The 56,875-nt window shown below is 70.0% G+C and carries 55 protein-coding genes (2 of these 55 running past the window's edge); 44 read left to right on the forward strand and 11 right to left on the reverse strand.

The genetic code is table 11. The features are described from left to right. The 13 genes from FG385_RS05495 to truA all read left to right on the forward strand — a co-directional run. A protein-coding gene (locus FG385_RS05495) for a hypothetical protein (RefSeq protein WP_139095478.1) crosses the window boundary here: on the forward strand, window positions 1–263 show its 3' end. Its footprint begins 319 nt before the window's first position; 263 of the gene's 582 nt are visible here — the last part of the coding sequence; the start codon falls outside the window, past its left edge; it ends in the stop codon at window positions 261–263. Window positions 264–443: 180 nt separating this feature from the next. Next, the gene (gene secY / locus FG385_RS05500; protein WP_139095479.1) at window positions 444–1,751 is read left to right on the forward strand and encodes a preprotein translocase subunit SecY; all 1,308 of its coding nucleotides are present in this window, start codon (window positions 444–446) and stop codon (window positions 1,749–1,751) included. After that, window positions 1,748–2,302 (forward strand): adenylate kinase, encoded by a 555-nt coding sequence (locus FG385_RS05505; protein ID WP_139095480.1) that lies wholly within the window; start codon window positions 1,748–1,750, stop codon window positions 2,300–2,302. The genes secY and FG385_RS05505 overlap by 4 nt, the downstream gene beginning before the upstream one ends. 26 nt (window positions 2,303–2,328) lie before the next feature. After that, window positions 2,329–3,123: a type I methionyl aminopeptidase gene (gene map / locus FG385_RS05510; RefSeq protein ID WP_139095581.1), complete on the forward strand. Its 795-nt coding sequence runs from the start codon at window positions 2,329–2,331 to the stop codon at window positions 3,121–3,123. 202 nt (window positions 3,124–3,325) lie between these two features. After that, window positions 3,326–3,547 carry a translation initiation factor IF-1 gene (gene infA, locus FG385_RS05515; protein WP_004558881.1) on the forward strand — a complete coding sequence of 74 codons (222 nt, stop codon included), beginning with the start codon at window positions 3,326–3,328 and terminating at the stop codon, window positions 3,545–3,547. Between the two features lie 33 nt (window positions 3,548–3,580). Further along, window positions 3,581–3,694, forward strand: a complete 114-nt coding sequence (gene rpmJ, locus FG385_RS05520) for a 50S ribosomal protein L36 (RefSeq protein WP_004558882.1) — start codon at window positions 3,581–3,583, stop codon at window positions 3,692–3,694. 202 nt (window positions 3,695–3,896) lie between these two features. Then, window positions 3,897–4,277, forward strand: a complete 381-nt coding sequence (rpsM, locus tag FG385_RS05525) for a 30S ribosomal protein S13 (RefSeq protein WP_139095481.1) — start codon at window positions 3,897–3,899, stop codon at window positions 4,275–4,277. Next, the gene (locus FG385_RS05530) at window positions 4,274–4,465 is read left to right on the forward strand and encodes a hypothetical protein (RefSeq protein ID WP_139095482.1); all 192 of its coding nucleotides are present in this window, start codon (window positions 4,274–4,276) and stop codon (window positions 4,463–4,465) included. The genes rpsM and FG385_RS05530 overlap by 4 nt, the downstream gene beginning before the upstream one ends. Before the next feature lie 19 nt (window positions 4,466–4,484). After that, window positions 4,485–4,889, forward strand: coding sequence for a 30S ribosomal protein S11 (gene rpsK / locus FG385_RS05535; protein WP_139095483.1), 405 nt, complete (start codon window positions 4,485–4,487; stop codon window positions 4,887–4,889). Between the two features lie 23 nt (window positions 4,890–4,912). Further along, the gene (rpsD, locus tag FG385_RS05540; protein ID WP_139095484.1) at window positions 4,913–5,518 is read left to right on the forward strand and encodes a 30S ribosomal protein S4; all 606 of its coding nucleotides are present in this window, start codon (window positions 4,913–4,915) and stop codon (window positions 5,516–5,518) included. A gap of 91 nt (window positions 5,519–5,609) precedes the next feature. After that, complete coding sequence (locus FG385_RS05545; protein WP_139095485.1) at window positions 5,610–6,671, forward strand: DNA-directed RNA polymerase subunit alpha; 1,062 nt, start codon at window positions 5,610–5,612, stop codon at window positions 6,669–6,671. A gap of 80 nt (window positions 6,672–6,751) precedes the next feature. Next, entirely contained in the window at window positions 6,752–7,354 is a 603-nt protein-coding gene (rplQ, locus tag FG385_RS05550; RefSeq protein ID WP_139095486.1) for a 50S ribosomal protein L17, read from the forward strand. A gap of 62 nt (window positions 7,355–7,416) precedes the next feature. After that, the gene (truA, locus tag FG385_RS05555) at window positions 7,417–8,247 is read left to right on the forward strand and encodes a tRNA pseudouridine(38-40) synthase TruA (protein ID WP_200834318.1); all 831 of its coding nucleotides are present in this window, start codon (window positions 7,417–7,419) and stop codon (window positions 8,245–8,247) included. Between the two features lie 15 nt (window positions 8,248–8,262). Here the strand turns inward: truA and FG385_RS05560 are convergent, their stop codons facing one another. Beyond that, the gene (locus tag FG385_RS05560) at window positions 8,263–8,985 is read right to left on the reverse strand and encodes a hypothetical protein (protein ID WP_139095488.1); all 723 of its coding nucleotides are present in this window, start codon (window positions 8,983–8,985) and stop codon (window positions 8,263–8,265) included. 88 nt (window positions 8,986–9,073) lie between these two features. Beyond that, window positions 9,074–10,300, reverse strand: coding sequence for a type VII secretion protein EccE (eccE, locus tag FG385_RS05565; RefSeq protein WP_139095582.1), 1,227 nt, complete (start codon window positions 10,298–10,300; stop codon window positions 9,074–9,076). A gap of 364 nt (window positions 10,301–10,664) precedes the next feature. On the opposite strand from eccE, the gene eccB reads away from it, so the two are divergent. Further along, a complete protein-coding gene (gene eccB, locus FG385_RS05575; protein ID WP_139095490.1) occupies window positions 10,665–12,263 on the forward strand; it encodes a type VII secretion protein EccB in 1,599 nt (532 codons plus the stop codon). A gap of 106 nt (window positions 12,264–12,369) precedes the next feature. Here eccB and mycP read toward each other — a convergent pair whose 3' ends face one another. After that, a complete protein-coding gene (mycP, locus tag FG385_RS05580; RefSeq protein WP_139095491.1) occupies window positions 12,370–13,824 on the reverse strand; it encodes a type VII secretion-associated serine protease mycosin in 1,455 nt (484 codons plus the stop codon). A gap of 14 nt (window positions 13,825–13,838) precedes the next feature. Beyond that, the gene (eccD, locus tag FG385_RS05585; RefSeq protein WP_139095492.1) at window positions 13,839–15,233 is read right to left on the reverse strand and encodes a type VII secretion integral membrane protein EccD; all 1,395 of its coding nucleotides are present in this window, start codon (window positions 15,231–15,233) and stop codon (window positions 13,839–13,841) included. 266 nt (window positions 15,234–15,499) lie between these two features. Here eccD and eccCa point away from each other — a divergent pair, with 266 nt between their 5' ends. The 4 genes from eccCa (at window position 15,500) to FG385_RS05605 (ending at window position 22,291) form a co-directional block, all read left to right on the forward strand. Then, window positions 15,500–19,513 (forward strand): type VII secretion protein EccCa, encoded by a 4,014-nt coding sequence (gene eccCa / locus FG385_RS05590; protein WP_139095493.1) that lies wholly within the window; start codon window positions 15,500–15,502, stop codon window positions 19,511–19,513. A gap of 28 nt (window positions 19,514–19,541) precedes the next feature. Then, a complete protein-coding gene (locus FG385_RS05595) occupies window positions 19,542–21,398 on the forward strand; it encodes a type VII secretion-associated protein (protein ID WP_235022395.1) in 1,857 nt (618 codons plus the stop codon). A gap of 226 nt (window positions 21,399–21,624) precedes the next feature. Further along, window positions 21,625–21,942, forward strand: a complete 318-nt coding sequence (locus FG385_RS05600) for a WXG100 family type VII secretion target (protein WP_139095494.1) — start codon at window positions 21,625–21,627, stop codon at window positions 21,940–21,942. A 52-nt stretch (window positions 21,943–21,994) separates the two neighbouring features. After that, window positions 21,995–22,291, forward strand: a complete 297-nt coding sequence (locus FG385_RS05605; protein ID WP_139095495.1) for a WXG100 family type VII secretion target — start codon at window positions 21,995–21,997, stop codon at window positions 22,289–22,291. A 77-nt stretch (window positions 22,292–22,368) separates the two neighbouring features. Here the strand turns inward: FG385_RS05605 and FG385_RS05610 are convergent, their stop codons facing one another. Both FG385_RS05610 and FG385_RS05615 read right to left on the reverse strand, forming a co-directional pair. Further along, window positions 22,369–23,022 carry a DUF4333 domain-containing protein gene (locus tag FG385_RS05610; protein WP_139095496.1) on the reverse strand — a complete coding sequence of 218 codons (654 nt, stop codon included), beginning with the start codon at window positions 23,020–23,022 and terminating at the stop codon, window positions 22,369–22,371. A gap of 4 nt (window positions 23,023–23,026) precedes the next feature. Continuing rightward, window positions 23,027–23,911, reverse strand: a complete 885-nt coding sequence (locus tag FG385_RS05615; RefSeq protein WP_235022396.1) for a hypothetical protein — start codon at window positions 23,909–23,911, stop codon at window positions 23,027–23,029. Window positions 23,912–24,060: 149 nt separating this feature from the next. Between FG385_RS05615 and rplM the strand changes: the two genes are divergently transcribed. From rplM to FG385_RS05655, 8 genes are all read left to right on the forward strand, one after another. Next, a complete protein-coding gene (gene rplM, locus FG385_RS05620; protein WP_139095497.1) occupies window positions 24,061–24,513 on the forward strand; it encodes a 50S ribosomal protein L13 in 453 nt (150 codons plus the stop codon). A gap of 11 nt (window positions 24,514–24,524) precedes the next feature. Next, window positions 24,525–25,055 carry a 30S ribosomal protein S9 gene (rpsI, locus tag FG385_RS05625; protein ID WP_139095585.1) on the forward strand — a complete coding sequence of 177 codons (531 nt, stop codon included), beginning with the start codon at window positions 24,525–24,527 and terminating at the stop codon, window positions 25,053–25,055. 135 nt (window positions 25,056–25,190) lie between these two features. After that, on the forward strand, window positions 25,191–26,525 hold the full coding sequence (glmM, locus tag FG385_RS05630; RefSeq protein ID WP_139095498.1) for a phosphoglucosamine mutase: 1,335 nt from the start codon (window positions 25,191–25,193) through the stop codon (window positions 26,523–26,525). A 5-nt stretch (window positions 26,526–26,530) separates the two neighbouring features. Beyond that, window positions 26,531–28,201 carry a fatty acyl-AMP ligase gene (locus FG385_RS05635; RefSeq protein WP_139095499.1) on the forward strand — a complete coding sequence of 557 codons (1,671 nt, stop codon included), beginning with the start codon at window positions 26,531–26,533 and terminating at the stop codon, window positions 28,199–28,201. A 9-nt stretch (window positions 28,202–28,210) separates the two neighbouring features. Continuing rightward, window positions 28,211–28,474: an acyl carrier protein gene (locus FG385_RS05640; RefSeq protein WP_139095500.1), complete on the forward strand. Its 264-nt coding sequence runs from the start codon at window positions 28,211–28,213 to the stop codon at window positions 28,472–28,474. A 97-nt stretch (window positions 28,475–28,571) separates the two neighbouring features. Then, window positions 28,572–28,883 (forward strand): hypothetical protein, encoded by a 312-nt coding sequence (locus FG385_RS05645; RefSeq protein ID WP_139095501.1) that lies wholly within the window; start codon window positions 28,572–28,574, stop codon window positions 28,881–28,883. Further along, the gene (locus FG385_RS05650) at window positions 28,883–31,306 is read left to right on the forward strand and encodes a hypothetical protein (protein WP_139095502.1); all 2,424 of its coding nucleotides are present in this window, start codon (window positions 28,883–28,885) and stop codon (window positions 31,304–31,306) included. The genes FG385_RS05645 and FG385_RS05650 overlap by 1 nt, the downstream gene beginning before the upstream one ends. A 9-nt stretch (window positions 31,307–31,315) precedes the next feature. Then, the gene (locus FG385_RS05655) at window positions 31,316–31,744 is read left to right on the forward strand and encodes a hypothetical protein (protein ID WP_235022397.1); all 429 of its coding nucleotides are present in this window, start codon (window positions 31,316–31,318) and stop codon (window positions 31,742–31,744) included. Between the two features lie 6 nt (window positions 31,745–31,750). Here FG385_RS05655 and FG385_RS05660 read toward each other — a convergent pair whose 3' ends face one another. Next, complete coding sequence (locus FG385_RS05660; protein ID WP_139095503.1) at window positions 31,751–32,563, reverse strand: dienelactone hydrolase family protein; 813 nt, start codon at window positions 32,561–32,563, stop codon at window positions 31,751–31,753. A gap of 73 nt (window positions 32,564–32,636) precedes the next feature. On the opposite strand from FG385_RS05660, the gene glmS reads away from it, so the two are divergent. From glmS to FG385_RS05710, 10 genes are all read left to right on the forward strand, one after another. Further along, window positions 32,637–34,499 (forward strand): glutamine--fructose-6-phosphate transaminase (isomerizing), encoded by a 1,863-nt coding sequence (glmS, locus tag FG385_RS05665; protein ID WP_139095504.1) that lies wholly within the window; start codon window positions 32,637–32,639, stop codon window positions 34,497–34,499. A gap of 10 nt (window positions 34,500–34,509) precedes the next feature. Further along, window positions 34,510–35,952 (forward strand): NAD(P)H-hydrate dehydratase, encoded by a 1,443-nt coding sequence (locus FG385_RS05670; protein WP_139095505.1) that lies wholly within the window; start codon window positions 34,510–34,512, stop codon window positions 35,950–35,952. Window positions 35,953–36,056: 104 nt separating this feature from the next. Further along, on the forward strand, window positions 36,057–37,064 hold the full coding sequence (locus FG385_RS05675; RefSeq protein WP_200834319.1) for an NAD(P)-dependent alcohol dehydrogenase: 1,008 nt from the start codon (window positions 36,057–36,059) through the stop codon (window positions 37,062–37,064). Between the two features lie 2 nt (window positions 37,065–37,066). Next, window positions 37,067–37,867: a DeoR/GlpR family DNA-binding transcription regulator gene (locus tag FG385_RS05680; protein WP_139095507.1), complete on the forward strand. Its 801-nt coding sequence runs from the start codon at window positions 37,067–37,069 to the stop codon at window positions 37,865–37,867. Continuing rightward, window positions 37,864–39,261, forward strand: a complete 1,398-nt coding sequence (xylB, locus tag FG385_RS05685; RefSeq protein WP_139095508.1) for a xylulokinase — start codon at window positions 37,864–37,866, stop codon at window positions 39,259–39,261. Before FG385_RS05680 ends, xylB begins: the two co-directional genes overlap by 4 nt. Before the next feature lie 18 nt (window positions 39,262–39,279). Beyond that, the gene (locus FG385_RS05690; protein ID WP_139095509.1) at window positions 39,280–40,359 is read left to right on the forward strand and encodes an ABC transporter ATP-binding protein; all 1,080 of its coding nucleotides are present in this window, start codon (window positions 39,280–39,282) and stop codon (window positions 40,357–40,359) included. 147 nt (window positions 40,360–40,506) lie between these two features. Further along, window positions 40,507–41,619: an alanine racemase gene (gene alr / locus FG385_RS05695; protein WP_139095510.1), complete on the forward strand. Its 1,113-nt coding sequence runs from the start codon at window positions 40,507–40,509 to the stop codon at window positions 41,617–41,619. A 2-nt stretch (window positions 41,620–41,621) separates the two neighbouring features. Continuing rightward, on the forward strand, window positions 41,622–42,719 hold the full coding sequence (locus tag FG385_RS05700; RefSeq protein ID WP_200834309.1) for an alpha/beta fold hydrolase: 1,098 nt from the start codon (window positions 41,622–41,624) through the stop codon (window positions 42,717–42,719). Continuing rightward, window positions 42,704–43,180, forward strand: coding sequence for a tRNA (adenosine(37)-N6)-threonylcarbamoyltransferase complex ATPase subunit type 1 TsaE (gene tsaE, locus FG385_RS05705; protein ID WP_139095511.1), 477 nt, complete (start codon window positions 42,704–42,706; stop codon window positions 43,178–43,180). Before FG385_RS05700 ends, tsaE begins: the two co-directional genes overlap by 16 nt. Further along, on the forward strand, window positions 43,177–44,157 hold the full coding sequence (locus tag FG385_RS05710) for a zinc-dependent alcohol dehydrogenase (RefSeq protein WP_139095512.1): 981 nt from the start codon (window positions 43,177–43,179) through the stop codon (window positions 44,155–44,157). Before tsaE ends, FG385_RS05710 begins: the two co-directional genes overlap by 4 nt. Here the strand turns inward: FG385_RS05710 and FG385_RS05715 are convergent. Continuing rightward, a complete protein-coding gene (locus FG385_RS05715; protein ID WP_139095513.1) occupies window positions 44,154–45,449 on the reverse strand; it encodes a carboxyl transferase domain-containing protein in 1,296 nt (431 codons plus the stop codon). The genes FG385_RS05710 and FG385_RS05715 overlap by 4 nt on opposite strands. 252 nt (window positions 45,450–45,701) lie before the next feature. After that, window positions 45,702–47,147, reverse strand: a complete 1,446-nt coding sequence (locus FG385_RS05720) for an acyl-CoA synthetase (RefSeq protein ID WP_139095514.1) — start codon at window positions 47,145–47,147, stop codon at window positions 45,702–45,704. A gap of 108 nt (window positions 47,148–47,255) precedes the next feature. On the opposite strand from FG385_RS05720, the gene tsaB reads away from it, so the two are divergent. From tsaB to tsaD, 3 genes are read left to right on the forward strand one after another with little or no spacing between them, the layout of a single operon-like run. Then, a complete protein-coding gene (gene tsaB, locus FG385_RS05725) occupies window positions 47,256–47,903 on the forward strand; it encodes a tRNA (adenosine(37)-N6)-threonylcarbamoyltransferase complex dimerization subunit type 1 TsaB (RefSeq protein ID WP_139095515.1) in 648 nt (215 codons plus the stop codon). After that, on the forward strand, window positions 47,900–48,370 hold the full coding sequence (gene rimI, locus FG385_RS05730; RefSeq protein ID WP_139095516.1) for a ribosomal protein S18-alanine N-acetyltransferase: 471 nt from the start codon (window positions 47,900–47,902) through the stop codon (window positions 48,368–48,370). Before tsaB ends, rimI begins: the two co-directional genes overlap by 4 nt. Then, a complete protein-coding gene (gene tsaD / locus FG385_RS05735) occupies window positions 48,370–49,416 on the forward strand; it encodes a tRNA (adenosine(37)-N6)-threonylcarbamoyltransferase complex transferase subunit TsaD (protein WP_139095517.1) in 1,047 nt (348 codons plus the stop codon). Before rimI ends, tsaD begins: the two co-directional genes overlap by 1 nt. A 90-nt stretch (window positions 49,417–49,506) precedes the next feature. Here tsaD and FG385_RS05740 read toward each other — a convergent pair whose 3' ends face one another. Further along, window positions 49,507–51,408 carry an N-acetylmuramoyl-L-alanine amidase gene (locus FG385_RS05740; protein ID WP_139095518.1) on the reverse strand — a complete coding sequence of 634 codons (1,902 nt, stop codon included), beginning with the start codon at window positions 51,406–51,408 and terminating at the stop codon, window positions 49,507–49,509. A 618-nt stretch (window positions 51,409–52,026) separates the two neighbouring features. Here FG385_RS05740 and groES point away from each other — a divergent pair. Together groES and groL are read left to right on the forward strand one after the other, a co-directional pair. After that, entirely contained in the window at window positions 52,027–52,320 is a 294-nt protein-coding gene (groES, locus tag FG385_RS05745) for a co-chaperone GroES (RefSeq protein WP_139095519.1), read from the forward strand. A gap of 77 nt (window positions 52,321–52,397) precedes the next feature. Then, complete coding sequence (gene groL / locus FG385_RS05750; protein ID WP_139095520.1) at window positions 52,398–54,020, forward strand: chaperonin GroEL; 1,623 nt, start codon at window positions 52,398–52,400, stop codon at window positions 54,018–54,020. A gap of 105 nt (window positions 54,021–54,125) precedes the next feature. Here the strand turns inward: groL and FG385_RS05755 are convergent, their stop codons facing one another. Then, window positions 54,126–54,428: a WhiB family transcriptional regulator gene (locus tag FG385_RS05755; RefSeq protein WP_139095521.1), complete on the reverse strand. Its 303-nt coding sequence runs from the start codon at window positions 54,426–54,428 to the stop codon at window positions 54,126–54,128. 227 nt (window positions 54,429–54,655) lie between these two features. Here FG385_RS05755 and FG385_RS05760 point away from each other — a divergent pair, with 227 nt between their 5' ends. The 3 genes from FG385_RS05760 to FG385_RS05770 form a co-directional block, all read left to right on the forward strand. Next, window positions 54,656–55,609, forward strand: coding sequence for a MerR family transcriptional regulator (locus FG385_RS05760; protein WP_139095522.1), 954 nt, complete (start codon window positions 54,656–54,658; stop codon window positions 55,607–55,609). Further along, window positions 55,587–56,501: a tetratricopeptide repeat protein gene (locus FG385_RS05765; RefSeq protein WP_139095523.1), complete on the forward strand. Its 915-nt coding sequence runs from the start codon at window positions 55,587–55,589 to the stop codon at window positions 56,499–56,501. The genes FG385_RS05760 and FG385_RS05765 overlap by 23 nt, the downstream gene beginning before the upstream one ends. A 141-nt stretch (window positions 56,502–56,642) precedes the next feature. Further along, window positions 56,643–56,875, forward strand: partial view of a response regulator transcription factor gene (locus FG385_RS05770; protein WP_027940930.1) — the 5' end (the start) only. It continues 364 nt past the right edge of the window; only the first 233 of its 597 coding nucleotides appear in the window; it begins with the start codon at window positions 56,643–56,645; its stop codon lies off the right edge, out of view.

The following is a 56,875-nucleotide window of genomic DNA, read 5'->3' on the forward strand; positions in this document are numbered from 1 at the left end:
CGGCGCCCGCGGGCGCGCGGTCGCTCGCCGTGCTGTCCGGGGCCGTCGCGGCTGCCTTCCTCGCGGGCACGGTGGCCACCGTCGCCGTCGAGGCGGCCAACGTGCTGGACACGCTCCGGCCGGCGGGCGCCGGCGCGGGCGGTTCGGGGTTCGGCGCGAGCCTCGGCGCCGGCTTCTGGCTCGAACTCGTCGCGGTGGTGCTGGCCATCGCCGCGGTGGTGCTCGTGGCGCTCCCGGTTCCCCGTGGCTACTCGCAGCAGTAAAGGCAACCTGCGGTGAGGCAGGTCGTGCCCCGCTGTTAGAGTCGGCAGCACGCTGCGGGACGAGTCTGTCCTGAAGCGCCCCTGGCTTGCCCGCCAGGCAGTTGTGTACCTGCCGGCCACCGTGGCCGGCCAAGCCGATCGCCGGCGACACCCGCTGGCGACGCCGAGGAGGTCCCCCGCGTGCTCAGCGCCTTCCGCTCGGCCTTCGCTACGCCGGACCTGCGCAAGAAGATCCTGTTCACGCTGATGATCGTGGCCGTCTACCGGATCGGTGCGGTCACGCCGGCGCCCGGGGTCTCCTATCCCAACGTGCAGGCCTGTGGGGCTCAGGCCGATTCATCGGGCATCTACTCGCTGCTGAACCTCTTCAGCGGTGGCGCGCTCCTGCAGCTGTCGATCTTCTCGACCGGCATCATGCCCTACATCACGGCGAGCATCATCGTCCAGCTGCTCACGGTGGTCATCCCACGGTTCGAGGAGCTGCAGAAAGAAGGCCAGGCCGGCCAGAACAAGCTGACCCAGTACACGCGGTACCTGACGATCGCGCTCGCGATCCTGCAGGCGACCGGTGTCGTCGCGCTCGCCGACCGTGGCCAGCTCTTCCCGAACTGCACCCAGTCGATCATCCCGGACAACAGCATCTGGTCGCTGGCGATCATCGTCATCACCATGACCGCCGGCACCGCGGTGATGATGTGGCTGGGCGAGCTCATCACCGAGCGCGGCGTCGGCAACGGCATGTCGATCCTGATCTTCCTGAACATCGCGGCCCGGATCCCGGCCGAGGGCATCAACATCCTCAACGGCCAGGGCGGCGTGGTCTTCGCCCTCGTGTGCGTGTTCGGCCTGGTCATCATCGCCAGCGTCATCTTCGTCGAGCAGGGTCAGCGCCGGATCCCGGTGCAGTACGCCAAGCGCATGATCGGCCGGCGGATGTACGGCGGGACCTCGACGTACCTGCCGATCAAGGTCAACCAGGCCGGTGTCATCCCGGTCATCTTCGCTTCGTCGCTGCTCTATCTGCCGCAGCTGATCGCCCAGCTCATCAACGGCTCGGGCAGCAACTCCGGCTGGTACGTGTTCCTGCAGAACTACATCATCAACCAGGGCAACTGGGTACACATCCTGCTGTACTTCGCCCTGATCATCTTCTTCACGTACTTCTACATCACGATCACGTTCAACGTGGACGAGCGTGCGGAGGAGATGAAGAAGTTCGGCGGCTTCATCCCCGGCATCCGGCCAGGGCGGCCGACCGCGGAGTACCTGAACTTCGTGCTCGGCCGGATCACCCTGCCGGGATCGCTGTACCTGGGCGTCATCGCCATCCTGCCGAACTTCTTCCTGTCGATCACCCAGCAGGGCAACAACCAGAGCTTCCCGTTCGGTGGGACGGCTGTGCTGATCATGGTCGGTGTCGGACTCGACACCGTCAAGCAGATCGAGAGCCAGCTGATGCAGCGCAACTACGAAGGGTTTCTGCGATGACACGCCTGGTTCTGGTCGGCCCGCCCGGAGCGGGGAAGGGTACTCAGGCGGACGCCCTTTCGGAGAAGCTGTCGATCCCGCACATCTCGACCGGCGACCTGTTCCGCACCCACGTCTCCGAGCGGACACCGCTCGGTGAGGAGGCCAAGCGCTACCTCGACTCGGGTGAGCTCGTGCCGGACACGGTGACCAACGAGATGGTGCGCGAGCGGCTGGCCGAGCCCGACGCGAACGACGGCTTCCTGCTCGACGGGTTCCCGCGCAACACCAAGCAGGCCGAGGTCCTCGGCCAGCTGCTGGGCGAGGTGAACCAGAAGCTCGACGCGGTGATCCAGCTCGAGGTGCCCGAGGACGTCGTGGTGAACAGGCTGCTCTCGCGTGGCCGCGCGGACGACAGCGAGGACGTGATCCGCCGCCGCCAGCAGGTGTACTGGTCGGAGACCGCACCGCTGCTCGACTACTACCGCGACATCCTGATCAAGGTCGACGGCGTCGGCGAGATCGACGAGATCGCTTCTCGCGTCCTCGACGCGCTGCGCGATCGCCGGTGAACCGGGGGCCGTTCGGAGTGCTGAAGCTGCTGAGACGGCGGAATTCGATCGAGGTCAAGACCCGGGGGCAGCTCGACGCCATGCGGGCGGCGGGCCTGGTGGTGCAGCGCACGCTCGCGCTGCTGGCCGAGTCGGCGAAACCGGGGGTGAGCACGGCGGAGCTCGACGAGCTCGCCGAGCAGAGCATCCGGGACGCCGGGGCGGTGCCTTCGTTCAAGGGATACCACGGCTTCCCGGCCTCGATCTGCGCCTCGGTGAACAACCAGATCGTGCACGGCATCCCGGCGAAGACCACGGTGCTGGCCGACGGTGACCTGATCTCGATCGACTGCGGTGCCATCCTCGACGGCTGGCACGGCGACTCCGCGGTCACGCTGGCCATCGGCACGGTCTCGGCCGCCGACCTGGCGCTTTCGGCCGCCACCAGGGCCGCGATGTGGGCCGGGATCAAGGCCGCGGTGCCCGGGGCGAAGCTCACCGACATCTCGCACGCCATCCAGTCCGCCGCGGACGCGGCCTCGGCCGCCGACGGGGTCGATTACGGCCAGATCGTCGAGTACGGCGGTCACGGCATCGGCCGCGAGATGCACATGGACCCGTTCCTGCCGAACATCGGCAAGCCGGGCAAGGGCCCGCGGCTCGAAGCCGGGATGGCGCTGGCGATCGAGCCGATGCTGACCGGTGGTTCGAACGAGACCGTCGAGCTGGAGGACGGCTGGACCGTGGTCACCGCGGACGGCTCCCGCGCCGCCCACTGGGAGCACACGGTCGCCATCACCGCCGATGGCCCCTGGGTACTGACGGCCCCGGAACAAGACTGAGCCAACGCTCGTTTAACACACGTCACCCCGCCTCGCATGCTGCGACACGGGGTGCGTAGACTGTCTAGTCGGCGTACTCAGCACGCCGAGTCCAGCGCGCTCGTGAACAGTTTTTCAGCTTTGGAGTCGGAGTGCCGTGTGCGTCGGCACCACCTAGGCAGGCAAGAACGGTGCGCAGCCATTATCACGAAACGCGGAGGACATGGCTAAGAAAGACGGGGCCATCGAGGTCGAGGGTCGCGTGGTCGAGCCACTCCCCAACGCGATGTTCCGAGTCGAGTTGGAGAACGGCCACAAGGTCCTGGCACATATCAGCGGCAAGATGCGGCAGCACTACATCCGCATCCTGCCGGAGGACCGGGTCGTCGTGGAGCTCTCGCCCTACGACTTGTCCCGTGGTCGCATCGTCTACCGCTACAAGTGATGACGGTGAGCAACGCATAAGGAAGCAGGAGACGTGAAGGTTCAGCCGAGCGTCAAGAAGATCTGCGACAAGTGCAAGGTGATCCGCCGCCACGGCCGGATCATGGTGATCTGCGAGAACCTGCGTCACAAGCAGCGTCAGGGCTGATCGCGCACTCCGCGCAGAGCGGATTGACGGCGAAAACCTCCCCGCACCTGCCGCGCCCGAACGGGCACGGCACACCCCCGGACTCCAGGCCGGGGCCGGGACACCAGCCGCGCGAGCGGATGGCAAGACAGCGAGTCGGTCCCGGGACCGGGTGGGGAGCACACCTGGAGCCAGCAGAAACCACGAAGGAGCTAGAGCCGCCATGGCACGACTCGCCGGCGTCGATCTCCCCCGCGAGAAGCGGTTGGAGATCGCGCTGACTTACATCTACGGCATCGGCCGTACCCGCTCCAAGGAGCTCATCGCGGCATCGGCCCTGAACCCGGACACCCGGGTGCGGGACCTTTCCGACGACGACCTCGTCAAGCTGCGGGACTACATCGAAGAGAACTTCAAGGTCGAGGGTGACCTTCGCCGCGAGGTGAACGCCGATATCCGGCGCAAGATCGAGATCGGCACCTACCAGGGGCTGCGGTGGCGGCGCGGACTTCCCGTCCGTGGCCAGCGCACCAAGACCAACGCCCGTACCCGCAAGGGGCCGAAGAAGACGGTCGCCGGCAAGAAGAAGGCTGGCAAGAAGTGAGCGTCCAGGGCAAGAAGGTCGTGCGGATGCGCGGTCAGCGCCTCACGCACGCGTCAGCTGTTTCGCCGAAGGCTCTCTACGCCCGCCCGATGGCCCTGCGCCAGCTCTACGCCGACGCCGGTTCCGTGATCCGGCGCGGGCAGCAGGAAGCGCGCATGGCCGCCGAGCAGACCGACAACTCGCGCTAACGAGGAGAATCACCCCCACATGCCACCCAAGTCTCGTACCGCCGGGACCAAGAAGGTCCGGCGGAAGGAAAAGAAGAACGTGGCCCACGGCCACGCGCACATCAAGAGCACGTTCAACAACACGATCGTGTCCATCACCGACCCGAACGGCGCGGTGATCTCGTGGGCGTCGTCGGGCCACGTCGGGTTCAAGGGCTCGCGCAAGTCCACCCCGTTCGCCGCCCAGATGGCCGCCGAGAACGCCGCCCGCAAGGCCGCGGAGCACGGCATGAAGAAGGTCGACGTCTTCGTGAAGGGCCCGGGTTCGGGCCGCGAGACGGCGATCCGCTCGCTGCAGGCCGCCGGTCTCGAGGTCGGCACCATCCAGGACGTGACCCCGCAGCCGCACAACGGTTGCCGCCCGCCCAAGCGGCGCCGGGTCTGAGGAACGGGGAGGAGTAACAGAACATGGCTCGCTACACCGGCCCCGCGACTCGAGTCTCGCGGCGCCTCAAGGTTGACCTGATCGGCGGCGACCAGGCTTTCGAGCGTCGCCCGTACCCGCCCGGCCAGCACGGCCGCGGCCGGGTAAAGGAGAGCGAATACCTGCTCCAGCTGCAGGAGAAGCAGAAGGCCCGGCACACCTACGGCGTGCTGGAGAAGCAGTTCAGCCGCTACTACAAGGAAGCGGCGCGCCGGCAGGGCAAGACCGGTGAGAACCTGCTGCAGATCCTGGAGTCCCGGCTGGACAACGTGATCTACCGCGCAGGTATCGCGCGCACCCGCCGCCAGGCTCGCCAGCTGGTGTCCCACGGGCACTTCCTGGTCAACGGCGTCAAGGTGAACATCCCCAGCTACCAGGTGACCAAGTGGGACATCATCGACGTGCGGTCCAAGTCGCTGTCGATGCTGCCGTTCGTGGCCGCGAAGGAATCGTTCGGAGACCGCCCCATCCCGGCCTGGCTGCAGGTCGTGCCGTCCAACCTCCGTGTCCTGGTGCACCAGCTCCCCGAGCGGGCCCAGATCGAGGTTCCGGTGCAGGAACAGCTGATCGTCGAGTTCTACTCGAAGTGATCACCGGTGGCGGCACGCACCCGCGTGCCGCCACTACGCCATCCCTTTCGGCGTCATATGGCGGGCGCCGGCAGGAAAGGAAAGAACGAAAGTGCTGATTTCACAGCGACCGGCCCTCGGCGAGGAGCCGATCAACGAGACACGGTCCCGGTTCACCATCGAGCCGCTGGAGCCGGGCTTCGGCTACACCCTCGGCAACTCGCTGCGGCGCACGCTGCTGTCGTCCATCCCGGGCGCGGCGGTCACGAGCATCCGCATCGACGGGGTGCTGCACGAGTTCACCACCGTCCCGGGGGTGAAGGAAGACGTCACCGACATCATCCTGAACCTCAAGGAGCTGGTCGTCTCGTCCGAAGAGGACGAGCCGGTCACCATGTACCTGCGCAAGCAGGGCCCGGGCGAGGTCACCGCGGCGGACATCGTGCCGCCCGCGGGTGTCACCGTGCACAACCCCGATCTGCACATCGCCTCGCTGAACGGCAAGGGCAAGCTGGAGATCGAGCTGGTCGTCGAGCGCGGCCGGGGGTACGTGCCGGCCCTGCAGAACAAGCAGGCCGGTGCCGAGATCGGCCGGATCCCGGTCGACTCGATCTACTCGCCCGTGCTGAAGGTCACCTACAAGGTCGAGGCGACCCGTGTCGAGCAGCGCACCGACTTCGACAAGCTGATCGTGGACGTGGAGACCAAGCCGTCGATCACGCCCCGGGACGCGGTCGCGTCGGCCGGCAAGACGCTGGTGGAGCTGTTCGGTCTCGCGCGCGAGCTGAACGTCGACGCCGAGGGCATCGAGATCGGCCCGTCGCCGCAGGAAGCGGACACCATCGCCGCCTACGCGATGCCGATCGAGGACCTGGACCTCACGGTCCGGTCGTACAACTGCCTCAAGCGCGAGGGTATCCACACGGTCGGCGAGCTCGTTTCGCGCAGCGAGGCGGACCTGCTCGACATCCGCAACTTCGGTGCCAAGTCGATCGACGAGGTGAAGCTGAAGCTGGTGGGCCTGGGCCTCGCGCTCAAGGACAGCCCGCCCGGGTTCGACCCGACGACCGCCGCCGCCACCTACGACGGCGAAGGCTGGTCCGACAGCGTCGACGGTATTTCCGATGCTGGCCACGACGACGGCCAGGACTACGCAGAGACGGAGCAGCTGTAGGCCGCTGATCGCCTGTCCACCGTGGACATCCACTGTGGACAGGCGCGGCCGCCAGCCGCGAAGCTGAACGAGGAGAAGCAATGCCCACCCCCACGAAGGGCCCCCGTCTCGGTGGATCGCCTGCGCACGAGCGGTTGATCTTGGCGAACCTGGCCACGTCGCTGTTCGAGCACGGCAAGATCACCACCACCGAGGCCAAGGCGCGCCGGATGCGTCCGCTCGCCGAGAAGCTGATCACCAAGGCCAAGCGCGGTGATCTGCACAACCGGCGCCAGATCCAGCGGGTCATCCGCGACAAGGATGTGGTGCACAAGCTGCTCGCCGAGATCGGGCCGCACTTCGCCGACCGCACCGGCGGTTACACCCGGATCACCAAGACGATGCCGCGCAAGGGCGACAACGCGCCGATGGCGGTTATCGAACTGGTGTCGGAGAAGACCGTGACGTCCGAGGCCGAGCGGGCCCGCAAGACCCGCTTCGCGAAGGACGAGGCCAAGGCGGAGGCTCCGGCCGAGGAGACCGTGGAGGCTCCCGAGGCCGCCGAGGAGGACGTCGAGGCTGCCGCTTCGGCCACCGAGGAGGCCGCCGCCGAGGGTGCCGAGGAGGAGGCCCCCGAGGCCGAGGCCAAGTCCGAGGAAGCCGCCGAGGAGGCTGCGGACGAGTCCAAGAAGGACGAGTCCTGACGGCTGGACCCGGTCCACGCAACGAGCCCGCTTTCCCCATCGGGGAGGGCGGGCTTGTTCGTCTGCGCCTTGACGTCAGCTACGACGGCACGGACTTCTCCGGCTGGGCCCGCCAGCCCGGGCGGCGCACCGTGCAGGGGCTGATCGAGGACGCGCTGGCCAAGCAGCCGCCGGGGGAGTCGGTTCCGGGCTCGGTCGTGGTGGCGGGGCGGACCGATGCCGGGGTGCATGCCACGGGTCAGGTCGTGCACGTCGACGTCGTGCCGTCGTGCGCGGCCGGCCGGCTCCCGGTGGACGAGCACGGGATCCCGGACCTGGTGCGGATGCGTCACCGGTGGAACCGGTACCTGCCGGGCGATGTGCGGGTGCTCTCGGCTCGCGTGGCGCCGCCGGGTTTCGACGCGCGGTTCTCGGCGGTGCGCCGGCACTACCGTTACCGGGTGTCAGACGCGCCGTGGGGCGTCGATCCGTTGCTGCGCCGGGACACGCTCGGTTGGGGGCGATCGCTGTCTCTGGAGGCGCTGAACGACGCGTCCCGGACCTTGCTGGGGCTGCGGGACTTCGCGGCGTTCTGCAAGCAGCGCGAAGGCAGTACGACCGTCCGCGAACTCCAGCGATTTACCTGGCGCCGGCTCGACACGCATCTCGTGGAGGCGGAGGTCTCGGCGGACGCCTTCTGCCACTCGATGGTGCGCAGCCTCGTCGGCGCACTGTTGATGGTCGGCGACGGCCGGCGCCCGCTCGACTGGCCGGCCTCCTTGCTGCGCGGCCGCGTCCGGGACAGCGCCGTCGCCCCACCGCACGCCCTGACCCTCGTGGCCGTCGACTACCCCCCGGACGAAGACCTGGCGATCCGGGCCACCCAAACCCGCGCCGTCCGCGACCCCCTCTGACCCCGGCGGGGTGGGTCAGTCGCCGCGGCGGACGGGGCCTAGGAGTTGCTGTTCCTTTCCCGTGGTGACCAGGCGCAGCGGGCGCCACAGGTTCGTGCCCAGCGCCACCACCTGGTCGTCCTTGAGGGTCGTCAGCTGGCGCATCATCTGCGGCGGCAGCCGCCAGATCCGTGCGGCGAGTTCGGCCTGGCCGACCGGCAACCGCTGCATGAGCACGATGTCCGCCGCGTTCGCGACGGTCGTCGCCTGCGGATGCAGGTACGGCAGCACATACACCGTCGTCTGCCACGCCGACCGCGGCGGGAACAGGTCCTGCGGTGTCGGACCGCCGTCGGTCACCACCAGCAACGGGGCGTCCTCCGACGGGCGAGGCAGATCGACCGGGGTCAGGCGGCGGATCTGCACCAGCGGCGAGGGCCGCCCGTTCGGCCCGCTGCCCGCCGCCTTCGGCAGCACCTGCCAGGCCGCCGGCCGCCCGGTCGCGATGACCACCCACGCCCCGACCGCCATCGCGCGCAGCGCCACCTGCCGCGCGAGGTACAGACCACCGACGAGCACGATGCGCGTCGGCACCGAGCGCAGCGCCGAGATCGTCAGCGGTTCGCCACCGAGCCCGGACCCCACGACGATGCCGCCGCGGTCACCGGACGGGCTGATCGCGTCCAGCAGTTTTGGGTCCACGGTGAACTCGGGCGCGACGCCGTTGTTCCGGCCGGGATCACGCAGACGCAGGCTCATGCGCCCTCCTTGGCGGACGCGGCAAGCCGCGGCAGTGTCATCGCGTCGGCCAGCATGGTGCTCGATGATTCGGACCTGCAAGCAGTCCTCATGCCGTCCCTCCCATCGGCAAGGTCGCGGCAAACCCCTCGACCTGCAACCCGCGCAGCGGGGTCAGTGACACCCCGACCCGATCGGCCAGAGTGGACAGCCTGTCTTCGGCCGCGTCGAGCTCACGCGGGTTCCGCGCGCTCATCCGCACGACACCGCGCAGCCCGATCTGGCCCTCGTCGTCCGCGGGCGAGATCGACAGCGCCACCGTCGCCGACAGTGCGCGAACACTCGTCAACGCGTTGAGGCTGCTGGTGATCTTGCCCTTCGGCCAGCTTGTGACCGCGTAGCTGGCATGCCCGATCCCCGCCGCCGTCGCGCTCGTCCAGTGCTCGCGCAGCCCGATCCGGCCTTCGCTGCCCGCGACCGCGGTCAGCTCGGCCGCGGAGATACCGGCCCGCAGCAGCTCGTCCGGGTCCAGCGGCCGGGTCGGCACCCCGCGGGACTCCAGCGCGTTGCGCACCCGCGACAGCGCGCCGATCAGCGCGCGGTGCGCACCGACGACCCCGCCGCCGCGCTCCCGCACCGCGGCCGGGCAGCGCCGCGGGTCGAGCCGGATCGCCACCCACGTCGTGCGCCGGGCGGCCGCCGGCAGCGGGCCGAGCACCTCCATGTACGAGCTGAGCGCGGGCGACTCCGACGGCAGCGCCGCGCTCCCCGGGTACGTGTGCCAGATGACCTGGATGGAGTCGAGGACGACGCCACGGTCCTCCAGGCACGGGGCGAGCGCCGACAGCGGCAGGCTCGGCGCGCCACCGGCCTGGGTGATCAGCGCCGGCGCCGGTTCGACCAGCAACACGGCCGTCCACGTGCCGTCGTGCCAGGCCAGGCCGACCTGCTGGCGCTCGTGGTCGGTGCCGTGCGCGACCACCAGGTCCGGCACGACGAGGCGCAGCAGGCTGATCCGCGCGTCCTCGGGCCCGGTCACCGACTCGTCCTGGTTCGGTTCCACGTTCGGCGGGGGCGGGGTCGCGACCCGGTCGTGCGAACGGAACAGGTAGCGCAGGGTCAGTCCGAACCATTGGGTGAACCACTTGCCGCGCCAGCGGATGATCGCGATCAGCAGCGCGACAGCGGCGATGCCGATGCCGATGTACAGCAGCGACTTGTTGATCGTGAGCAGGATCAGGCCGATCGCGAGGCCGACTTCGAGTACGACGAGGTTGACGACGGGGAACGGTCCGAGGCTCGCGCTCGAGCGTCGCCGATGTGCGGGCGGCGCGATCGGCGCCGGCGCGGGTCCCCCGGACGGCTGAGACGAGGGCGGCGGCCCACCAGGCCCCCCGGGCCCACCAGGTCCCCCCGGCCCGCCCGGACCCCCCGGACCACGAGGCGGCATCCCGCCGCCGGGGCCTCCCGGCCCACCTCGACGTGGTGGCGGACCCGCCGGTCGCCTGGGCGGCGGCGAGCCGGGAGGCCCGCCCGGTCGTGGCGGCGTGGTGACGGACATCCGCGCTTTCTCTTCCCCTCGTCGGACAGCTGAACCGCAAGGGAACCCTAGCCCGAGTTCCGTGAATCTCGCACCAGTACGGTTCTCATACGGTTATCCTGCGGAACCGTACCGCGACTCGGGGAGCTGTAGGTCGAGAATGCCGTCAACACCGACAACCAAATCTCAGGTCCAGGCGTACCGGTTCGTGCTGCGCCGCATGCAGTCCGCCCTGGTCCGGCGGGATGCCGTGATGCTGCACGATCCGATGCGGACCCACGGCCGGGCGACACTCGTCGGGTTCATTCTCGGCCTGCTGGGCGCCGTGGGGTTCATCGTCTTCGGCCTCATCAGCCCGTCGCCGTCGGTGCCCGACTCGGGGATCGTCATCGGCGAGCAGTCCGGCACGATCTACGTCGTCTCGGGCACTCCGAAGTCACTGACGCCGACGTTCAACCTCGCCTCCGCGCGGCTCCTGCTGTTGTCCCAGTCGCAGGGCGGCGGCGGCCAGATCTCGCCGCCGACGGTGGTGCCCGACAGCGCGCTCGAGGACATCCCGCACAACCGGCGGACCGGGATCGTGGACGGTCCGCAGCTGCTGCCGACGGCCGACCAGCGCATCAGCGACAACTGGGGCGTGTGCGACAACCTGACGATCAACAAGAACCTGCCCGACACGCTCCAGCTGCCGCAGGCGAAGAACGAGACCACGGTCTACGCCGGCGTGCCGAATCTCGGTACCGAGCTCTCGACCAACTCGGCCGTGCTGGCCAAGGCGGACAACGGCAAGTTCTATCTGATCTACCGGCTCGCCAGTAACCCGAACGATCCGAACGCGGACACGGTCCGCGCCGCGGTCGACCCGACGCAGACCGCGGTGATCTCGGTGTTCGGGCTGAGCCCGCAGCTCGTCCGGCCCATCTCGATCGGCCTGCTCAACGCGATCCCCGAGGTGACCCCGCTCGCGCCGCCGGTCGCGCCGAACCAGGGTGCGGCTTCACAGTTCCCGAAGCTGCAGGCCGAAGGGCTGAAGGTCGGCAACGTCTTCAAGGTCAACACCACGAGCGGGGCGCCCGACGTCTATGTCGTGCTGACGAACGGCATCCAGCGGGTGTCGCCTGCGGTCGGCGACCTGATCCGTGCCGCGCAGCCGGGTAGCAAGAACATCCCGCTGCTCGGGCCGAACGAGATCAACGGTATCGAGCAGGTGCAGCCCACCGCGCCCGGCGCGCTGCCGGTGAACACGATGCCGTCGCAGGTGCCGACGATTCTCGACCCGCTGAAGTCCCCGACGACGTGCCTCGGCTGGAGCGTCGTGAACAACGAGCCGCACACGGTGGTTTCGGTCGGCGAGCAGCTCCCGACGCCGCCGAACGCGAAGCTGATCGACATCGGCAAGCCGGGGCCGACCGGGCTCAAGATCGACCACTTCTACCTGCCGCCGGGCCGCGCGGCGGTCGTCCAGTCGGCGACCTCGGCCGCGTCGTTCAACAAGGGACCGATGAGCCTGGTCACCGACAACGGCCTGGTCTACGGGATTCCGGACGCGAACACGTTGAAGGGCCTCGGCCTGGACAACCCGCCGCCCCGCCCGGCCCCGGATGCGATCCTTCAGCTGCTGCCAACCGGCTCGTCGCTGAACGTGACCGACGCGCGCAGGAGCTACGACGACATCCCGGTCGACCCGAACGCCGGCACGTACCCGGCGCAGCAGAGCCAGGCGGCGACGGCGGGCACGGGTACGGGCAACGGCAACTGACCGGCTTGTGCTTCTAAGCGGCGGAGCCGCTTGCTGTGGGGCAAGCAACTGGTACCGCCTCAGGTTCCGCCACCCGCACCGCTCTGCAAGGCGCTTTCAACCATTGTTATGCCGTGCGGTTGCGGCGGATGGTGTGGACGACGAAGAGGGTTACGAGCAGGACCAGCAGCCCGCCGCCGGTGCCCACGAGCGCCACGATCATCGGCGTCCAGTTCTTGTAGGCCGCCGGCGGCAGTCCTGAGGGGAGCCGCTCGGCCGTGGCCGGCGGGATGCCTTCCTCGGACGGCACGACGGCCGTCAGCGCCGCGACCGGGTTGATCACGCCGTACCCGATGTAGTCGTCCCGCCCGCCGGGCGCGCCCGGGTGCTGGGCCGTCGCCTCGATCCGGTGCATGACCTGGTGGGCGTTGAGCTTCGGGAACTGCGCGCGGACGAGCGCCGCCAGGCCCGCGACGTACGGCGACGCGAAGCTCGTGCCCTGGATGTCCTGCAACTGGCCGTTCTCGACGACTTGGTTGGCCAGCGCGCTCGAGCCGGTCGACGGGTCTAGGGAAGTGATCTTGGTGCCCGGCGCGGCCACGCTGACCCACGGGCCGTGCACGCTGAACTGCGCGACGCCGCCCGACTCGTCGATCGCGGCGACCGACAGGACGTCATCGGCGAACCACGGCGGGCTGACGATCGACTGGGGCTTGTTGGGGTCGGGCTGGTCGTTCTGCTTGCACGTCTGCGAGGTGTTCCCCGCCGCTGCCACGACCACGACGTCCTTGACGTCCACCGCGTAGTGGATCGCCGCCTGCAGTTGCTGCTCCCCGGAGTTGATCGTGCCGTCGGCCGGCCGGCAGTTGTCCACCGACATGTTGATCACGTTCACGCCCAGGTTGGCCGCGCGGACGACCGCCTCGGCGAGCGTCTGCGTGTTACCCGCGCCCTGGCCCTGCTCCCGGCTGCCGCCGTTGTCCCCGCCGGACTGACCCCCGCCGCCGGCCTGCTGGTCGGGTGGCCCGTAGTCCTGGCTCGACTGCCGGATCGAAACGATCTTCGCGTCCGGCGCGACGCCCTTGAACCCGATGTCGGGCGGCGTGTTCGCGGCGATGATCCCGGCCACCTCGGTGCCGTGGCCGTCGCAGTCCTGTAGCCCGTTGTCCGGTGGGTTGACGTAGTCACCGCCCGATTCGACACCGAACCGGAAGTACGGATGCTGGGTGACGCCGGTGTCGATCACGGCGATCCGCATGCCGCCGCCCGCACTGCCGCGTGACGCGACGGCGAGCTTCTGCGCCTCCTCGATCCGCAGGTACTGCTGGCCCCAGGGCTTCTCGCGCGGCACGATGTTGTTGTCCAGATCGCGGGTGACGCATTTGGTCTTCTGCGTGTACGGGAACTGCGTCTGGTGCCCGCCCCCGTCGTTCGGCGTGGCGCCGACGTTCACCGGCGGCGGGGTCCACGGCTCGTTCGCCGTCGACGAGGTCTGCGCCAGGGCGGAGAGCGGACTGAAGACCCCGAAGGCCCCAGCGAGCAGAACGGCCGCCGACCGGCCGGGTACCCCCAAGGTACGCACGCGCGCGACCCCTCTCACTTGAACGAGACGTGGCGCAGCACCGTGTACAGGTTCATCACCGCGAGCGCGAGCGGGAGCACCGTCGCGATGCAGATGGCCTCGAAGATCTCGACCGTGCGCCGCAACGGCGGCGAGAACCGCTGGTTCGGGAAGATCACGCCCACCACCAGCGAGCCCGCGGCCACCAACACCAGCGCGGCGAACACCCACAGCAGCCGGCCGGTCGTGCTCTGCGTGAAGATCCACCCGATCAGGATGCCGGCCGCGGACACCATGCCGGTGGTCAGCAGGGCGACGGCCTGCGCGCCGTTCGCGTACGAGCGCGCCCGCAGCAGCAGGACCAGCGTCGCGACGACGCCGGTGATGATCCCGAAGACGCCCGGCGCGGTGGCGGTGATGATCGCGGCGACGGCGGCCGCGCCACCGCAGCCGATGAGCAGCCCGGTCATGTAGTTGTGCGCGACCGCGGTGCGCCGCTCGATCACCGTGTAGTCCGGGTACGCCTCGTTCTCCCTGAGTTCCTCGGCGGTGCCGGGCACGTTGGGCAGCGGGAGCTTCGCGAGCCAGATGGTGGCCCTCGGCAGGACCGAGATCGCGGCGAGCGAGACCGCCGCGGTGCCGGCCGCGATGCCCGGGGCAGGATGCGCGATCAGGGTCGCCACGGTGAACGTGAGCACCCCGATGACCCCGGCCGTGGCGGCGGCGATGAAGGCCGTGATGCCCGCGCCCATGATCATGATCGCGACGGCCGCGACGATCACCACGAGCCCGCTGCCCAGCAGCAGGTTCGCCCGGATGGTCAGCCCCGGCACGGCGGAGAACCCGGCGACGAACGCGAACGGCAGCCCGCCGGCGGCCGCGATCACCACCCCGGTGCTCTTGGCCTGGTAGGCGTTGGCGAGCGTTGCGCCGACAGCGAGGCAGGCGATGGCGGCGACACCGGCGGTCAGTGCGGCGGCGATACCGTTGCCCCCGAACACGGGCCCGCCCATGAACAGCGCGAAGGCCGCGGCGACCAGCGCGAGCCCGCCCGCGATGTGCCCGATCCGGTTGGCCGTCTCCTTGGTCCACGGCCGGAAGCTGTCCGGATCCGCGTCCGCGATCGCGTCCACGACGTCGTCGTAGAGCGGGGGCGGCGGGTTGTCGTTGCGCCGCCGCAGCTGGAGCAGTTCACCGTCGACCACGCCGAGCGAGGCCAGCGTGCGGCTCGGGTCCAGCGGGGCGTCGCCGAGCTTGGCCAGTGTCCAGCCGCCGTGGCGGGCGCCCCCGTCCGGCGAGGTCTCCTTGGCCATGTCCAGCAGCATCGGCAGCAGGTCCGCGACCGCGACGTCGGCCGGCAGCGCGACGTCGATCCGGGTACTCGGTGCGACCACCGTGACCCTGCTGAATACCGTCGTGCCCGTTGCCACCTGCGTGCCCCCTAAGAGAGAGAATGCTGCGGGCTACTTATACCTAATCGCCACCGCTGGTCGCAGCCCGCCACCCGCCGAAAATTTTCCGGACTGTCGGTGGGCGGCTCTAGTATTAACGCACCTGGGGTCACCACGGGGTGGTTTTGGGGAGAACCGGTCCGGCTTGGGCAGTATCGCCGCGGCGAGCGCCGGGGTTCGCTACCGTGTGAACGGCCCTGGACCAGGCAGGCAGTCCGGGCGTCGAGTTGAAGAGGGGTCCTTCGGTGAGCACGCTGCAGTTCAAGAAATCGCCACGGCTGGCTGCGCCGCGCCCACCCGGTGGGGAGGTGCACCTGGAGCCGCCGCCCGAGGTGCCGCGCACGATCCCCGGCAATGTCGTGCAGAAGATGATGCCCGTGGTCATGATCGTGGCCACGCTGGGCATGGTCGTCGTGATGTTCACGACTGGCGGCGCGGCCGCGCGCAGCCCGCTGACCTTGATGTTCCCGATGATGATGCTCATGTCGATGGGCGGCATGTTCGCCGGCGGCGGGCGCGGCGGGGGGCAGAAGAAAGCGGAGATGAACGAGGACCGCAAGGATTACTTGCGTTACCTCGGCCAGATGCGTGAACGTGCCCGCGAGGCCATGGGGGACCAGCGGGCGGCTCTCGAATGGGTGCATCCGGACCCGCAGGCGCTGTGGTCGCTCGCCGCGAGCCGCCGCATGTGGGAGCGCCGCCAGAACGATCAGGACTTCCTTCACCTGCGCGTCGGCCGCAGCTCGCACAGGCTGGCCACCCGGCTGGTGCCGCCGCAGACCGGCCCGGTCGACGAGCTCGAGCCGATCGCCACGCTCGCGTTGCGCCGGTTCGTCCGCGCTCACTCGATCGTGCCCGATCTGCCGACGCAGATCACCCTGCGGGGATTCGCCGCCGTCAGCCTGCAGGGCGACCGCGAGCTCACCCGCGGGCTCACCCGCGCGATGCTGGCCCAGCTGGTCACCTTCCACAGCTGTGACGACGTGCTGATCGCGTTCGCCACCGCCGGCCGGGCGAAGTCGGAGTGGGAGTGGGCCAAGTGGCTGCCGCACGTGCAGCATCCCGAGCTGTCCGACGGCATCGGCCAGCTGCGGATGATGGCCGGCTCGCTCGCGCAGATCGAGCAGTGGCTGGACATGGAGCTGCGGGACCGGCCGCGGTTCTCCCGCAACGCCACGCCGAACGCGGACCAGCCGCACGTCGTGATCGTGATCGACGACGCGGAGGTCACCCGCGAGGAGCAGATCGTCCTCGAGGAGGGCCTGGTCGGCGTCACCCTGATCGACCTGTCCGACTCGCTCGGCAACCTCGCCGCCCGCCGCGGCCTTCGGCTCGTGGTCGAGCCGACCCGTGTCGGCGCGCGCAGCGCCGGCGGGGTCGAGTGGTTCGGCAGGCCGGACACGCTGAGCGTCGTCGAGTGTGAGGCGCTGGCGCGCAAGATCTCGCCGTACCGGGTCGGCTCCGCGGCCGAGGAGGCCAGCTCGGACGAACCGCTGCTGTCCAACCCGACGCTGCTGGAGTTGCTCGGCATCCCGGGCGATCCGATGACCTTCGACGTCCAGCAGGCCTGGCGGCCGAGGCCGGTCCGCGACCGGTACCGGGTGCCGTTCGGGGTGGGCGAGTTCGGCCAGCAGGTCGAGCTCGACATCAAGGAAGCGGCCATGGAGGGCATGGGCCCGCACGGCCTGTGCATCGGCGCGACCGGTTCCGGTAAGTCGGAGTTCCTGCGCACCCTCGTGCTCGGTCTGCTCGCCACGCATTCGAGCACCGCGCTCAACATGATCCTGGTCGACTTCAAGGGTGGTGCGACGTTCCTCGGTCTGGACAAGGCCCCGCACGTCGCCGCCACGATCACCAACCTCGCCGGTGACCTGACTCTGGTCGACCGCATGCGGGACGCCATCGCCGGTGAGGTGGCCCGGCGCCAGGAGGTGCTGGCGAAGGGCAACTACAAGAACGTGTGGGACTACGAGAAGGCCCGCGAGAACGGCGCCGACCTCGACCCGATGCCCGCACTGTTCATCTGCATCGACGAGTTCTCCGAGATGCTCAACGAGAAGCCCGACTTCATCGAGATCTTCCTGCAGATCGGCCGTGTCGGCCGGTCGCTGCAGATGCACATGCTGCTCGCCTCGCAGCGGCTGGAAGAGGGCAAGCTGCGTGGTCTGGACACCTACCTGTCCTACCGCATCGGTCTGAAGACGTTCTCCGCCGCCGAGTCGCGGGCGGCGATCGGCGTGCCGGACGCGTTCGAGCTGCCCTCGATCCCCGGTTCCGGGTATCTCAAGTTCGACACCTCGACGATGGTCCGGTTCAAGGCGTCCTATGTGTCCGGCCCGTACCGGCCGGCGGGCATCAAGACCGCGGGCCCGGTGTCCACTGTGGTCCGGGCGGACAAGCGGCCGCAGCTGTTCGTGCCCGACTTCGTGGAGCTGCCACCGGAGCCCGAACCGGAACCGGAGCCGATCGAGGCGGAGCCGGCCCGGGACGAGTCCGACGAGGCCACCGAGCCCACCGAACTCGAGGTGATCGTCGACAGGCTGGTGGGCCAGGGCCCGCCGGCGCACGAGGTGTGGCTGCCGCCGCTGGACGAGTCGAACTCGCTGGACACCCTGCTGCCGAACCTCAACCCGACCGAGGACCGTGGTCTCTCGCCCGTCGGCTTCTTCGGCAACGGCAAGTTGCAGGTGCCGATCGGCGTCGTGGACCGGCCGTTCGAGCAGCGCCGTGACCCGTTGTGGGCGGACTTCTCGGGTGCGACCGGGCACGGCGTCGTGGTGGGCGGGCCGCAGTCGGGCAAGTCCACCCTGCTGCGCACGCTGATCATGTCGATGTCGCTGGCGAACACGCCCGAGGAGGTGCAGTTCTACTGCGTCGACCTCGGTGGTGGCACGCTCGCCGGGCTCGCCGGGCTGCCGCACGTTGGTGGTGTCGCGGTCGCCCGGCGCGAGCCGGACAAGGCACGCCGCATCATCGCCGAGCTCAACACACTGGCCAACGAGCGGGAAGGCCTGTTCGGGTCGCTCGGCATCGACTCGATGGCTGACTTCCGCAACCGCAAGCGCCGGGGCGAGATCACCCCTGAGCAGGATCCCTTCGGCGACGCCTTCCTGATCGTCGACGGCTGGCGCGCCCTGCGTGACGATTTCGACGAGCTGGAGCCGCAGATCACCGCGCTCGCGCAGCGCGGTCTGGCCTACGGGGTCCATGTGATCATCGCGTCCACCCGGTGGGCCGATATCCGGCCGGCGATCAAGGACATGCTGGGCACCCGGTTCGAGCTCCGGCTCGGTGACCCGAGTGAGTCCGAAATCGACCGTCGCACCGCGGTGAACGTGCCCGAGGGCCGTCCCGGTCGCGGTCTGACCCGCGACCGGCTGCACATGCTGATCGGGCTGCCGCGCATCGACGGCAGCAGCGACGCGGAAAATCTCCCGCCCGGGGTGGCGGACGCGATCGGCAAGATCCAGGCGGCCTGGTCGGGCCGGATCGCCCCGCAGGTCCGGCTGCTGCCGGAGGAGATCTCCTACGACGAGATCCTGTCCATGGACAAGCAGCGGCACACGAAGCTGGTCCCGATCGGTGTCAACGAGGACGAGCTGGCGCCGGTGTACCTGGACTTCGACGCCGACCCGCACTTCTTCGCCTTCGCCGACGGCGAGTCGGGCAAGACGAACCTGCTGCGGCAGGTCGCGCGCGGGATCACCGAGCGCTACACCGCGAAGGAAGCGGTCATCGTGCTCGTGGACTACCGGCGCACGATGCTCGGCTTCATCGAGGGTGATCATCTGCTCGGCTACGCCGTGTCGGCCAACCAGCTGGACGGCATGATCAAGGACGTCGCCGGATCGATGTCGCGGCGGCTGCCCGGTCCGGACGTCACGCAGGAACAGCTGCGCAACCGCTCGTGGTGGAAGGGCCCGGAGCTGTTCGTGCTGGTCGACGACTACGACCTGGTGGTGACGCAGTCGAGCAACCCGCTCAAGCCGTTGGCGGACTTCCTCCCGCAAGCCAAGGACGTCGGCCTGCACGTCGTCGTCGCCCGGCGCACCGGTGGTGCCGCGCGCACCTCGTACGACCCGATCATCGGCAAGCTCAAGGAGCTCTCGGCGCCGGGCCTGGTGATGAACGGCAGCAAGGACGAGGGGCAGCTGATCGGCAACGTCAAGGCCGGCCCGATGCCGCCGGGCCGCGGCAACCTGGTCAGCCGCAAGGTCGGCAAGCAGCTGATGCAGGTGTCGTGGATCCAGCCGGAGTGATCGCACCGGGCGTCCGCGGAGGTGCGGCGTGACAGTCCGGGTCGCGGTGGATTTCGGCACGTCCAGCACCTGCGTCGTGGCGGCGATCAACAGCCGCGAGCCGCAGGTCGCCGTCATCGACGGTCAGCCGCTCATGCCGTCGGCCGTGTACGCGGCCGCCGACGGCACGCTGTTCGTCGGGCAGGAGGCCGAGCGCCAGGCCGCGATGGATCCGTCGCGGTACGAGCCGCATCCGAAGCGCCGGATCGACGAGGGCGAGCTCCTGCTCGGTGACTCGGTGCTGCGAGTCACCGACGTGGTCCGCGCCGTGCTGTCGCGGGCGGTGTCCGAAGCGCGGCGGCTGGCCGGCGGCGCCGAGGTCGATCTGCTGGTGCTGACCCATCCCGCTGACTGGGGTGCGGTCCGGACGAGGCTCCTGCGGCAGGCCGCCGGCGGTCTCGCGCGCGACGTGACGCTCGTGCCGGAACCGGTCGCGGCAGCCGTGTTCCACGCCGCGACGTTCGCGCCGCAGGAGATCAACCAGGACCGGACGGTGGAGGTCAGCGCGCGGCCGGGGGAGACGCTGGCGGTCCTCGACCTGGGCGGCGGCACAGTCGATGTGAGCGTCGTGAGCCGCGCGCCGGCGCAGGCAGCCCGTCGCGGGTTCCAAGTTCTCGCGACGAGGGGTGATCCGAGTTTCGGCGGCGCGGACGTGGATCAGGTGCTGCTGGAGCACGTCGGCGAACTGGTGTCCTCGGCTGATCCGGAGGCGTGGCGGGAGCTCGTGGAAGGGCGAGAGCTCGCAAACCGCCGCCGCCGCCGCGTGCTGCGGCAGGATGTCCGTGGCGCGAAGGAGACACTGTCCCGGCACGCCTACACCGACGTGCCGATGCCGCCCCCGTTCGCCGACGCGCATGTGACCCGCGAGGACCTCGAGAAGCTCATCGCCGCGCCGCTGAGCCGTGCGGTCGAGCTCACCGGCGCCGCGATCGAGGAAGCCGGCCTGCGGCCGAAGCAGCTCACCGCGATCTTCCTCGTCGGTGGTTCGAGCCGGATCCCGATGATCTCGCGCCTCGTGCACGAGCGCACCGGCGTCGTACCGACCACTTTGGACCAGCCGGAAACCGTTGTGGCGCGCGGAGCCCTGCTCGCCGTGCGTACCGAACCCGAACGCGCCGCGCCCCCACCGCGGCCGATGGCGGACCGGCGCACGGAACTCGTCCGCAGCCCCAACGCGCCGCGTCCCGCCGCGTTCGCCGCCCGCCCACCGGTCCGGCCCTTTTCGGCGCAGCAGGCGCGCCCGCCGGCGCCACCGCCGCCGGTGTCGCCGCCGCGAGGGATGCCGGCGCCGCCGGAGCCGCCGCGCCGTAAGAGAAAGCTGCCGTGGTTCATCGGTGGCGCGGTGGTCGTGGTCGCGGCCGTCACCGCGGGCCTGCTGCTGTGGCTCAACCGGGGCGGCGAAGCGCCGCAGGGCAAGGTCGTCGCGCAGTACGACTATCAGTTTTCGGAACCGCAGGACTGGACCCAGACCGGCGGGCAGGCACAGTATCGCGAAACGCTGATCAAACCGGCCGGCGCGGCCAACGGAAACGACGCGATCTCCGTCCAGGAATACGAACTGACCTACGACGCGACGCAGAACCCGCAGCAGCTGTCCGACAATCTGCGGCCGCTGGTCCAGGCGCCCGGTTCGGCGTACTCCGGCTTCGACGCGGACGCGACTTTCGGTGGGCGCAAGGTCATCTACTACCGGCAGGCCGGAGATTTCGGTCCGATCGACTGGTACGTCCTCGCTCAGGGGAAGGTCCAGGTGAACGTCGCGTGTCAGTACGCGACACAACAGGCACACGACCGGGTGGCTTCGGCGTGCGATCAGGTCGTGCGTTCCGTGCGGATCACCGGCTGAAGTCCCGGCGCACCCATTGGAGTGAGCCCTTTTCGCGACTGCGAATTCACCGCGTTTCCCGAGGTCGTGCGGTGTTTTTCCAGCGCGTTCCATAGTGGGGCATTCACTCTCGCAACTACTTCAGTGCAAACCGGGACAAGGCGGAACCAGTCGTGGCAAGGTCTTCGTCGTAGGTTCGTACCAAACGCAGTACGGCGACAAACCAGAGACGAAGGGGGCAACCCTCATGGCTAACGGCTTTACCGGAGACCCGGCCGACTTTGCACAGGCCCAGGTGCACGTCGACGAGTGCCAGCAGGCGATGGACCAGACGCTGGTCAAGCTGGCCAACGAGATCGAGGCGACCCGCGCGGGCTGGAGCGGCCCGGCCGCGATCGTCTTCCAGCAGGTCATGGACGCCTTCGGCGAGAAGTCGAAGAACCTGAACAAGGCGCTCGCGGACATCGGCGAGATGCTCAAGCACTCGGGTGTCGCGTACCAGACCCAGGATGACGACGTCAAGTCGAACATCAGCCAGCTGTCGAACGTTCTCGACGGCCTGTAAACCGACCTTCCACAGTAATTATTTGAATTCTTGAGCTTCCAGGGAGGAAAGCATGTCTGACGGCATGATCAAGGTCGACCCGGCCACAATTCACACGGCGGCGGATGGCTGCAAGACCGCGGGCCGCGACATCCAGAGCCACTTCGACACGCTGGTTCATCAGATGAAGAAGCTGACCGACAGCTGGACCGGTGACGCGATGAACCAGTGGCACGACCGGCAGCAGGAGTGGAACAAGGCGCTCGAGGACATGAACGCCCTGCTCGCCCGGATCGCGATCGCGCTGCCCGAGATCGCCGACGGTTACCAGAAGACCGACAAGGACGTCATGAACATGTTCGGCGGCTGAGCGAAGCTCAATCGTCCAAAAGGGTTCCGGCACGCGCCGGAACCCTTTTTTCGTGGCAGGACAGGTCCGGACCATTCCTACCTCGGGGCGCCGACCTCGTACTGGGCCTGCTCGTTGAGCACCCGCACGGTGACCTTTTTCGGTTGTCCCGCAACGGTGACCGTGCAGTCGAAGGTGGTTCCGGTCTTGACGGGCTCGTGCGCGGGGCAGCTCACGTTCTTGACGTCGCCCTCGCCGAAAGCCCCGTGGAGGATCTGCTCGACACCGTCCTCAACGGACTTCTGGTCCAGTACGTCTCCTCCGAACGCGCCGAGCAGCCAGGCGCCCACCCCGCCCCCGGCGAGCACGACGAGCGCCGCCGCCGCGATGAGCCAGGGTTTCTTGGCCCGTTTCGGTTTCGGGGGCGCTTCGAACGCGCCGAACCCGCCGTAGCTCGCGCCCGGCGACCACGGGGCCTGGGGGTGACCATGCGGTGGCGTCGAGCCGGGGTAGCCGCCCTGCCACGGCCCGGCTTGCGGTGGGCCAGCCTGTGGTGGCGCGGCCTGCGGTGGGCCCGCCTGGGGTGGCGCGGCGTGCGGTGGTCCGGCCTGGGCTGGCGGTGATCCGGCCTGGGGTTGCCCGGCTGGCGGTGGCGGGGCCTGGGGCCGCCCCGCCTGCGGCGGATAGCCAGGCGGCTGTCCCGGCTGTTCCGGGTAACCCGGCCAGGCGCGCGGGTCCTGTGGAGAGCTCACGTCGTCACCGGCCCTGGATCTCGCGCATGCGCGCGTAGAAGTCGCTCACGGCGGCGCTGTCCGGGAGCACCGTCACGTCCGCCGGGTCGGGCACCTTCGGCAGGTCGTTCTCGGTGGGCGTCCCGTCCAGACGGTAGTGCTCGTTCAACTCCACCTCGTGCCCGCTGCCCCTGACCAGCCCGCTCAGCCGGATCTCCGTCAGCCTGCCCTTCGCGTCGAGCACGAGCCGCGCCGCCAGGGTCTGCGCCTTCATCGCCGGGGTGATCTTGTCGAGGATCGACTGCGGGAACACCACCACCCGGTTGTCGAGGAACGAGCCGAGCGTCACGTCCGTGGTGAGTTCCAGGCTCCCGTCCGGTGCGCTGCGCGCGGTCTTCGCGCGGCCGTGGTCCACCGCGTCCGACACCGTACTGAGCATCTTGCACAGCCCCTGCGACCCGGCCCAGAAGCACTCGTTCAGGTCACCCCCGGTATAGGGCATCGACACCCAGTGTGTCGGCGCGAGGCTTGCGTACACCGGGCCGAGAAGCATGTACTCGACCGGGCTGTTGGCCGGGTGGAACGTGTCGAGGAACTCGTTGGAGTCGAGGTTCGAATGGTTCCTCGACAGCCGCGACGGGGGCCGCCCGAGTTGCACCGCCGAGACCGTGCTGTTGATCTTCTGCTGGTCGAAGCGGGCGAACGTGTCCTGGACGCTCTTCTTCGCGTCGGTCCCGCTGAACTGGTTACCCAGCTTGTCCAAGGTCGCGGAGAACTTGGCGCTCACGTACTTCGCGGCCTCCGCGCCGTTGGGGACCGGGCTGCCCGCCTTGGCGCTGCCGCACCCGGTGACGAGCAACGTGAGACACGCGAACAGGGCGGTGAGCTGGCTCGCGGTGCGCACGGTCACGGCGTCACAGTAATATGGAACCCGCACCACACCCCCGCTTTCCGCTCGATCGGAGTGAGGGGGTATCTTCATATGTCGTTGTGCGCTGCGGCGCGAACCGCGCTAGGCCCGCACCGACCCCACACGCAAGTTGACGACGAGGTAGACCCTTGCCCACGTACAGCCCGAAGCCTGGCGACATCACCCGTGCCTGGCACGTGATCGACGCCGAGAATGTCGTGCTCGGCCGCCTCGCGACCGAGGTCGCCACGCTGCTGCGCGGCAAGCACAAGCCGACGTTCGCTCCTCACGTCGACACCGGTGACTTCGTCATCATCGTGAACGCCGAGAAGGTCGCGCTCACCGGTAACAAACGCGAGCAGAAGTTCGCCTACCGGCACAGCGGCTACCCCGGTGGTCTGCGCAAGCGCTCGTTCGGCGAGCTGCTGGAGACCCGTCCCGAGCGGCTGCTCGAGAAGGTCGTGAAGGGCATGCTGCCGAAGAACAAGCTCGGCCGCGCCCAGGCGAAGAAGCTCAAGGTGTATGCCGGCCCGCAGCACCCGCACGCGGCCCAGCAGCCGCAGCCGTACGAGATCACCAAGATCGCGCAGGTCGCCCAGTGAGTGAGGAACAGTTGACCAGCACCGAGAACGAGGCCGCGGACCTCGCCGAGGCCACCGAGACCCCTGCCGCTGAGGCCGCCACCGAGGCCCCGGAGGCCACCGACGGCGTGGTCACCAGCGAGACCCCGGCCGCGCCGCGCCCGTCGCGTGCCGCCGGTGGCTCCGCGCAGACCGTCGGCCGCCGCAAGGAGGCCGTCGTCCGCGTGCGGCTCGTCCCGGGCACCGGCGCGTTCAAGCTCAACGGCCGCAGCCTCGAGGAGTACTTCCCGAACAAGGTCCACCAGCAGCTCATCCGTGAGCCGCTGATCACCGTCGAGAAGCCCGAGTCGTTCGACATCTTCGGCAACCTCAGGGGCGGCGGCATCTCCGGCCAGGCCGGTGCGCTGCGCCTGGCGATCGCCCGCGCGCTGGTCGAGGTCGACGCCGACGACCGCCCCGCGCTGAAGAAGGCCGGCTTCCTGACGCGGGACGCCCGGTCCACCGAGCGCAAGAAGTACGGTCTCAAGAAGGCCCGCAAGGCCCCGCAGTACAGCAAGCGGTAAGAGGGGGTCGAACCCCCCGCCAGGGGCGAGCCCCTGGACCCTCGGCGGCGTACGTTGGTTGTCACCCGTACGCCGCCGCTCGCGTTTGCGGGACTGTTGGTTTCGGCCCTGTGGTTTTTGAGGAGACTCGCTCAGATGGCTCGCCTGTTCGGCACCGACGGGGTTCGTGGTCTCGCGAACGGTGACCTGACCCCCGAGCTCGCACTTGCCGTCGCGGCCAGCGCCGCGCGGGTACTCGCCGCTCATGACCGCTCGCACCGGCCCGTCGCCGTCGTCGGCCGGGATCCGAGGGCCAGCGGTGAGATGCTCGAAGCCGCCGTGGTGGCAGGGCTCGCCTCCGCCGGCGCCGACGTGCGCCGCGTCGGCGTGCTGCCGACGCCCGCGGTCGCGCACCTGGTCGGCGCGCTGGACGCGGATCTCGGTGTGATGATCTCCGCGTCGCACAACCCGATGCCCGACAACGGGATCAAGCTCTTCGCGGCGGGCGGGCACAAGCTTCCCGACGGGATCGAGGACGAGATCGAAGCCGGCCTGCGCAGTGACGCGGGTCGCCCGACCGGCGCCGAGATCGGCCGGGTTTCCGACGTCACGGATGCCCTCGAGCGCTACACCCAGCATCTGCTGGCGTCCATCTCGCACCCGCTGACCGGGCTGCGAGTGGTGGTCGACTGCGCGAACGGCGCCGCCTCGTTCGCCGCGCCGGAGGTGTACCGGAAGGCGGGCGCGGACGTCGTCGCGATCCACGCCGAGCCCGACGGCATCAACATCAACGAGGACTGCGGCTCGACGCACGTCGACCAGTTGCGGGACGCGGTCCGCGAGCACCGCGCGGATCTGGGCATCGCCCACGACGGGGACGCCGATCGTTGCCTCGCCGTGGACGCGTCGGGCGAACTCGTCGACGGCGACCAGATCATGGCGGTGCTGGCCCTCGCGATGGCCGAAGCCGGCGAGTTGACGCACGACACGCTCGTCGCGACCGTGATGAGCAACCTGGGCCTGCACCTGGCCATGCGGGACAACGGCGTGCACCTGCGCACGACCGCGGTCGGTGACCGCTATGTGCTGGAGGAGCTGCGGGCCGGCGGGTTCGCCCTCGGCGGCGAGCAGTCCGGGCACGTCGTGTTCCCCGGCTTCGCCACGACGGGCGACGGCCTGTTGACCGCGCTGCGCCTGATGAGCCGGGTCGCCGAGACCGGCAAGCCGCTGGCCGAGCTGGCCGGGGTGATGCGCCGGCTGCCGCAGGTGCTGGTCAACGTGCGGGTCGCGGACAAGGCCGCGGTCGTAGGCTCGGACGTGGTCAAGGGTGCGGTGGCCGACGTCGAGGCCGAGCTGGGCGAGCAGGGCCGGGTGCTGCTGCGGCAGTCCGGCACCGAGCAGCTCGTGCGGGTCATGGTCGAGGCGCCTTCACACGAGATCGCCCAGGCTTCGGCCGAGCGGCTGGCCGGCGTCGTGTCCTCGGTCGCCTGACCCCGATGACCGTCCCCGAGGACGTGCTGCGGACTCCGCTGCTGGATCGCGTGTTCGCGCGTGCCTCGGAGCGACGCCCGGTGTTCACGTTCTCCGACCATGACGAGGTCGAGCACACGTTGACCTGGGCCCGGCTCGCCGAGCGGGTGCGGGCGGTGGCCCGGCGGCTTCGGGAGATCGGCGCACCGGGGGATCGGGTCGCGATCCTCGCGCCGCAGGATCTCTCCTATCCCGTCGCGTTTCTCGGTGTCCTCGCGGCCGGGATGGTCGCCGTCCCGCTGTTCGCCCCGCTGGGCAAGTCCCATCGTGCCCGGCTCGACGGCGCGCTCACCGATTCCGGCGCGGACATCTGGCTGACCTCCACCCATGCGCTCGAACGGGCCCGCGAGCTGGGTGCGCCCGCCCATCTGCTCGCGGTCGACGAGATCGGCGGCGAGGGCACCGACCCGGTGCCGGTGGCCATGGACGCGCCCGCGTACCTGCAGTACACCTCGGGCTCGACCAGGGAGCCCGCGGGCGCGATCATCACGCACCGCGCGCTGGTGGCGAGCTGCTGGCAGGTGCGCACGGCGTACGAGGTCGACGAGTCCGTCACCTGCGCCGGGTGGATCCCGTTCTTCCACGACATGGGCCTGATCCAGCTGCTGTGCCTCCCGCTCTTCGCCGGCGCGCGTTCGGTGTTCATGGCGCCCGCCGAGTTCGTGCGGCGGCCGGAGCGCTGGCTGCGGCAGATGTCCGACCATCCCAACGTGTTCACCGCGGCGCCGAACTTCGCGTTCGACCTGGCCGCCGAAGCCGGTCCGCGCGATGATCTGGCGCTCTCCGGGGTGCGGGTGGCGCTCAACGGCAGCGAACCGGTCCGGCCGGAGACCGTGGAGCGGTTCCAGAAGGCCTTCGGCCCGTGCGGGTTCCGTCGCGAGGCGCACCGGCCGTCGTACGGCCTGGCCGAGGCGACGGTGTACGTCGCGAGCGCGGGCCCCGAAGGGCCGACGATCACGGCGTTCGATCAGGCCGCCCTCTCGCGGGGGCGGGCCGTCGAGGCCGGGCCCGAGTTCGCTGACTCCCGCGAACTCGTCTCGGTCGGGCGGCCGGTGGGGCAGGTGGTCCGGATCGTCGGAGACGGACAGGCGCGGCCCGACGGCGAAATGGGCGAGATCTGGGTGCGCGGCCCGCACGTCGCGGCCGGGTACTGGCGCCGGGACGACGATGCCTTCGGCGCGCGGCTCGACGGGCTCGGCGGCTGGCTCCGGACAGGTGACCTGGGCGTGATCCACCACGGCGAGCTTTACATCACCGGCCGGATCAAGGACCTTATCGTCATCGACGGGCGCAATCACTACCCGCAGGACATCGAGGCGACCGCCGCGCAGGCGCATCCCGCGATCCGCCGCGACCGGGTCGCCGCGTTCGGGGTACAGGACGCCCGTGGCGAAGGCGTGGTCGTCGTCGCCGAGCGCGTCCGGCAGACCGAAGTGGACCCGAAAGAGGTCTCGCGCGCCGTGCTGCGAGCGGTCGGCCGTGAGCACGAGATCGCGCTGCGGTCGTTCCACCTGGTCCCGCCCGGCGCGCTGCCCCGGACCTCCAGCGGAAAGGTGTCCAGATCGGCGGCGAAGAAGGTTTACGCGCCGGCCCCTCACCCGACCACCACCCCTGATCGAGGCGCTTCGCGCCGCTAGATTCATTGCATGGTTGAGCCCTCCGTCGCGGAAATCCGGAAAATCGTGTGCGACACCTTCCTGCTCGATCCCGCATCGGTGGAACCGGACACCCCGCTGGAGGAGCTGGGTATCGACTCGAAAGGCCGGATCCGGCTGCTTGCCACGCTCGAGGTCTTCTACGAAGTGACCATCGATCTCGACGAGCGCGACCGGCTCACCGATATCGCGGCCGTGGCGCGGGTGCTCGCCGAAGCCAGGGACAACAAACCAGGTGAAACGGCTGCGTCCTGAATGCCGCATTGAGTACATTCATTGCATATGTAACGGCACCGAGCGCAGCCGGAGAGCGTCGTAGGTTCGTGACCGGGCCTGGTGAGGGGGAGTCGAGATGAGCGGTGGCTATACCGCGAGCGCCGATGCGATGTCCACGGCGTCGAAGCGGATCACGCAGCTGGCGGAGGACTTGCCGGACAAGAACACCGATCTCGCCAGCTCCCCGGTGAACCAGCAGGGCTTCGGCCAGGCGCACGGCGACCACGCGCAGAAGTACATCACCGGTGTGCAGACGCTGTGGCAGGCCGTGAGCGGGTACAGCGACACGCTCAAGGCGTACGGCACCAACATCGGCTCCGGCGGCAAGGCCTACGCCGAGAACGACCAGGCCCAGGGCAACGCGGTCAGCAAGGCGGGGAGTCAGTAATGGCGAAGACGTGGCCCGAGGTCAAGAAGCTGCTGGACGACCCGAGTGTCCCGCCGGAACAGAAGACGATACTGCTGTCCAGCTGGCAGCAGGAGAACAAGCCGCCGCTGTTCGAGGGCCTGCCCGCCACCTCGACGCAGGCCGAGCGCGACGAAGCGGCGAAGTACGCGGACGTTTACGGCTCGAACCCCATGATGGGTTTCCAGGGCACCGACGCGGCCTACGTCGCCGCGAAGCAGGCCGGGGACCAGGCGAGCTACAACGAGCGCGAAGAGAAGAAGGCCGTCGACGACGGCAAGACGCAACTCGACGGCAAGCAGGCGCCTGCCCCGGGTGGCACGGGCACCAAGACCTCCGACGAGCTGTTCGACGCCGCCGAGCCCGCGCTGAAACTGTTCCAGACCTTCGGTTCGCTGCTGGCGAAGATCCCGGACGACTGCCGTGGCAACACCCGGCCGCTGGACTACAACAACGACATCAAGAAGCGCTTCGACGAGCAGCGCGGGATCAGCTTCGCGAACTTCCTCGACGACGCGGACCATTTCAAGACCGGGTCGACCACAGTGGACGGCACGGTCAAGGACACCGGATCGGCGCTCAGCACGCTGTTCCACACCTGGACCGGTTCGGGGGCGAACGCCGCTTCGGACCACTACAACGACCAGATCCTGCCCAAGGCCAACAAACTGGGCCAGACCCTCGAGGACGCGAACACGGCGACCACCACGGCGGTCAGCACGCTTTTCCGGCTGTGCAAGGGAAAGGCCGATGCGGTCGTCAACATGTACACCGACCAGGTGGGCCAGGCCGACTACAACATGGCCCAGAAGGTCGTCGGTGTCGCGAACGGGGAGCACGCCGGCAAGGACGATCTCCGCGCGATCGCCGGCTGGATGGACATGAACTTCGGCACCAACCTGACCGACGCGCTCGACGACGACGGGTGCTGCGACGACGACGACATCAAGAAGCAGGGCCAGGACCTGGCCAAGCAGTGGATCCAGAACCACTTCAACCCGGACATGTGGGACCGGTTGTACAAGGGGTTCGACAAGACCTGCACGGACACGAAGGATCTGGTGAACCAGGCCTACGACGCGCTCGACGGCGTCATGGGCAAGATCAAGAACGAGTTCGAGGGCGCGGCGGAGCCCCCCGGCCAGACGCAGCCGAGCCAGACCCAGCCGAGCCAGACTCAGCCGAGCCAGACCAGTACTGGTACGGGCGGCGGGGGCGGCGGCGCCTCCACCCCGTCGGCCACCACACCTTCGGCGACGACACCGTCCACTGAGGACCCGAGCGCCATCGCCGACGCGGCCAAGAAGGAAGCGTCCGAGGGGATCAACCCGTACACCGGCAAGCCGATGGAGACCGATCCGCAGACCGGTCAGCCGTACCCGATCGATCCGAAGACGGGCGAGCCGATCAAGGACGCCGGCGGCGAGCCGGAGACCATGAAGGTCCAGCAGGGCGACAAGACGATCGAGATGTCCGAGCCGGACAAGGACGGCAAGATGGACGTCAAGGTCGGCGACGGGAGCGGGCAGCCCAAGGACTACAAGCTCGACTGGGGCGACGGCAAGGACACGTCCGGCGCGCAGAGTGCTCCTGCCGCGGGCCAGCCCGGGCCGGACGGCACGTACAAGCCCGGGCCGGACGGGAAGATCCACATCGAGGACGGCAACGTCAAGATCACCGCGGAACGTCCACAGGGGCCGGACGGGCCGACGGTCGTCACCGTCGACGACGGTAGCGGTCACCCGGCCACGTACACCCTCGGTGAGGACAAGAACGGCGCGCCCGACGCCCAGAGCATGGTGGGCAAGGACGACGGCTCGGCGCCGCGGCCCGGCGATGCCGCGACCGCTTCCAGCGGAGTGCCCGGCAGTGCCCCCGCTCCGCCGGTCGAGTCGGCCGCTGCTGTCGGTGGCGACGGCGCGACGGCGCCCGACACGTCGAGCACGCCCGCGGATGTGGGCGGAACCACCCCGGACGGCGCCGGTGCGACGGCGCCGGCGACGAGCGCGGACGGCCTGAGTGCGGTCGGTGCCGGCGTGGGCGGTGCCGAGGGTTCGGTCAGTGGCTCCCTCGGCGACGCGGCCTCCCTCGGCGAAGGTACGCACACGGGCGCGACGCTGCATCAGCCCACGGGCGCCGCGCTCGGTGCGCCGCCGCCCGGGATGCAGCCGGTCGGCACACCCGACGCGGCGGCCTCGCAGCAGCAGACCCCGCCCGGCGGTGGGATGGGCGGGATGGGCGGCATGATGGGCGGTATGGGCGCGGCCGGTGGCGGCGGCGAGGACCAGGAGCGCAGTTCGCGTTCGTACCGCATCGACGGCGGCATCTTCAACTCGGGCGGGAACGGCGGCCGGATCAGTGGCTCGCTCGACGAAGAGGGCGACCGGTCCGTCACGCAGCGGTAGGAGGGGCACATGGTCTCGGACGAGATGCAGCGGTTGCAGGCGAAGATGGACGGGCTGGTGCGCGAGCAGGCGGACCGGCGGGAGATGCTCGAGCGGCAGGGCGAGGAGATCAAGGCCAAATCGCGCGAGTACATGACCAAGCAGGTCCAGGCCGCGGAACGGTACGTTCAGCACAGGCGCGAGCTCGGCCGCCGCGAGCGCGAGGCCGGGGGCTGGAGCACCGAGAAGACGCTGGCCGAGCGGAACACGGTGATGGCCTTCGGCCCGGAAGACGAGGAGCGCGAGGGCTACCGCACGCCCGAGCCGTTGTCGTCACGCTCGACCGAGTCGATCCCCAGCCCCACCGCCGCCGAGCCTGCAGAGCGCCCGCGCGGCCGCCACTCTCGCAACGATGCGTTCGACGACGACGATTTCTCGAACAACAGCTGGCTGGACTGAAGAACCTCAGGCCGCCGCGGTCAGGCTCGGGTCGAACTCGATGGCGGCGTGCTTGACGTTCGCCTCCAGCAGCGGCCGGTATTTGCTCGTACCCGTCAGGTGCGTCAGGAAGAACGCCGTGAACAGGGCCCGGACGAGCCGTTGCGTGCGCCGCTGCGGTTTGCCCTGCAGGAGACGCTGGCTCCAGTGGGTGCCCTCGGTCACGGCCAGGTGTGTCGACTTGTCGAGAATCCGGAGCTGGACCGGGCCACCCCACGCCTTCGCGATCGCCTCGGCGTTGCCGGAGGCCGGGGTTACCAGGTCGCCCTCGACGGCCAGGTGCAGGCCCGGAATCGTGAGCTTCCGCGCGGCCGTGGTGGCTTGCGGCAGCGTCTGTGCCGCGGCGAACGTGGCGACCGCCTTGACCCTGGTGTCCGCCGCCGCGGCCAGCACGGCCGCGCCGCCACCGACCGAATGCCCCGCCAGCCCCAGCTTCGCCGGGTCGACGCTGAGCCCGCCCGGGCCGAGGCGGACGCCGGTGATGAGGTCGAGCGTCGCGCGCAGATCGGCGGCGAACGTCCGGTGCGAGGGCAGCGGGCCGCGCTGCGTCGACGGCGCCGCCGCGACGATGCCCCAGCTCGCCAGGTGAGCCAGCAGTTCGCGGTACCGCCCAGGCGGCTGGAGCCAGCCGTGCCCGAACGCGATGCCCGGCAGGCCGAGGCCGCTGCGCGGGGTGAACACCACACCGGGCAGCCCGGCGAGCGCGAGGTTGCCGCGCACCACGTCGTGTGGTCCGGGGTGCGACAGCTCTTCGAGCAGGTCCTTCGGCTTGGCGCCCATGGCCGGAGCTTAGCCGGGGAGGTGGGTACGAGCCGGGCGAGGGCATGCGCCGAGCGCCAGTACTCTCGGGCGGGTGTGCGGAATCGTGGGATACGTCGGGCACCGGGCGGCACTCGATGTCGTGCTGGGCGGCCTCCGGCGGATGGAATACCGAGGCTACGACTCGGCCGGCGTCGCGGTGCTGGACGGCGCCGGGACGCTGACCGTCGAGCGCAAGGCGGGCCGGCTGGCGAACCTGGAGCAGGAACTCGGCGCCACCGGCCGTGACCGGTTCTCCGGCACCGCCGGAATGGGCCACACCCGGTGGGCCACGCACGGCGCGCCCGTCGACCGCAACTCGCACCCGCACCGCGACACCAGCGAGCGGGTCGCGGTGGTGCACAACGGGATCATCGAGAACTTCGCCACCCTGCGCGCCGAACTGGAGGCCGAAGGGGTCGAGCTGACCAGCGACACCGACACGGAGACGGCCGCTCACCTGATCGCCCGCGCCTACGCCGAGGGCCCGACGGCGGGTGACCTGCCGGCGAGCGTGCGGACCGTATGCCGCCGGCTCGAAGGCGCGTTCACCCTGGTCGTCACCCATGCCGACCAGCCGGACCTGATCGTCGCGGCGCGCCGGTCCTCGCCGCTGGTGGTGGGCGTCGGCGAGGGTGAGACGTTCGTCGCCTCGGACGTCTCGGCCTTCATCGAGCACACCCGCGAGGCTGTCGAGCTGGGCCAGGACCAGCTCGTCGTGATCACGCGCGACGGCTACGAGGTCACCGACTTCGCGGGCGAGCCCGCGCAGGCCAAGCCCTTCACGGTCGCGTGGGACCTTTCGGCCGCCGAGAAGGGCGGCCACGACTACTTCATGCTCAAGGAGATCGAGGAGCAGCCGGAGGCGCTCGCGAACACGCTGCGCGGGCATTTCGACCACGGCCGCATCGTGCTCGACGAGCAGCGGATAGCCGATCAGGACCTGCGTGACGTGGACAAGGTGTTCGTCGTCGCGTGCGGCACCGCGTATCACTCGGGGCTCATCGCGAAGTACGCGATCGAGCACTGGACGCGGCTGCCGGTCGAGGTCGAGCTGGCGAGCGAGTTCCGCTACCGCGACCCGGTGCTGGACCGCGACACGCTCGTGGTCGCGATCTCGCAGTCGGGCGAAACGGCGGACACGCTCGAAGCGGTCCGGCACGCGCGTGGCCAGAAGGCTCGGGTGCTCGCGATCTGCAACACCAACGGCGCGCAGATCCCCCGCGAATCCGACGCCGTGCTGTACACGCACGCCGGGCCGGAGGTGGGCGTCGCCGCGACGAAGACGTTCACGTCGCAGATCGCCGCCAACTACCTGGTGGGCCTCGCGCTCGCGCAGGCGCGCGGCACGAAGTACCCGGACGAGGTGGCGCGCGAGTTCGCCGAGCTGGAGGCGATGCCGGCGGCCGTCCAGAAAGCTCTGTCCACTGTGGATCACGTGCGGAAGCTGGGCCGGGAGATGGCCGATTCGAAGGCCGTGCTGTTCCTCGGCAGGCACGTCGGGTTCCCGGTCGCGCTCGAAGGCGCGCTGAAGCTGAAGGAACTGGCGTACATGCACGCCGAGGGTTTCGCGGCCGGTGAGCTGAAGCACGGCCCGATCGCGCTGATCGAGAGCGGGCTCCCGGTGGTCGTGGTGATGCCTTCGCCGAAGGGGCGCGGGGTGCTGCACGCGAAGCTGGTGTCGAACATCAGCGAGATCCAGGCCCGCGGCGCGCGCACGATCGTGATCGCCGAGGAGGGTGACGACACGGTGCGCCCGTTCGCGGACGAACTCGTCGAGGTGCCCGCGGTGCCGACGCTGTTGCAGCCACTCGTGTCGAGCGTGCCGCTGCAGGTGCTGGCCGCGGAGATCGCGCGCACCCGGGGTTACGACGTGGACAAGCCGCGCAACCTGGCGAAGTCGGTCACAGTGGAGTAGTACGGGGCTCGTGCAGGGAATCTGGACGACGGACCGAATCCGCAAGGCCGAAGGGCGGCTGCTCGCCGTGACACCGGAGGGCGCGCTGATGCAGCGCGCCGCGTTCGGGGTGGCGGTGAACGCGGCCGAAATGCTGGACGCCCACAAGGGACACGTCGCCGCGAGCCGGGTGGCGTTGCTGGTGGGCGCCGGGAACAACGGCGGTGACGCGTTGTGGGCGGGCAAGTTCCTGCGCAACCGCGGGGTCGCCGTCACGGCCGTCCTGCTCAATCCGGAAAAGGCGCACCCGCAAGGGCTCGCCGCCCTGCGCCGCGCCGGAGGGCGGGCCGTCGGCCTCGAGGACGCGCCCGACGTGCTCGAAGAAGCGGATCTCGTGATCGACGGCATCGTCGGGCTGTCCGCGCGTGGCCCGTTGCGTGAGGGCGCCGCGAGCCTGCTCGAGCACATCAGCGCGCCGGTGCTGGCCGTCGACCTGCCCAGCGGCGTCGATCCCGACCACGGCACGGTGGACGGTCCGGCGATCACGGCGACGCGCACGGTGACCTTCGGCGCGCGGAAACCCTTGCACGTGCTCAATCCGCAGCGGTGCGGCGAGGTCAGGCTGATCGACATCGGCCTGCTGCCCGAGTTGAGCGATCCCGATCTGTGGCAGTTGGACGCGGTGGACGTCGGCACGGCCTGGCCGATGCCGGGGCCGCACGACAACAAGTACACCCAGGGGGTCACCGGCATCGCGGCCGGTTCGGCGACGTACCCGGGCGCGGCGGTGCTCGCGACCGGATCCGCGGTGCTCGCTACCTCCGGCATGGTGCGGTACGCGGGCCCGGCGGCGGATCTCGTGCGCACGAAGTGGCCCGAGGTGATCGCGACGGGTTCGGTCACCGATGCCGGGCGCGTGCAGGCGTGGGTCGTCGGGCCGGGGATCGGGACCGGTCAGGAGGGGCGCGACGTGCTGCGGCACGTGCTGTCCGAGGGCGTGCCGGTCTGCGCCGACGCCGACGCCACGACGCTGATCGCCCGGTACCCGGACGTGCTCGACGCGCGCGATCCGGGGACTCCGCTCGTGCTGACGCCCCACGCGGGGGAGTTCGAGCGGCTGACCGGTGCGGCGCCCGATGACGACCGGGTCGGCGCGGTCAAGGCGGCAGCACGGCGGTTCGACGCGGTGGTGCTGCTCAAGGGCAACACGACGCTGATCGCCGCGCCCGACGGGCGGGTGCTCGCGAACGTGGCCCGCGGCTCGTGGCTCGCGACGGCCGGTTCGGGCGACGTCCTCTCCGGGCTGGTCGGTTCCCTGCTGGCGAGCGGGCTGGACCCGTGGCTGGCGGCGGGAGCGGCGGCGTACGTGCACTCGCGGGCGGCGGACCTCGCGGCGCGCGGCGTGCCGGCGTCGGCGACCGGGGTCGAGACGTCGATCCCGGCCGCGATCCGGCAACTCAGGCGCCTTGGCTGATACTTCGCACGGTAATTATCGAGTTATGTGTTAACAACCGTGCGATTTTCTGGTAGGAATGACCCAGGCGACGAGGCTGGGAGTGGCTACCGGTGACCGAGACCATGAAGGTTGCGATCCTGCACGGGGTGCGTGACGTGCGGATCGAGGAGCGACCGGTCCCCCAGCCAGGTCCCCGCGAGGTGCTGATCGAGGTGCGGTCTGTCGGCACCTGCGGCTCGGACGTGCACTACTACGAGCACGGCCGGATCGGTGACTTCGTGGTCGAGCAGCCGCTGGTGCTCGGGCATGAGCCGAGCGGCGTCGTGGTCGCGCGCGGCGATGAGGCGCGGCGACACGAGGTGGGGCAGCGGGTGGCGCTCGAACCGGGTGTGCCGTGCTCGGTGTGCGCGCAGTGCAAGGCTGGCCGGTACAACCTCTGCCCGCGGATGCGGTTCTTCGGTACCCCGCCGATCGACGGCGCGTTCTGCGAGTATGTCTTGCTGCACGAGGAGTTCGCCCATCCGATCCCGGACGCGATGAGCGACGACGCGGCGGGCCTGCTGGAGCCGCTGTCCGTCGGGGTCTGGGCGAACCGGAAGGGCCGCACCGCGCCGGGCAGCCGTGTCCTGATCACCGGCGCGGGCCCGATCGGGCTCGTCGCGACGCAGACGGCGCGGGCGTTCGGGGCGACCGAGGTGGTCGTGACCGATGTGAACCCGCGGCGGCTGGAGGTGGCGAAGGAACTCGGCGCGACGGCGACCGTCGATGTCTCGCGGGAAAGCCTTGCCGGGGCCGATTTCGAACCGGATGTCCTGCTGGAATGCTCGGGCGTGCCCGCGGCGGCCGGCCAGGCGATCCGGAAGGTCGGGCGCGCGGGGCGGGTCGTGCTCGTCGGCATGGGCGGGGACGAGCTGCCACTTCCGCTGGCACATGTCCAGAACTTCGAGATCGAGGTGACCGGCACGTTCCGGTACGCCAACACTTGGCCGACCGCGGTCGCGCTCGCCGCCGGGCGCGAGGTCGACCTGGACCGGCTGGTGACCCACCGGTTCGGCCTCGACCAGGTCGAGGACGCGCTGACCATTGCCGCGCGAGACGATTCGGTGATCAAGGCTGTCGTGGTGCCGTAGCCATGCCCAGACCGTCCGAGGCCGAAGTCGAGCAGCGCAGGCAGGAAATCCTGAGCTACGTGATGGAGCACGGCGACGTGCGCATCGACCAGCTGACCGAGCGGTTCGGCGTCAGCCTGATGACGATGCATCGCGACCTCGACGAACTGGCCGAGCGCAGGCTGTTGCGCAAGCTGCGCGGGCGCGTTGAGGCCTATCCGGCGCTCACGATGGAGACCGCGAAACGGTTCCGCGAGACGGAGAACGTCGCGCTGAAGGAGTCGCTGGCCGAGGTCGCGAGCCACGAGGTCACGCCTGGGCAGACGCTGTTCCTGGACGACTCGACCACACTGTTTCCCTTGGCGCACAGGCTGATCGGCCCGCAGGTGGTGATCACGAACTCCCTCGAGGTGGCCAGGATCCTCGCCGACGCCGACGGGATCGAGGTGCGGCTGCTCGGTGGCCGCTACACCGAGTTCGACTCGTGCGTCGGCCCGGACACCATCGGTGCGCTGAGCCGGATGCGCGCGGACGTCGGCTTCGTCTCGGCCACCGCGGTCGCGTGCGGTCGGCTGTACCACCCGGACCGCGAGTACGCCGAACTGAAGACCGCCGCGCTGCGGGTGGCCGACCGCAACGTGCTCGTCGTCGACCACTCCAAGTTCGGCCGGACCGCGACCTATGCCTACGGCGACGTGAGCGACTACGACCTGGTGATCACCGACGAGGAGACGCCCGGCGACGAGCTCGCGGCCATGGACACCAAGGTCCGGCTGGCCAAGCCGGTCACTTCGCGCACGGATCACGGAGGCACCCAGGAATGACAACAGCGCCGTTGGTCGCCGGTGTGGACTCGTCCACGCAGTCGACGAAGGTCGTCGTATGTGACGCGTCGACCGGTGCCGTCGTGCGGACGGGGCGTGCCGCGCATCCCGACACCACCGAGGTGGATCCGCAGGTCTGGTGGGACGCCTTCACCGAGGCGAGCGCGGGGCTGCTCGACGGGGTACGGGCGATCGGCGTCGGCGGCCAGCAGCACGGCATGGTCACCCTCGACGAGGCGGGGAACGTCGTCCGGCCCGCGCTGCTGTGGAACGACACGCGGTCGGGCAAGGCCGCGGACGATCTCGTGGCCGAACTCGGCGGGCCGCACATCTGGGCGGACGCGGTCGGTTCGGTCCCTGTCGCGAGCTTCACCGTCACCAAACTGCGCTGGATGGCCGAGCACGAGCCGGAGCTCGCCGACCGCGTGACCCGGATCCTCCTGCCGCACGACTGGCTCACCTGGAAACTGACCGGCGAGCTCGTCACCGACCGCGGCGACGCGTCCGGCACCGGTTACTTCTCGCCCGCGAAGAACGCCTACCGTGAGGACATCCTGGCCACGGCGTTCGGCGGCCGGGCCCCGGAGTTGCCGCGCGTGCTGGGCGCGCGGGAGGCAGCCGGGCGCACCGAGAGCGGGATCCTCGTGTCCGCCGGCACCGGTGACAACATGGCCGCCGCGCTCGCACTGGGGCTGGGCGAAGGGGACGTGGTCGTGTCGCTGGGCACGAGCGGCACGGTGTTCGGCGTATGCGAGACGGCACCGGCGGATCCGACCGGCATCGTCGCCGGGTTCGCGGACGCGACGGGCCGGTTCCTGCCGCTCGCGTGCACGCTCAACGCCGCCCGGGTGCTGACCGCGACCGCGACGGCGCTCGGCACCGATCTGGCCGGTCTGGACCGGCTCGCGCTCGCTGCGGAACCGGGCGCCGGCGGGCTGACCCTGTTGCCGTACCTCGACGGCGAGCGCACCCCGAACCTGCCGGACGCCGCCGGTTCGCTGCACGGCCTGCGCCGCGCGAACATGACCCTGGAAAACCTCGCCCGCGCGGCCGTCGAAGGCATGCTCTCGGGGCTCGCCGCGGCGCTGGACGCGTTGCAGGACAATGGGATCATCGCGCGCCGGATCCTGCTGATCGGCGGCGCCGCCCAGTCCGGGGCGGTACGCGCGGTGGCGCCGATCGTGTTCGGCCTGCCCGTCGTGGTCCCGGAACCGGCCGAGCACGTCGCGCTCGGCGCCGCGCGCCAGGCCGCCTGGGCGCTGGCCGGCACCGGGGAGCCGCCGGCCTGGTCCGAGGACAAGCCGCAACTCCTGCCCGCCGGGGACAGCACCGCCGGGCAGGAGTTGCGGCAGCGGCATCTCGAAATCCGTGAGCTCGTGCATCACATCCAGTAACCCAGGAGAGGACACCCGATGGCCACCATCACCTATGACAAGGCGTCCCGCCGCTATCCCGGAGCCGACCGTGCCGCGGTCGACGCCCTCGACCTCGAGATCGCCGACGGTGAGTTTCTGGTGCTGGTGGGCCCTTCCGGGTGCGGCAAGTCGACGAGCCTGCGGATGCTGGCGGGGCTGGAGGATGTCGATGAAGGCTCCGTATGGATCGGTGACCGGGATGTGACCCAGCTGCCGCCGCGTTCGCGGGACATCGCGATGGTGTTCCAGAACTACGCGCTGTACCCGCATATGACGGTGGGGCAGAACATGGGCTTCGCGCTGAAGATCGCGGGCAAGCCCAAGAGCGAGATCAAGCAGCGCGTGGCCGACGCCGCGAAACTGCTGGATCTGGAGGAGTACCTCGACCGCAAGCCCAAGGCGCTTTCCGGCGGCCAGCGGCAGCGCGTCGCGATGGGCCGCGCGATCGTGCGTGAGCCGCAGGTGTTCCTGATGGACGAGCCACTGTCCAACTTGGACGCGAAGCTGCGCGTGTCCACCCGCACCCAGATCGCCGCGCTGCAGCGCCGCCTGGGCACCACCACGGTGTACGTGACGCACGACCAGGTCGAGGCCATGACGATGGGCGACCGGGTGGCGGTGCTCAAGGACGGCCTCCTGCAGCAGTGCGACACCCCGCGCGCGCTGTACGAGCGGCCGGCGAACGTGTTCGTCGCCGGGTTCATCGGCTCGCCGTCGATGAACCTTGCCACGGCGAAGCCGACCGACGGCGGCGCCGCCCTCGGCGGGATCACGGTGCCGCTGTCGCGGGAAACCCTCGCGGCGGCCGGTGGCCAGGACGTCACGCTCGGCTTCCGCCCGGAGTCGCTGGAGCTGGCCGACGAGGGTCTCGCGGTCAGGGTCGAACTGGTCGAGGAGCTGGGCTCGGACGCGTACGTCTACGGGCGGATCGCGGCGGACGGCGGCGCCGAGGGCACGAACATCGTGGCCCGGGTCGATCCGCGGCACACCCCGTCGATGGGTGCGACGCTGCGGCTCCGCATCCGCCCCGACGAGCTGCACGTGTTCTCCGCGGACACGGGCCTCCGGCTCGACTGAGCATCCTCTCGCCGGGCAGCCGACTTGGTGCGGGGCACCCGCACCCGGTCGGTCCTCGCTCGACGCACTCCTTCGTCGCGCATACTCGTCCGGGCCTCCAGGCACCGTGAGCCCGGCTGCTCCGCGTGTTATGGGAAAATTGAGGCGATGAGCTCCGAATTCTCCCGTGCCGAGGTCGTGATCGACCTCGCCGCGATCCGGCACAACGTACGCCTGCTGGCCGCGCGGGCGGCCGGTGCGGCGACGATGGCCGTGGTCAAGGCCGACGGGTACGGCCACGGCGCGGTGCCGGTCGCCCGCGCCGCGCTCGAAGCGGGGGCGAGCTGGCTCGGCGCGTGTTCGCTCGCCGAGGGGCTCGCACTGCGCGAAGCGGGGATAACCACTCCCGTGTTCACCTGGCTCGACGCGCCGGATGTCGATTTCACGCCAGGGGTCGCGGCGAATATCGACCTGTCCGCGAGTTCCGCGGAGGAGCTGGCCAGGGTCGCCGGCGCCGCGCACCGCGCGAGCAAGCGCGCCCGGGTGCATCTGAAGATCGACACGGGCTTGTCCCGCAGCGGTTGCCCTGCCTATGCGTGGCCCGCGCTGGTGAAGGCCGCGGCGGCGGAACCGGAGGTCGAGGTGGTCGCCGTCTGGTCGCATCTCGCGTGCGCGGACGAACCGGGACACCCGTCGATCGACCGTCAGGCCCGCCGCTTTCAGGCGGCGTATGACATCGCGCGCGAGGCGGGGCTGAACCCGTTGCGGCACTTGGCGAACTCGGCCGCGACGCTGACCCGTCCGGATCTGCACTTCGATCTGGTCCGCCCCGGGATCGCGATCTACGGGCTGAACCCCGTGCCGCAGCAACAGGATCTGCGCCCGGCGATGACGTTCCGATCGCAGGTCGTGCTCACCAAACGGATCGAGTCCGGTGAGTCCGTCTCTTATGGACATACGTGGACCGCGTCGCGGGACACGGCGCTCGCCCTGGTTCCGGCGGGGTACGCCGACGGAGTACCGCGGACGCTGTCCGGCCGGATGGACGTGTGGCTCGGCGGGGAGCGGCGCCCGATCGTGGGCCGGGTATGCATGGACCAGCTGGTGGTCGACTGCGGGGTCGAGGAGCCCCCGATCGGATCCGAGGTCGTGCTGTTCGGCGCGGGCCGTGACGGTGAGCCGACCGCGCGCGAGTGGGCGGACACGATCGGCACTATCGACTACGAGATCGTCACCGGGATGTACCGGCCGCGCGTGCACCGGCGGTACGAAGGAGAGTGATCATGGTTTCCCGCCGGCTGCTGACCGTCCTCGGTGGCGCCGCCGCGCTCGTGACCGGGGCCGCTGCCGCCGGAATCGCGGTGGTGGCACAGCAGCGCCGCGGTGGCGAGGTCGTCGAACCGGGGGAGCGGCTGGGTGAGCTGCGCGCCGACCGGGTCTCGACGGTCGCCGCGGATGACGGGACGCCGCTCGCCGTGTCCGAGATCGATCCGCCGCACGGTAAGCCCGAGCTGACCGTGGTCGGTGTGCATGGTTTCGCGCTTTCCCAGCGCAGCTGGCACTTCCAGCGGCGTGACCTCGGTTCGCTGGGCCTGCCACGGGTGAAGCAGGTCTATTACGACCAGCGCGGCCACGGGCTTTCCGGGGCGGCGACGGCGGAAACGAGCACCATCGAGCAGCTCGCGCGTGACCTCGACGCCGTGGTGCGGGCGGTCGCCCCGGAGGGGCCGGTCGTCCTGGTCGGGCATTCGATGGGCGGCATGGTGATCATGGAGCTGGCGCAGCAGAACCCGGAGCTGTTCGCCGACCGGGTGTGCGGGGTCGCGCTGATCGCGACGGCCGCCGGTGAGGTCGGCGCCCGGGGCCTGCCGCGGAGCCTGCTGTCGAAGTACAACCCGTTGACGCGCGGGGTCGGGGAGCTGGCCGGGTGGCAGCCGGGGCTGGTGGAGTTCGTGCGCGCCGCGGGCGGGCAGCTCACCAGGCCGGCGGTGCGGCGGCTGGCGTTCGGTTCGCGAGACGTGCACCCGAAGGTCGTGGACTTCCTTCTGGAGATGCTGGCGGTGACGCCGGTGCGCGGGCTGGTGAACTACATCGACACGCTCGGCAGTCACAACCGCTACGCCGCGCTGGCCGGGTTGAAGCACGCGCACGTGCTTGTGGTCGGCGGCGACGCGGACCGGCTCACGCCGTATTCGCATGCGGAGCGGATCGCCGCGGAGCTTCCGGATGCCGAGCTCGCGCGTGTGCGCGGGGCAGGGCATATGGTGCAGCTGGAACAACCGGAGCTGGTCAACTCCCACCTGATCGACCTGCTGCAAAAATGTGCTGGAGTGGACGAAATGACTTCCTCGCAACGGATCTGGCGATGGCTGACGAAGTAGCCGAGCTGCCGGCCGAACGGGACACGGTCACCTTCGGCGAGTCGCTCGGGCGGACTCTGCGCGCGGGTGACCTGGTGTTGCTGTCCGGGCCGCTCGGTGCCGGGAAGACGGTGATGACCCGCGGGATCGCCGCCGGGCTGGGCGTTTCGGGGCGCGTCAGCTCGCCGACGTTCGTGCTCGCGCGCGTGCATCCCGCCGGCTCCCGCGGCGTGCCGCTGGTGCATGTGGACGCCTACCGCCTGGGTGGTGACCTGGCACAGCTCGACGATTTGGACCTGGACACCGATCTCGAAGCCTCCGCGGTGGTCGTCGAATGGGGCGAGGGGACGGCGGAGCGGCTCTCGGCGGACTACCTCGTGGTCCGGCTCGAGCGGCGGGATGACGACGTACGGGTTGTGACGCTGGAACCGCACGGGGCATGGAAGGCGCGATTGTCCGATTTGGACGGTGCGCGGTCATGACGCGCGCAGTGGTGCTCGAGCGGCCGCGTGAGCTGCGCATCGTGCGGACCGAGCCGCAGGAGCCGGGGTACGGCGAGGCGGTCGTGCGGGTCGCATGGTCGGGGATCTGCGGTTCGGATCGCGAGGTGTTCGCGGGGACGCGCGCGGAAGGCTACGTCCGGTACCCGGTGACGCCGGGCCACGAGTGGTCGGGCACGGTTGTCGAGCTGGGGCCGGGCACCGATCAGTCCCTGCTCGGCAAGCCCGTGGTGGGCGAGGGTTTCCGCAACTGCGGGCGATGCGGTTCGTGCCGCCGGGGCGAGACGAATCTGTGCGAGGCGGCGTACGACGAGACGGGTTTCACCCGGCCGGGCGCCTGGGCGGACGAGCTGCGGCTGCCCGCGCGGTTGCTGCACGAACTGCCCGCGGAAGCCGACCTGCGCGCGGCGGCCCTGCTCGAGCCGGCGGCGTGCATGGCGTCGGCGGCGCTGAAGGCAAACGTCGTGCCAGGCGAGCGGGTCGCGGTCGTCGGCGGCGGGACGCTGGGGATGCTAGCGGTGCAGTTACTGGCCGCGAGCAGCCCGGGGGAGTTGGTCGTGGTGGATCCGCGGACGGATCGGGCGGAGCTGGCGCGGCGTTTCGGTGCCGTCATGGCTTCGCCGGCTGAGGAGTTTACCCCGTTCGATGTGGTCGTCGAGGCGGCGGGCGCGCCGGGGACGGGCAGTCTCGCGGTCCGCCTGACCCGGCGCGGCGGGCGGACGGTCCTGACCGGGCTGGCCGGTACCGAGACCGACCCGTTGGCGCCCGCGGATCTGGTCGCCTCGGCGGTCACCGTGCACACGGTTTTCGGTGCTTCCTCGGGCGCGTGGACCCATGCGGTCCGCGCTTTCGCGGCGGGGACTCTCGATCCGGCGCCGCTGATCATCCACGAGTTCGCGCTCGAGAAGGCGGAGGAAGCGCTGGCCACCCTGGGCGGGAAGGTCCTCCTCCACCCCTAGACGATGCCCTCGGCGATGCCCAGTTCGACCAGGTCCTGCGGGCGCAGGCGCAGCTGGTTCGCCGTCGTCGGGACCTGGTCGGGTGGCAGTTTCAGGATCGACGTCGCGGCTTCGGGCGAGGTCACGGAGAAGTAGCTGTCCGGAGCGACCCACGTCTGCCCAGGCGCAGCGAAGGCCAGTGCCCCGCCGGAGCCGCCTTCGCCGATGACGAGCGTGGTCACCGGGACCGAAGCGCTCGCCACCGCTTCGAAGAGGTCCGCGATCGCCGCGCCGGCGCCGGCTCGTTCTGCCGCGCTGTCGTTCGCCGCACCTGGCGTGTCGACCAGCGTCAGTACGGGGATCCCGAGGCGATCGGCCAGCCGGACGAGCCTCGCGGCCGTGCGAAAACCTGCCGGGAGTGTGGCCGCGCCACTTTGCGCCGCGTACGCGAACGTCGCGCCGCCGCGGGAGCCGAAGCCACAGCGCACCCCGGGATCGACGCCACCGCACCGGTCCCCGCTGATGGGCTCGCGCCAGTCGAAATACGCGTCGAGATAGGCGCCGGCGTGTGGGCGGGATGGAGCGCGCGTGGCCTGCACAGCCTCCCAGCCCGTCTCGGGCAAGGTCGCGGAGCCGAGGGCCTCGGGTGGTTCCGGCGATTCGCTGGAGGCGTTGGTGAGGAGCGTGAGCCAGCGGGTCAGCGCTCCCGGCAGGTCCTCGACGATCTGGTCCACCTGCCCGGCCGCCAGTTGCGACTCCGCGGTGTAGGCGGACGCGTCGCCCGCGGGCCGCACTCGCGAACCGGCGAAACCGACCTGCGCGCCCGGCAGGGCCAGCACCACGTCCGCCCCCGCGCCGAGCGTCGCCCAGCCGCCACCGGTGGTCGGATCGCGGAGCACCGAAATCTGCGGGAGGCCGGCGGCCCGGGTCAGCGCCGCCTGCCGGGCGATCCGCTGCAACTGCGACAGCGCCACCATGCCTTCCTGCATCCGGCTCCCGCCGGTGGCGATGAGGGACACCACCGGGGTGCGCAGTTCACGCGCCCGGCTGAAGGCCGCCTCGATCCGGTCGCCGGTGCGCCGCCCGAGCGACCCGCCCAGGAAGCCGAACTCGAACACGATCAGCGTGGCCTCGACGCCGCCGATCTTGCCGATACCGCAGACCACCGACTCCCGTTCGCCGGTCCGCTCCTGGGCGCGCAGGCGAGAGGAACCGTAGCCCGGCCAGCCGATCGGACCGTCCACATCGGATCCGGCGAGCGGCACGTCGAACTCGGTGAAGGCCGAGCAGACCGCGTCGATGAGCTCACGCATGCCGCGCCCCGCCGGGCTCGATGCGCAGGATTCGACCGTTGCCGCCCGTCAGCGCCCCCGCGCGGCGCGGGGCGCCCGCTCGCGCTCGGCAGGTCGGGGTGTGGCGTGGCGGGGCTCCGGTCGGGGACGTCCTCGCGCGGTCGTGCTCGATGGGTCGGGTTTCGTGTGTGCTGCTGATCAGGGCGCGGGCGTGGTGTGGGGTGGCTGCGCCCGGCCGTGGTCGGTGGGTAGGGGTTTCGCGAGTGTGGCTCATCAGGGCTCCAGTGCTCGCTTCATCACCTTGCCCATATCGTTCCGCGGCAACGCTTCCAGGAACCGCACCACGCGGGGCCGCTTGTGCGGCGATAGCAGACGCGCGACGTGGTCGGCTAGTTCCCGCTCTGCGGGCGGCTGGCCGGACGGCACGATCCACGCGACGATCCGCTCGCCGAGATCCGGGTCCGGCTCGCCGGTGACTGCGGCTTCCGCCACCCCGGGATGCTCCAGCAGCGCGTTCTCGATCTCCCCGGCGCCGATCTTGTACCCGCCGCTCTTGATCAGGTCGGTGGCCTTGCGCCCGACGATCCGGACGTAGCCGTCGGCGTCGCGGGTCGCCATGTCACCGGTGCGGAACCAGCCTCCACCGGCGGTGAACACGTCGGCCGTCGCGTCCGGGCGGTTGAGGTATTCGGTGAACATGTTCGGCCCGCGGACCTGGATCTCGCCAACCGTCTCGCTGTCGGAGGTTGCGATCACGGCGCCCGACTCGTCGACGAGCCGGAGTTCCACACCCCGCAGCGGTACGCCGACCGTGCCGGGCTTGCGTTCGCCGTCGGCCCGGACGCTCGTGTTCATCAGCGTCTCGGTCATGCCGTAGCGCTCGACGACGCACTGCCCAGTCGCGGCGGTGATGCGCTCGTGGTCGTGTACCGGCAGCGCCGCCGACCCGGACACCAGCAGCCGCGCGCGTCCGAATGCCTTGGCCAGCTCGGGATTTTCGCCGACTTCACCCGCGATCCGGTGATACATCGTGGGCACGCCGAACATCATCGTCGCTTCGCCGGCAAGTTCGTGCGCCGCGCCCTCGACCGAGAACCTGCCCAGATGGCGCACGCTGCCGCCACGGCGCAGCGGACCGAGAACGCCGAGGATGAGCCCGTGCACGTGAAACAGCGGCAGCGCGTGCACCAGGACGTCGTCCGCGGTCCACTGCCAGGCGTCCTCGAGAGCGTCGAGCGTGGTGGCGATGGCGCGGCGGGGGAGCACGACCCCCTTCGGCGGACCGGTCGTGCCGGAGGTGTAGACGATCAGCGCGGGCGCTTCAGGGTCCGGCTCCGCCGGTAGTTCACCGGGCGCACCGGTGAGCTGGACGTCCTTGCGCGGGAGCGCGGCGAGCGCTTCGGGCAGCGTGACGCCGGGCTCGGCAAGCACCAGCGCCGGGGCGCTGTCGGACACGATGTGCCCGAGCTCACGTTCACCGATCTTCGGGTTGACCGGTACCGCGGGCACGCCGGCGAGCAGCGCGCCGAGCACTGCGACGCTCGTGTGGATGGTCGGCGTTGCCCAGATCGCGACACGGACCGGCGCGGCAGCGCGCAGCTCACGCGCGAGCGTCCCGGCAACGGCCGCCAGCTCCCCGTAGCCGAGCGAGATCTCGCCGAAGCGCAGCGCGTTCTTGTCCGGCTTCGCTGCCAATGCCGGGAACAACGGTTCTGCCACGCGGGGCCTCCTCGTCCGAGAGCTTCAGGAAAATTGGCTTAGTGGCTGAACCACTTTGCGACTGCCCAGCCGTTACTGTCAAGCGCCCAAGGCATACCCTGGTACACCGTGCTGGTACTCGCCATCGACACTTCGACGCCCGCGGTCACCGCCGGGCTGGCGACACTGGCGGGCGCAGATGTCTCCGTGCTCGCCGAGCGCGTCACCGTCAACCCCCGTGCGCACGGGGAGCTGATCACGCCGCACGTCCTCGATGCCGTGCATGAAGCCGGCGTCACCCTGCGCCAGGTGGACGCGATCGTGTGCGGTGTGGGACCTGGCCCGTTCACCGGCCTCCGCGCCGGTATGGCTACGGCCGCCGCGCTCGCACAGGGGCTCGGCATCAACGCGTACCCGGTGTGCAGCCTCGACGGGATCGCGGCCGCGACGGACACGGACGAGCCATTCCTCGTCGTCACCGACGCTCGCCGCCGCGAGGTGTACTGGGCTGCCTACGACGCGACGGGCACCCGCGCCGACGGCCCGCATGTGGGGTCGCCCGAGCCGCTCGGCTTGCCTGTCGCAGCCGGAGACGGGGCTCGCCTCTACGCCGAGAAGCTCGGCGTCGATGTGCTCGAGCCGTACTATCCGACGGTCGGCGGCCTCGTGACCGCCGCTCGCGGTGCCTTCACCGCAGACCCTGCCCCGCTGACGCCGCTGTACCTGCGCCGCCCCGACGCCGTCGAGCCGGCCGTGAGGAAGCGGGTGACGGCGTGAAGCTCGCCGCGCTCCGTCGCAGGGACATTGCCCGTTGCGTCGAGATCGAGAAGCAGCTTTTCGCGGGCGACGATCCGTGGAGTGCCCGCGCGTTCCACTCCGAACTCGACGCAGGCGGCTACTACGTCGGCGCGTACACCGCCGAGGACAAGCTGGTCGGCTACGCCGGGCTCGCGACGGTCGGCCGGCCCGGTGACTTCGAGTCGAGCGTGCACACCATCGGCGTCGATGACGCCTACCAGGGTCAGGGTCTCGGCACCGCGCTGCTGCGAGCCCTGCTCGCCCGCGCGGACGAGCTGCATGCGCCTGTCTTCCTCGAAGTGCGCACCGACAACGACCGCGCCATCGAGCTGTATGCCCGCCACGGTTTCACCCGGATCGGCGTGCGCAAGCGCTATTACCAGCCTTCGGGCTCCGACGCCTACACCATGAAACGTCCCGCACATTCCGAGCAGGAGGTCGGCTGATGTCCCGAATCATCATGGGCATCGAAAGTTCCTGCGACGAGACGGGCGCCGGCCTGGTCCGGCTGCACGACGAGGGCACCGTCGAGCTGCTCGCGGACGAGGTCGCCTCCAGCGTCGAACAGCACGCGCGCTTCGGCGGGGTGGTACCCGAGGTGGCCAGCCGGGCACACCTGGAGGCCATGGTGCCGACCGTCAACCGTGCCTTCGAGGCCGCCGGCCTGAAACTGTCCGATGTGGACGCGATCGCGGTGACCGCGGGGCCAGGGCTCGCGGGGGCCCTGCTCGTAGGCGTGTCCGCGGCGAAGGCCTACTCGGCGGCGCTCGGCGTGCCGCTCTACGGCGTGAACCACCTGGCCGGACATATCGCCGTCGACACGCTGCAGCACGGTCCGCTGCCCACGCCCTGCCTGGCGTTGCTCGTTTCCGGCGGGCACACTCAGCTGCTGCGAGTCGACGACATCGCCACCGGCATCACCGAGCTCGGCTCCACTGTGGACGACGCGGCCGGCGAGGCGTACGACAAGGTCGCGCGCATACTCGGCCTGCCGTACCCGGGCGGCCCACCGATCGACAAGGCGGCGAAGCAGGGCAACCCCGACGCGATCCCGTTTCCGCGCGGGATGACCGGCCCCCGCGACGCGAAGTTCGACTTCTCGTTCTCCGGGTTGAAGACCGCCGTCGCGCGGTGGGTCGAGGGCGCCGAACGCCGCGGCGAGGAGATCCCGGTGAACGACGTGGCGGCCTCGTTCCAGGAAGCTGTCGCCGACGTGCTGACCGCGAAGGCCGTGCGTGCCGCGAAGGAGTACGAGATCGGCACGCTCGTCATCTCCGGTGGGGTCGCGGCCAACTCCCGCCTTTCGGAGCTGGCGCGTGAGCGCTGCGACGCGGCCGGGATCGAGCTGCGGGTACCGAGGCCGCGCCTGTGTACCGACAACGGTGCGATGATCGCGGCGCTGGGCGCGCACGTCGTGGCCGCCGGGGTCAAGGAGTCCTCGTTGGACATCTCGGCGAACCCGGCGCTGCCCGTGGACGTCGTTTCGGTCTGACTTCGTCACGCCTTCCAGTTCACACTCGGGCGGCCCGGGAGGGAACCCCAAATCCGCCCGCCTGTGGACAACTGGGTGCTTGTGGACAAGTCAGGCTCGCCCGAGCACGACGTCGTCCGCCTTCACATAGGCGACCCGGTGCCCGAACTGGATCTGCATGTACTCGGTCTCGCCCCGCACGACGACATGTGTCGACGGGTCGAACGTCGTCGCCCAGTAGTACTCACCCGGTAGCAGCGGCCCGGCCGCGTATTTCTGGCCCGCGGCGAACGTGTACTGCAGCGGCACCAGATCCTGCGGCGGGATGTTCGCGGGATACGCCTCCGCCTCGGGGTACGCCCGGCCGTACACCGGCACCGTGGCCAGGCCCGGTTTCGGCGTGACCGCAGGACCGAGCGCGGGCACCCCCGAAGCGCTCCGGAACCAGCCCTTCTGGCCAAGGAACCAGATTGCCGTCCAATCGCCACGGATCTCGGCGACGGCGTACCGCTGGCCAGCCGCCACCCTGCTGCCCACGTCGGCAACATCCATTGTGGACGGCGAGCCGTCCGGATGCAGGCCCGGATCCTTCAGCAACGGCGCGTCGTCGCGTGGTTCGGTGTGCAGGACGACCGCGGACGATCCTCGCAGGGTGCACGCGGCGCCGGCGGTGTCGCATCCGGTGAAGCCGGGCTGGTTGGTCGCGAAGTCCGGCTTGATCGTGACCAGGCCGGTGTTGTGCCGTGCCCAGTCGTGCAGGGGCGCGCCGAGCAGGTCGAAGTAGTGGCCCCAGTCCCAGTACGGGCCCGGATCCCAGTGCATGCCCGCGACCGTCGACGGGATCGTGCCGGGGACGTTGTCGTGGCCGATGATGTGCTGGCGGTCCAGCGGGATCCGGTACTTGTCGGCCAGGTACCGCACCAGCTTCGCCGATGCCCGGTACATCGCCTCGGTGTACCAGGTGCCCTGCGCGCCGAAGCCCTCGTGCTCGACGCCGATGGACTTCGCGTTGACATACCAGTTCCCGGCGTGCCAGCCGACGTCCTTGGTCAGGATGTGCTGCGCGACGTGCCCGTCGCTCGAGCGCAGCGTGTAATGCCAGCCCAGGTACGTCGGATCCTGCACGAGGCCGAGCGCCACGTCGTAGCTGCACTCGGTGTCGTGGATGACGATATGCGTGATCTGCTGGCTCTGCGGGCGTTCGGCCTTGTCGTAGTTGCCGTAGCCGTCTTTGGTCTTCTCGTACGGCGCGGGAATCCACTCGGCCGACAACCCGGGTGGCGCTTCGACATCCCCGCGCGCCGCGGCCGGGAGGTCGAGCGCGCGGAGTTGCCCGCGAGCGGGCGAAACGTTCGTCGCGGTGAGGTGGACGGCTTGGCCGTCGTCGGTTACCCGGCTCGCGCCGCTGGTGATCGTGTTGAAGACCTCGTCGGCGAAGAACGCCGCGGCCGTCGAGTCGGTCGCCCCGCTGTAGCGGCTTACGGCGCCGTACCAGTCGGCCGGATCGGTGCCCGAGATGCCGAGCTGTCGCTGGTAGTGGGCCAGCACCGCGGCACCACCGCGAATGTTCTGCGCCGGGTCGGTGCGCAGCGCGTCCGGGCTCGCGCCGGTCAGTTCGGCCGCCAGATCGACCGTCTGCAGCGCGGCCACCGGTGCGGCTCGCCGCGGTTCGACGGGGTGCAGCGCCGGGCGGGCGAGATCACCGCGCGGGTCTTCGGTGCCCTTGTCGTGGTGGCTGCCGCCGGCCGCGACCGTGCGCAGGTCGGTCAGGTGCATCGGCCCGAAACCCGCACCCCTGCTCGGCAGGCCCGCGTTGGCGTCCCAGCGCGACTTCAGATACGAGACCCCCAGCAGCACCTGTTCCGGCACGCCGAACTCCGCGGCCGCGGCGGCGAAGGCCCGCTGCCTTGCCTGATCGGTCGCGGCGTCGGCGACACCGGGCGCGGCGATGGCGAGCCCGGCCGTCCCGACGGCGGCGGCACGTAGCGCGGTTCGGCGAGTGAACGGATCCATGACTCTCCTCGCATGCGAACGACGCGAGAAACCTACACACCGTCCGCCTGCTTCGGGAGCATCTTTCGTTCGGTATACGCCGCCGATGTAGCGAACCCCCGGCCCGCCGTTGGGCCGGGGGTCCGTGTGCTCAGCCGGTCAGCACTTGCCGCAGCAACCGCAGTTGGCACCGGTGCACGAGCTGCAGCAGTTGCATCCACCCATGTGGAGCCACCTTCCCTTCAGGATCGGCCCGGGCCACGGCTTTCACGGTAGGGACGCCAACGGATGGCCGGGAACCGCCCAACGAGTGACGTTGCGATCACCGGATGTCACAGAAGGCCGGTGTGGCGGATGAGCCGTTCACTCAGCTCGTCGAGCACCACCAGGCGGAGAACCAGCCGCCCACACCCGGTGCCGCCGGGAACAGGATGTTCGAGGCGCGAGCGCGGCACCACGGATCCCGGAACGCGCTGACAGGCCGAAAGCGACCCTCCTTGCGCGGCTAGCACTCGCGTGGCTAGAGTGCTAAATGCACGGCACCGCACACGCCCCGGCACCCGCGACGGCGGGGGTGGTAGGCGCCAAAAACCTGTAAGTACCTGCCAACGCTTTCGACGACCCGTGGAGGTCAACCCGGTGAGCGTGAACATCAAACCGCTCGAGGACAAGATCGTTGTCCAGACGAGCGAGGCCGAGGAGACGACGGCGTCCGGTCTCGTCATCCCCGACACCGCCAAGGAAAAGCCCCAGGAGGGCAAGGTTCTGGCCGTGGGCCCGGGCCGCGTGGACGACAAGGGCAACCGCATCCCGGTGGATGTGAGTGTCGGCGACGTCGTCATCTACTCGAAGTACGGCGGCACCGAGGTCAAGTACAACGGTGAGGACTACTTGATCCTGTCCGCTCGCGACGTGCTGGCCGTCGTCAACTGACACCAGCCCTCGCATCGAACGCCCCGGGCCCCGCTTAGCCGGGGGCCGGGGCGTTCTGCGGTCTAGAGAGGACACCAATGGCTAAGCAGATCAACTTCGACGAGGACGCTCGTCGGGCGCTTGAGCGCGGGGTGAACAAGCTCGCCGACGCGGTCAAGGTCACCCTCGGTCCGCGTGGGCGGCACGTCGTGCTCGACAAGAAGTTCGGCGGCCCCACCATCACGCTCGACGGCGTGACCGTGGCCCGCGAGATCGACCTGGAGGACCCGTTCGAGAACCTCGGGGCCCAGCTCGCGAAGAACGTCGCCACCAAGACCAACGACGTCGCCGGTGACGGCACCACCACGGCCACCGTGCTGGCGCAGTCCCTGGTGAAGGTGGGTCTCCGCAACGTGGCCGCCGGCGCCAACCCGGCCTCGCTCGGCCGCGGTATGGAGGCGGCGGCGGACAAGATCGTGGAGATCCTCAAGAGCAGGGCCACCCCGGTCAAGGGCCGCGAGAACATCGCCCAGGTCGGCACGGTCACCTCGCGGGACGCCAAGATCGGCGACCTGCTCGGCGAGGCCGTGGAGAAGGTCGGCGAGGACGGCGTGATCACCGTGGAGGAGTCCTCCACGATGGCCACCGAGCTCGAGATCACCGAGGGTGTGCAGTTCGACAAGGGTTTCCTGTCGGCGCACTTCGCGACCAACCCCGAAGAGCAGCGGGCGATCCTCGAGAACGCCTACGTCCTGCTGCACCGCGAGAAGATCTCCGCGCTGGCGGACCTGCTCCCGATCCTGGAGAAGGTGGCCGAGGCCAAGCGGGCGCTGCTGATCATCGCGGAGGACGTCGACGGCGAGGCGCTGTCCACCCTGGTGGTCAACTCCCTGCGCAAGACGATCAACGCGGTCGCGGTCAAGGCGCCATTCTTCGGTGACCGCCGCAAGGCGTTCCTGGACGACCTCGGCGTCGTCACGGGCGCGCAGGTCATCTCGTCCGAGATCGGCATGAAGCTGTCCGAGATCGGGCTCGACGCGCTGGGCACCGCCCGCCGTATCGAGGTCACCAAGGACACCACGACGATCGTGGACGGGGCCGGCACGAAGGACGACATCGCCGCGCGGATCGCCCAGATCCGCAAGGAGATCGAGACCACCGACTCCGACTGGGACCGGGAGAAGCTGCAGGAGCGGCTGGCCAAGCTGGGTGGCGGCGTCGCCGTCATCAAGGTCGGTGCGGCCACCGAGACCGAGCTCAACGAGCGCAAGCACCGCATCGAGGACGCCGTGGCTTCGACCAAGGCGGCCGTCGAGGAGGGCATCGTCCCCGGCGGTGGGTCGGCGCTCGTGCACGCGGCCAGGGAACTGGACGACCTCGGCCTCACCGGTGACGAGGCGACCGGCGTCAAGATCGTCCGCGACGCGCTGAGCGCGCCGCTGTACTGGATCGCCAGCAACGCCGGCCTCGAGGGCGCGGTCATCGTGTCCAAGGTGGTCGAGCAGAGCTGGGGCCACGGTCTCAACGCGGTCACCGGCGAGATCACCGACCTGCTCGCGGCCGGCATCGTCGACCCGGTCAAGGTCACCCGCTCCGCGGTGGCCAACGCCGCGTCGATCGCCCGGCTGGTGCTCACCACGGAGAGCTCCGTGGTCGAGAAGCCGGCGGAGGAGGACGAAGAGGCGCAGGGCCACGGTCACGGCCACGGTCACGCGCACTGACGCGAGGCGGTAAAAGAATAGGGGCGGTATCCGGTCGGATACCGCCCCTATTCTGGTGCGAAAAAGGGGTGACGCCCCTGCCGCGTCACCCCTTTTCCCTCCCCCTCACTGGCCGGAAAGAGTCAGCTGCCGCTTGCCGGTCCTGAGGATGTTCTCCCGCTCGGCCTCGGAAAGGCCGCCCCAGATCCCGTACGGTTCGTGTACGGCCAGCGCGTGTTCCCGGCACAACCGCAATACCGGGCAGGACTGGCAAATAGCTTTGGCCCTGGCCTCGCGTCGGGCCCTGGCCGGTCCGCGCTCCCCGTCGGGATGGAAGAAGGCCGCGCTGTCCATCCCTCGGCAGGACCCCTCCAGCTGCCAGTCCCAGATGTCGGCGTTGGGACCGGGAAGCCTGCGCGTGTCTGCCATCGTTGACCGCCTCCGTTATTCGGTCGGATCCCCTCGTTGTCGCACTGGCGACTACTCCATTCGGTGCAACGGCGGTAACGTTAGAAGCGCGCCAATAGTTGTTCAAGGAATTCGGAGGGATTCATCCTTTGGATGTCCCCCGCAAGCGTGAGAACCGGCTCTTCCGCAGGTCGGAGTGCATAACTTTCAGGTTGCTGGGTAGGCATGCGTCCTCGATATTGGGGCGAATGGAGCGCGTACGGCAGGCAGAACCGACGATGCCGGTGGCCGCCGTGGCCAGGCGGCTCGGGGTCGCGCCTGCCACCCTCCGCACCTGGGATCGCCGCTACGGGCTGGGACCGAGCCGGCACACCGGCGGCAAGCACCGCCGCTACGGCTCGGCCGACATCCGCCGCCTTGAACTCATGCAGCGCGCCCTGCTCAGAGGTGCCTCGACCGCAGAGGCCGCCCGGTTCGCGCTCGAAACGCCGATTGCCGACGAGCAGGTCGAGACGCCGGCGCCGACGCGCGCCGAGCCCGATCGATCCGTCGCTCGCCGGCTGCGTGGCGCGGCGCTCGCGATGGACACCGCCGCCACCCAGCACCTGCTGGCGGAGGTGATCACCGAGGCAGGGGTGCTGGCTGCGTGGGAGACCGTCATCGAGCCGGTGCTGACCGCGTTCGGCACCGGCTGGCACGGCGCGCACACCGGCGCGGAGGCCGAATACCTGCTGACCGAGTCCGTGCTCGCGGCGCTGATCCGCGCGACACCCTTGCTCGACCAGCCGCGCAACTCCCGGCCGGTCCTGCTGAGCGGAGTACCCGACGAGCGGCCCGGCCTTCCTCTCTATGCGCTCGCCGCGTGCCTGGCCGAGCGCGGGATCTCGGCGCAGCTGTTCGGAACTCCGCCGCCGGCCGAGGTACTCGCGGTCGCGGTCCGGCGCAGCGCACCGGCCGCGGTCGTCCTGCGGGCGCAGCGGAGCACGGTCGCGGACAGCCGGTTGTTCCCGCGGGTCTCGCGGGGCCGCCAGCGCAGCCGGGTGTTCGCCTGGGGACCCGGCTGGGCCCGCACGCCCTTGCCCGACAAGGTCGAGTTGTTGCCTGACCTGCGCGTAGCCGTCGATCGCATCGAATATGTCCTACTAGGTCCGCCAGCCCCTCGCCCGACCACCACCCCTGATGGAGGCGCTTCGCGCCGCTAGATTTGGTCTCGTGTCGATCGACGAGCTGCGGCGGGCCGCCTTCGGTGACCGGCCGGTGCTCCCGCCAGGTACGCCCGCGTCGCCGCGCGCGAAGCTGCTGACGGCGATCGTGCTCGGCGGGCAGGGGCGGTACGCGGGCGCGGCGACCCTGCTCGACGAAGTAGCCAGAGGGCGGGATCGCGTGCTTGCGTCGCTCGCCCTGTCCACGTTCGCCTCGCATCGGCGCCAGCTCGGCGGGCATCGCGCGGCGTTCGGGCCGGACGGTGCCGCGCTCCGGCTCGTGACAGGTCTGTCCGGCCGGACTGGAGCGCGGATGAGCGGTGATGGCGAAGCTCCCGCTCATCGAGCGCGACCGGGTGCGGGTGTCCCGCAGGAGGAGGACCCGGACGGGATCGACGCCGAGGGGGCGAGGGCCGACGCGCTGCTGGGTCTGGCGGCCGACAATCTGGGCATCGGCCGGTTGCCGCTCGCCCGCCGGCTGGTCGCGCGCGTGACCGCGCGGAGCTGGCGATCGAAGGTCCGGCTCGGCTGGGTCTCCGCGGAGCTCGAACTGGCCGGTGGCCAGGCCGCGAATGCGGTGGAACCGGCGGAGCGCGCGCTCGAGCTCGCCGAGTCCGCCGGCGCCCTGCGGCATGTCGTGAAGTCACGGCTCGTGCTGGCCGCCGCACTCGGCGCGACCGGGGAACGGGAACGAGCGGTGCACCTCGCCGAGGAAGCACTCGCCGTGACGGACGAGTACGCACTACGCTCCCTGAGTTGGCCTGCCGGCTCGATCGCCGCCGAATATGGTCGGGATCGATCCAGGGTCGACGCCATGGTGCACGCTGTGTTACTACGATCTGATCCAGACGGGAGGCGGCTGGCGGGTGAATCGCCGTGGGTCCCGGCGTGACGCCGGTTGGCGCAGTCGAGGCGGCCATACCGACATCCGGGCGAAGATCTTCCAAAAAAAGCCACCGGATCGTGTCAAGGTTCGGCCTAAAGCGTCCGATAGGGGAAGTGGAAGGTCACCCGGCTGCAGGAAGGAAACCCCGTGACTACGGTCTTGATCTGCGACGACCGACGCAGTGTTCGCGAAGGGCTCACCCGCGTGATGTCTGCTGTGCCCGGCGTCAGTCGCATCGACTGTGTAGCGCACGGTGACGAGTTGCTGGCCAGGTATTCGCGGCAGCCGGTGGACGTTGTCCTCGTCGGCACCCAGCGCGCGATGCCGGCCGGGGTGGAGGCGACTCGGCGGCTGGTGTCCGCCAATCCCCAGGCGAACGT

This window comes from Amycolatopsis alkalitolerans (assembly GCF_006152065.1).
Lineage (GTDB): Bacteria > Actinomycetota > Actinomycetes > Mycobacteriales > Pseudonocardiaceae > Amycolatopsis_E > Amycolatopsis_E alkalitolerans.

Excerpts from the sequence above, each read along its gene's own strand:
- FG385_RS05755 (WP_139095521.1), bottom strand. The coding sequence starts at position 54,428 with ATGGCAGACACGCGCAGGCTTCCCGGTCCCAACGCCGACATCTGGGAC.
- FG385_RS05605 (WP_139095495.1), top strand. The coding sequence starts at position 21,995 with ATGTCTGACGGCATGATCAAGGTCGACCCGGCCACAATTCACACGGCG.
- FG385_RS05675 (WP_200834319.1), top strand. The coding sequence starts at position 36,057 with ATGAAGGTTGCGATCCTGCACGGGGTGCGTGACGTGCGGATCGAGGAG.
- FG385_RS05690 (WP_139095509.1), top strand. The coding sequence starts at position 39,280 with ATGGCCACCATCACCTATGACAAGGCGTCCCGCCGCTATCCCGGAGCC.
- rpsM (WP_139095481.1), top strand. The coding sequence starts at position 3,897 with ATGGCACGACTCGCCGGCGTCGATCTCCCCCGCGAGAAGCGGTTGGAG.
- FG385_RS05740 (WP_139095518.1), bottom strand. The coding sequence starts at position 51,408 with ATGGATCCGTTCACTCGCCGAACCGCGCTACGTGCCGCCGCCGTCGGG.
- FG385_RS05640 (WP_139095500.1), top strand. The coding sequence starts at position 28,211 with ATGGTTGAGCCCTCCGTCGCGGAAATCCGGAAAATCGTGTGCGACACC.
- FG385_RS05600 (WP_139095494.1), top strand. The coding sequence starts at position 21,625 with ATGGCTAACGGCTTTACCGGAGACCCGGCCGACTTTGCACAGGCCCAG.
- FG385_RS05655 (WP_235022397.1), top strand. The coding sequence starts at position 31,316 with ATGGTCTCGGACGAGATGCAGCGGTTGCAGGCGAAGATGGACGGGCTG.
- FG385_RS05645 (WP_139095501.1), top strand. The coding sequence starts at position 28,572 with ATGAGCGGTGGCTATACCGCGAGCGCCGATGCGATGTCCACGGCGTCG.
- xylB (WP_139095508.1), top strand. The coding sequence starts at position 37,864 with ATGACAACAGCGCCGTTGGTCGCCGGTGTGGACTCGTCCACGCAGTCG.
- eccB (WP_139095490.1), top strand. The coding sequence starts at position 10,665 with ATGCCGTCAACACCGACAACCAAATCTCAGGTCCAGGCGTACCGGTTC.
- FG385_RS05660 (WP_139095503.1), bottom strand. The coding sequence starts at position 32,563 with ATGGGCGCCAAGCCGAAGGACCTGCTCGAAGAGCTGTCGCACCCCGGA.
- FG385_RS05650 (WP_139095502.1), top strand. The coding sequence starts at position 28,883 with ATGGCGAAGACGTGGCCCGAGGTCAAGAAGCTGCTGGACGACCCGAGT.
- FG385_RS05635 (WP_139095499.1), top strand. The coding sequence starts at position 26,531 with ATGACCGTCCCCGAGGACGTGCTGCGGACTCCGCTGCTGGATCGCGTG.
- tsaE (WP_139095511.1), top strand. The coding sequence starts at position 42,704 with ATGGCTGACGAAGTAGCCGAGCTGCCGGCCGAACGGGACACGGTCACC.
- FG385_RS05700 (WP_200834309.1), top strand. The coding sequence starts at position 41,622 with ATGGTTTCCCGCCGGCTGCTGACCGTCCTCGGTGGCGCCGCCGCGCTC.
- FG385_RS05760 (WP_139095522.1), top strand. The coding sequence starts at position 54,656 with ATGGAGCGCGTACGGCAGGCAGAACCGACGATGCCGGTGGCCGCCGTG.
- FG385_RS05560 (WP_139095488.1), bottom strand. The coding sequence starts at position 8,985 with ATGAGCCTGCGTCTGCGTGATCCCGGCCGGAACAACGGCGTCGCGCCC.
- FG385_RS05710 (WP_139095512.1), top strand. The coding sequence starts at position 43,177 with ATGACGCGCGCAGTGGTGCTCGAGCGGCCGCGTGAGCTGCGCATCGTG.
- rplQ (WP_139095486.1), top strand. The coding sequence starts at position 6,752 with ATGCCCACCCCCACGAAGGGCCCCCGTCTCGGTGGATCGCCTGCGCAC.
- glmM (WP_139095498.1), top strand. The coding sequence starts at position 25,191 with ATGGCTCGCCTGTTCGGCACCGACGGGGTTCGTGGTCTCGCGAACGGT.
- tsaD (WP_139095517.1), top strand. The coding sequence starts at position 48,370 with ATGTCCCGAATCATCATGGGCATCGAAAGTTCCTGCGACGAGACGGGC.
- rpsD (WP_139095484.1), top strand. The coding sequence starts at position 4,913 with ATGGCTCGCTACACCGGCCCCGCGACTCGAGTCTCGCGGCGCCTCAAG.
- FG385_RS05715 (WP_139095513.1), bottom strand. The coding sequence starts at position 45,449 with ATGCGTGAGCTCATCGACGCGGTCTGCTCGGCCTTCACCGAGTTCGAC.
- infA (WP_004558881.1), top strand. The coding sequence starts at position 3,326 with ATGGCTAAGAAAGACGGGGCCATCGAGGTCGAGGGTCGCGTGGTCGAG.
- FG385_RS05765 (WP_139095523.1), top strand. The coding sequence starts at position 55,587 with ATGGAGGCGCTTCGCGCCGCTAGATTTGGTCTCGTGTCGATCGACGAG.
- alr (WP_139095510.1), top strand. The coding sequence starts at position 40,507 with ATGAGCTCCGAATTCTCCCGTGCCGAGGTCGTGATCGACCTCGCCGCG.
- FG385_RS05680 (WP_139095507.1), top strand. The coding sequence starts at position 37,067 with ATGCCCAGACCGTCCGAGGCCGAAGTCGAGCAGCGCAGGCAGGAAATC.
- FG385_RS05505 (WP_139095480.1), top strand. The coding sequence starts at position 1,748 with ATGACACGCCTGGTTCTGGTCGGCCCGCCCGGAGCGGGGAAGGGTACT.
- groL (WP_139095520.1), top strand. The coding sequence starts at position 52,398 with ATGGCTAAGCAGATCAACTTCGACGAGGACGCTCGTCGGGCGCTTGAG.
- rpsK (WP_139095483.1), top strand. The coding sequence starts at position 4,485 with ATGCCACCCAAGTCTCGTACCGCCGGGACCAAGAAGGTCCGGCGGAAG.